Source organism: Sphingomonas rustica, assembly GCF_039652585.1.
In the GTDB taxonomy this organism is placed as follows: domain Bacteria; phylum Pseudomonadota; class Alphaproteobacteria; order Sphingomonadales; family Sphingomonadaceae; genus Sphingomonas; species Sphingomonas rustica.
Map to the genome: position 1 here is coordinate 1 of NZ_JBDIZK010000002.1, position 56273 is coordinate 56273.

General features: G+C 66.9%; 58 protein-coding genes (1 of these 58 running past the window's edge). 47 read left to right on the top strand and 11 right to left on the bottom strand.

Features of this window, described 5'->3' with window-relative positions; all coding sequences use genetic code 11:
* The first annotated feature begins 203 nt into the window (after window positions 1–203).
* Window positions 204–488 carry a barstar family protein gene (locus tag TPR58_RS02960; protein WP_428835686.1) on the top strand — a complete coding sequence of 95 codons (285 nt, stop codon included), beginning with the start codon at window positions 204–206 and terminating at the stop codon, window positions 486–488.
* A gap of 88 nt (window positions 489–576) precedes the next feature.
* Here the strand turns inward: TPR58_RS02960 and TPR58_RS02965 are convergent, their stop codons facing one another.
* Together TPR58_RS02965 and TPR58_RS02970 are read right to left on the bottom strand one after the other, a co-directional pair.
* Window positions 577–1056 carry a YrhB domain-containing protein gene (locus TPR58_RS02965; RefSeq protein WP_346245127.1) on the bottom strand — a complete coding sequence of 160 codons (480 nt, stop codon included), beginning with the start codon at window positions 1054–1056 and terminating at the stop codon, window positions 577–579.
* A 119-nt stretch (window positions 1057–1175) separates the two neighbouring features.
* Window positions 1176–1469, bottom strand: coding sequence for a hypothetical protein (locus TPR58_RS02970; protein WP_346245128.1), 294 nt, complete (start codon window positions 1467–1469; stop codon window positions 1176–1178).
* A gap of 179 nt (window positions 1470–1648) precedes the next feature.
* Between TPR58_RS02970 and TPR58_RS02975 the strand changes: the two genes are divergently transcribed.
* From TPR58_RS02975 to TPR58_RS03090, 24 genes are all read left to right on the top strand, one after another.
* Window positions 1649–2368 (top strand): helix-turn-helix domain-containing protein, encoded by a 720-nt coding sequence (locus TPR58_RS02975; protein WP_346245129.1) that lies wholly within the window; start codon window positions 1649–1651, stop codon window positions 2366–2368.
* Between the two features lie 35 nt (window positions 2369–2403).
* Window positions 2404–4248: a DUF885 domain-containing protein gene (locus tag TPR58_RS02980; protein ID WP_346245130.1), complete on the top strand. Its 1845-nt coding sequence runs from the start codon at window positions 2404–2406 to the stop codon at window positions 4246–4248.
* Between the two features lie 77 nt (window positions 4249–4325).
* On the top strand, window positions 4326–4667 hold the full coding sequence (locus TPR58_RS02985) for an Mpo1-like protein (RefSeq protein WP_346245131.1): 342 nt from the start codon (window positions 4326–4328) through the stop codon (window positions 4665–4667).
* Window positions 4668–4996: 329 nt separating this feature from the next.
* Complete coding sequence (locus TPR58_RS02990; protein WP_346245132.1) at window positions 4997–5989, top strand: cysteine synthase A; 993 nt, start codon at window positions 4997–4999, stop codon at window positions 5987–5989.
* 53 nt (window positions 5990–6042) lie between these two features.
* On the top strand, window positions 6043–6363 hold the full coding sequence (locus TPR58_RS02995) for a hypothetical protein (RefSeq protein ID WP_346245133.1): 321 nt from the start codon (window positions 6043–6045) through the stop codon (window positions 6361–6363).
* A 546-nt stretch (window positions 6364–6909) separates the two neighbouring features.
* The gene (locus TPR58_RS03000; protein ID WP_346245134.1) at window positions 6910–7395 is read left to right on the top strand and encodes a division/cell wall cluster transcriptional repressor MraZ; all 486 of its coding nucleotides are present in this window, start codon (window positions 6910–6912) and stop codon (window positions 7393–7395) included.
* Window positions 7392–8330: a 16S rRNA (cytosine(1402)-N(4))-methyltransferase RsmH gene (rsmH, locus tag TPR58_RS03005; RefSeq protein WP_346245135.1), complete on the top strand. Its 939-nt coding sequence runs from the start codon at window positions 7392–7394 to the stop codon at window positions 8328–8330. Before TPR58_RS03000 ends, rsmH begins: the two co-directional genes overlap by 4 nt.
* Before the next feature lie 77 nt (window positions 8331–8407).
* A complete protein-coding gene (locus tag TPR58_RS03010) occupies window positions 8408–8968 on the top strand; it encodes a hypothetical protein (RefSeq protein WP_346245136.1) in 561 nt (186 codons plus the stop codon).
* Window positions 8965–10662: a peptidoglycan D,D-transpeptidase FtsI family protein gene (locus TPR58_RS03015; RefSeq protein WP_346245137.1), complete on the top strand. Its 1698-nt coding sequence runs from the start codon at window positions 8965–8967 to the stop codon at window positions 10660–10662. The genes TPR58_RS03010 and TPR58_RS03015 overlap by 4 nt, the downstream gene beginning before the upstream one ends.
* Window positions 10659–12074 (top strand): UDP-N-acetylmuramoyl-L-alanyl-D-glutamate--2,6-diaminopimelate ligase, encoded by a 1416-nt coding sequence (locus TPR58_RS03020; protein WP_346245138.1) that lies wholly within the window; start codon window positions 10659–10661, stop codon window positions 12072–12074. Before TPR58_RS03015 ends, TPR58_RS03020 begins: the two co-directional genes overlap by 4 nt.
* Window positions 12071–13450, top strand: a complete 1380-nt coding sequence (locus tag TPR58_RS03025; protein WP_346245139.1) for a UDP-N-acetylmuramoyl-tripeptide--D-alanyl-D-alanine ligase — start codon at window positions 12071–12073, stop codon at window positions 13448–13450. The genes TPR58_RS03020 and TPR58_RS03025 overlap by 4 nt, the downstream gene beginning before the upstream one ends.
* On the top strand, window positions 13438–14508 hold the full coding sequence (gene mraY, locus TPR58_RS03030) for a phospho-N-acetylmuramoyl-pentapeptide-transferase (RefSeq protein WP_346245140.1): 1071 nt from the start codon (window positions 13438–13440) through the stop codon (window positions 14506–14508). The genes TPR58_RS03025 and mraY overlap by 13 nt, the downstream gene beginning before the upstream one ends.
* Window positions 14505–15791: a UDP-N-acetylmuramoyl-L-alanine--D-glutamate ligase gene (murD, locus tag TPR58_RS03035; protein WP_346245141.1), complete on the top strand. Its 1287-nt coding sequence runs from the start codon at window positions 14505–14507 to the stop codon at window positions 15789–15791. Before mraY ends, murD begins: the two co-directional genes overlap by 4 nt.
* A gap of 89 nt (window positions 15792–15880) precedes the next feature.
* The gene (gene ftsW / locus TPR58_RS03040; RefSeq protein ID WP_346245631.1) at window positions 15881–17026 is read left to right on the top strand and encodes a putative lipid II flippase FtsW; all 1146 of its coding nucleotides are present in this window, start codon (window positions 15881–15883) and stop codon (window positions 17024–17026) included.
* The gene (gene murG / locus TPR58_RS03045) at window positions 17023–18186 is read left to right on the top strand and encodes an undecaprenyldiphospho-muramoylpentapeptide beta-N-acetylglucosaminyltransferase (protein ID WP_346245142.1); all 1164 of its coding nucleotides are present in this window, start codon (window positions 17023–17025) and stop codon (window positions 18184–18186) included. Before ftsW ends, murG begins: the two co-directional genes overlap by 4 nt.
* Window positions 18183–19595 (top strand): UDP-N-acetylmuramate--L-alanine ligase, encoded by a 1413-nt coding sequence (gene murC / locus TPR58_RS03050; protein WP_346245143.1) that lies wholly within the window; start codon window positions 18183–18185, stop codon window positions 19593–19595. Before murG ends, murC begins: the two co-directional genes overlap by 4 nt.
* Window positions 19592–19786, top strand: a complete 195-nt coding sequence (locus TPR58_RS03055; protein ID WP_346245144.1) for a hypothetical protein — start codon at window positions 19592–19594, stop codon at window positions 19784–19786. The genes murC and TPR58_RS03055 overlap by 4 nt, the downstream gene beginning before the upstream one ends.
* Window positions 19783–20706 carry a UDP-N-acetylmuramate dehydrogenase gene (gene murB / locus TPR58_RS03060; RefSeq protein ID WP_346245145.1) on the top strand — a complete coding sequence of 308 codons (924 nt, stop codon included), beginning with the start codon at window positions 19783–19785 and terminating at the stop codon, window positions 20704–20706. The genes TPR58_RS03055 and murB overlap by 4 nt, the downstream gene beginning before the upstream one ends.
* Window positions 20703–21641: a D-alanine--D-alanine ligase gene (locus TPR58_RS03065; protein ID WP_346245146.1), complete on the top strand. Its 939-nt coding sequence runs from the start codon at window positions 20703–20705 to the stop codon at window positions 21639–21641. Before murB ends, TPR58_RS03065 begins: the two co-directional genes overlap by 4 nt.
* Window positions 21638–22567: a cell division protein FtsQ/DivIB gene (locus tag TPR58_RS03070; protein WP_346245147.1), complete on the top strand. Its 930-nt coding sequence runs from the start codon at window positions 21638–21640 to the stop codon at window positions 22565–22567. The genes TPR58_RS03065 and TPR58_RS03070 overlap by 4 nt, the downstream gene beginning before the upstream one ends.
* Window positions 22568–22573: 6 nt before the next feature.
* Window positions 22574–23833, top strand: coding sequence for a cell division protein FtsA (gene ftsA, locus TPR58_RS03075; protein WP_346245148.1), 1260 nt, complete (start codon window positions 22574–22576; stop codon window positions 23831–23833).
* A 118-nt stretch (window positions 23834–23951) separates the two neighbouring features.
* On the top strand, window positions 23952–25517 hold the full coding sequence (gene ftsZ, locus TPR58_RS03080) for a cell division protein FtsZ (RefSeq protein ID WP_346245149.1): 1566 nt from the start codon (window positions 23952–23954) through the stop codon (window positions 25515–25517).
* Between the two features lie 158 nt (window positions 25518–25675).
* Window positions 25676–27457, top strand: coding sequence for an SPOR domain-containing protein (locus TPR58_RS03085; protein WP_346245150.1), 1782 nt, complete (start codon window positions 25676–25678; stop codon window positions 27455–27457).
* Window positions 27457–28626: a deoxyguanosinetriphosphate triphosphohydrolase gene (locus tag TPR58_RS03090; RefSeq protein ID WP_346245151.1), complete on the top strand. Its 1170-nt coding sequence runs from the start codon at window positions 27457–27459 to the stop codon at window positions 28624–28626. Before TPR58_RS03085 ends, TPR58_RS03090 begins: the two co-directional genes overlap by 1 nt.
* Before the next feature lie 67 nt (window positions 28627–28693).
* Here TPR58_RS03090 and TPR58_RS03095 read toward each other — a convergent pair whose 3' ends face one another.
* Entirely contained in the window at window positions 28694–28975 is a 282-nt protein-coding gene (locus TPR58_RS03095; RefSeq protein ID WP_346245152.1) for a hypothetical protein, read from the bottom strand.
* Between the two features lie 211 nt (window positions 28976–29186).
* Between TPR58_RS03095 and TPR58_RS03100 the strand changes: the two genes are divergently transcribed.
* From TPR58_RS03100 to tatC, 10 genes are all read left to right on the top strand, one after another.
* Window positions 29187–30710 carry a DUF1800 domain-containing protein gene (locus tag TPR58_RS03100; protein WP_346245153.1) on the top strand — a complete coding sequence of 508 codons (1524 nt, stop codon included), beginning with the start codon at window positions 29187–29189 and terminating at the stop codon, window positions 30708–30710.
* A gap of 2 nt (window positions 30711–30712) precedes the next feature.
* Window positions 30713–31876 (top strand): DUF1501 domain-containing protein, encoded by a 1164-nt coding sequence (locus TPR58_RS03105; RefSeq protein WP_346245154.1) that lies wholly within the window; start codon window positions 30713–30715, stop codon window positions 31874–31876.
* A gap of 77 nt (window positions 31877–31953) precedes the next feature.
* Complete coding sequence (gene argS, locus TPR58_RS03110; protein ID WP_346245155.1) at window positions 31954–33678, top strand: arginine--tRNA ligase; 1725 nt, start codon at window positions 31954–31956, stop codon at window positions 33676–33678.
* A gap of 12 nt (window positions 33679–33690) precedes the next feature.
* Complete coding sequence (locus TPR58_RS03115; RefSeq protein WP_346245156.1) at window positions 33691–34410, top strand: SPOR domain-containing protein; 720 nt, start codon at window positions 33691–33693, stop codon at window positions 34408–34410.
* Window positions 34411–34468: 58 nt separating this feature from the next.
* Window positions 34469–35476: a beta-N-acetylhexosaminidase gene (gene nagZ / locus TPR58_RS03120; RefSeq protein WP_346245157.1), complete on the top strand. Its 1008-nt coding sequence runs from the start codon at window positions 34469–34471 to the stop codon at window positions 35474–35476.
* Window positions 35477–35498: 22 nt separating this feature from the next.
* Complete coding sequence (locus TPR58_RS03125; RefSeq protein ID WP_346245158.1) at window positions 35499–36236, top strand: segregation and condensation protein A; 738 nt, start codon at window positions 35499–35501, stop codon at window positions 36234–36236.
* Window positions 36233–36841, top strand: a complete 609-nt coding sequence (gene scpB / locus TPR58_RS03130) for an SMC-Scp complex subunit ScpB (RefSeq protein WP_346245159.1) — start codon at window positions 36233–36235, stop codon at window positions 36839–36841. Before TPR58_RS03125 ends, scpB begins: the two co-directional genes overlap by 4 nt.
* A 93-nt stretch (window positions 36842–36934) precedes the next feature.
* Window positions 36935–37168 carry a twin-arginine translocase TatA/TatE family subunit gene (locus tag TPR58_RS03135; RefSeq protein ID WP_346245160.1) on the top strand — a complete coding sequence of 78 codons (234 nt, stop codon included), beginning with the start codon at window positions 36935–36937 and terminating at the stop codon, window positions 37166–37168.
* Window positions 37169–37234: 66 nt separating this feature from the next.
* Window positions 37235–37756, top strand: coding sequence for a Sec-independent protein translocase protein TatB (gene tatB, locus TPR58_RS03140; RefSeq protein WP_346245161.1), 522 nt, complete (start codon window positions 37235–37237; stop codon window positions 37754–37756).
* Complete coding sequence (tatC, locus tag TPR58_RS03145) at window positions 37753–38520, top strand: twin-arginine translocase subunit TatC (RefSeq protein WP_346245162.1); 768 nt, start codon at window positions 37753–37755, stop codon at window positions 38518–38520. Before tatB ends, tatC begins: the two co-directional genes overlap by 4 nt.
* Window positions 38521–38578: 58 nt before the next feature.
* Here tatC and TPR58_RS03150 read toward each other — a convergent pair whose 3' ends face one another.
* The 3 genes from TPR58_RS03150 to TPR58_RS03160 form a co-directional block, all read right to left on the bottom strand.
* Complete coding sequence (locus TPR58_RS03150; RefSeq protein ID WP_346245163.1) at window positions 38579–38713, bottom strand: entericidin A/B family lipoprotein; 135 nt, start codon at window positions 38711–38713, stop codon at window positions 38579–38581.
* Between the two features lie 298 nt (window positions 38714–39011).
* Complete coding sequence (locus TPR58_RS03155) at window positions 39012–40607, bottom strand: sensor histidine kinase (RefSeq protein WP_346245164.1); 1596 nt, start codon at window positions 40605–40607, stop codon at window positions 39012–39014.
* A 9-nt stretch (window positions 40608–40616) separates the two neighbouring features.
* Window positions 40617–40766, bottom strand: coding sequence for a NepR family anti-sigma factor (locus TPR58_RS03160; protein ID WP_346245165.1), 150 nt, complete (start codon window positions 40764–40766; stop codon window positions 40617–40619).
* Window positions 40767–41041: 275 nt separating this feature from the next.
* Between TPR58_RS03160 and TPR58_RS03165 the strand changes: the two genes are divergently transcribed.
* The 3 genes from TPR58_RS03165 to TPR58_RS03175 all read left to right on the top strand — a co-directional run bounded on the left by TPR58_RS03165 (window position 41042) and on the right by TPR58_RS03175 (window position 42803).
* Window positions 41042–41845 carry a response regulator gene (locus TPR58_RS03165; RefSeq protein ID WP_346245166.1) on the top strand — a complete coding sequence of 268 codons (804 nt, stop codon included), beginning with the start codon at window positions 41042–41044 and terminating at the stop codon, window positions 41843–41845.
* A gap of 75 nt (window positions 41846–41920) precedes the next feature.
* Window positions 41921–42058: a hypothetical protein gene (locus TPR58_RS03170; protein ID WP_346245167.1), complete on the top strand. Its 138-nt coding sequence runs from the start codon at window positions 41921–41923 to the stop codon at window positions 42056–42058.
* A gap of 100 nt (window positions 42059–42158) precedes the next feature.
* On the top strand, window positions 42159–42803 hold the full coding sequence (locus tag TPR58_RS03175) for a sigma-70 family RNA polymerase sigma factor (protein WP_346245168.1): 645 nt from the start codon (window positions 42159–42161) through the stop codon (window positions 42801–42803).
* A gap of 96 nt (window positions 42804–42899) precedes the next feature.
* Here TPR58_RS03175 and TPR58_RS03180 read toward each other — a convergent pair whose 3' ends face one another.
* Complete coding sequence (locus TPR58_RS03180) at window positions 42900–43118, bottom strand: hypothetical protein (protein ID WP_346245169.1); 219 nt, start codon at window positions 43116–43118, stop codon at window positions 42900–42902.
* 26 nt (window positions 43119–43144) lie between these two features.
* On the opposite strand from TPR58_RS03180, the gene TPR58_RS03185 reads away from it, so the two are divergent.
* From TPR58_RS03185 to TPR58_RS03215, 7 genes are all read left to right on the top strand, one after another.
* Entirely contained in the window at window positions 43145–45835 is a 2691-nt protein-coding gene (locus TPR58_RS03185) for a bifunctional [glutamine synthetase] adenylyltransferase/[glutamine synthetase]-adenylyl-L-tyrosine phosphorylase (RefSeq protein ID WP_346245170.1), read from the top strand.
* Between the two features lie 3 nt (window positions 45836–45838).
* The gene (locus TPR58_RS03190; protein WP_346245171.1) at window positions 45839–46312 is read left to right on the top strand and encodes a peroxiredoxin; all 474 of its coding nucleotides are present in this window, start codon (window positions 45839–45841) and stop codon (window positions 46310–46312) included.
* A gap of 13 nt (window positions 46313–46325) precedes the next feature.
* A complete protein-coding gene (locus TPR58_RS03195; protein ID WP_428835687.1) occupies window positions 46326–47120 on the top strand; it encodes a ferritin-like domain-containing protein in 795 nt (264 codons plus the stop codon).
* 119 nt (window positions 47121–47239) lie between these two features.
* Window positions 47240–48424, top strand: coding sequence for a M23 family metallopeptidase (locus TPR58_RS03200; RefSeq protein ID WP_346245173.1), 1185 nt, complete (start codon window positions 47240–47242; stop codon window positions 48422–48424).
* Between the two features lie 132 nt (window positions 48425–48556).
* Window positions 48557–48898 (top strand): iron-sulfur cluster insertion protein ErpA, encoded by a 342-nt coding sequence (erpA, locus tag TPR58_RS03205; RefSeq protein WP_346245174.1) that lies wholly within the window; start codon window positions 48557–48559, stop codon window positions 48896–48898.
* Window positions 48899–48908: 10 nt separating this feature from the next.
* A complete protein-coding gene (gene xth / locus TPR58_RS03210; protein ID WP_346245175.1) occupies window positions 48909–49682 on the top strand; it encodes an exodeoxyribonuclease III in 774 nt (257 codons plus the stop codon).
* 242 nt (window positions 49683–49924) lie between these two features.
* On the top strand, window positions 49925–50185 hold the full coding sequence (locus TPR58_RS03215; RefSeq protein WP_346245176.1) for a hypothetical protein: 261 nt from the start codon (window positions 49925–49927) through the stop codon (window positions 50183–50185).
* A gap of 122 nt (window positions 50186–50307) precedes the next feature.
* Here TPR58_RS03215 and TPR58_RS03220 read toward each other — a convergent pair whose 3' ends face one another.
* Window positions 50308–51465, bottom strand: a complete 1158-nt coding sequence (locus tag TPR58_RS03220) for a GNAT family N-acetyltransferase (protein ID WP_346245177.1) — start codon at window positions 51463–51465, stop codon at window positions 50308–50310.
* A 141-nt stretch (window positions 51466–51606) separates the two neighbouring features.
* On the opposite strand from TPR58_RS03220, the gene TPR58_RS03225 reads away from it, so the two are divergent.
* Complete coding sequence (locus TPR58_RS03225; protein ID WP_346245178.1) at window positions 51607–52701, top strand: fatty acid desaturase family protein; 1095 nt, start codon at window positions 51607–51609, stop codon at window positions 52699–52701.
* Between the two features lie 105 nt (window positions 52702–52806).
* The gene (locus TPR58_RS03230; protein WP_346245179.1) at window positions 52807–53148 is read left to right on the top strand and encodes a low molecular weight protein tyrosine phosphatase family protein; all 342 of its coding nucleotides are present in this window, start codon (window positions 52807–52809) and stop codon (window positions 53146–53148) included.
* Here TPR58_RS03230 and lptG read toward each other — a convergent pair.
* From lptG to TPR58_RS03245, 3 genes are all read right to left on the bottom strand, one after another.
* Window positions 53132–54235: an LPS export ABC transporter permease LptG gene (gene lptG, locus TPR58_RS03235; protein ID WP_346245180.1), complete on the bottom strand. Its 1104-nt coding sequence runs from the start codon at window positions 54233–54235 to the stop codon at window positions 53132–53134. The genes TPR58_RS03230 and lptG overlap by 17 nt on opposite strands.
* Complete coding sequence (gene lptF / locus TPR58_RS03240) at window positions 54232–55437, bottom strand: LPS export ABC transporter permease LptF (protein WP_346245181.1); 1206 nt, start codon at window positions 55435–55437, stop codon at window positions 54232–54234. The genes lptG and lptF overlap by 4 nt, the downstream gene beginning before the upstream one ends.
* Before the next feature lie 116 nt (window positions 55438–55553).
* On the bottom strand, window positions 55554–56273 hold the final stretch of the coding sequence (locus TPR58_RS03245) for an ATP-binding protein (RefSeq protein ID WP_346245182.1). Its footprint extends 1203 nt past the window's final position; the window shows 720 of its 1923 coding nt (coding positions 1204–1923); the start codon falls outside the window, past its right edge; it ends in the stop codon at window positions 55554–55556.

Here is a 56273-nt window from a genome sequence, read left to right on the forward strand (position 1 = left end):
ACCGAGCATGCCGGCCGTTAGGCAGGCCATCCTCGACCTCTTCGCACGACCACCACCCTCCCGATGCCCGCACTGTCAGCGCTCACTCGGCACGCCGGCCGAACCTAAAGTGCCAAAGTAGTGTAAGGTCGTAGACTCATTAAGCCAGGCCGTCAGGAAGCGCCCCAATTGCGGACATTTCCGACGGCTGGCATTCTCATCCCATGAGGGAGATTGAATTGGATGCATCGAACTGGTCGTCTGCCGCCGACTTCTACGAGGCGTTGCTGCCGAACTTAGGCGCGCCCGGCTGGCATGGACACAACCTCAACGCCCTATGGGACAGCATAACCAGCGACATAAATGAAGTGATGCCCCCCTTCCGGGTCAGAGTGCGACACGCGAACAACTTGTCCAGCGATATGGCTGCGCTTCTCGCGGGAGCGTCCAGCGTCTTCGTCGATGCGAAGAACGAGCGCGGAATCGACGTTTTTTTCAACATCTGCTGAACGACCGCATTCCACCCATCTCGGCCGCTGCGGCTAAAATCGCAGTCGCAAAAAGCGGCCCGGCGGCCAGCGCCCCCGTAGCGGACATTTATGAGAAGCGGGCGAGCATCCCTTCGGGATCGCGATCTAATGAGCCTCCGGCGATGACGCGCCCATCGTCAGAGACAACTACGGGTCCATGTCCGACGAGCATTTGATCAAGCGCTCCAGTCTCTACATAGGCCCGCGACTGATAGTAAAAGGCCCATCCTGCAGAAAGGCGCGCCGGCCCTGCCGAGAGAGCGGACAACGGCACGCCGAGTTCGCGCTCCTTAGCGTTTAAGTAGGATTCGAACGCTCGAACTGGCGACGCCTCGTTCGTGGCTGACAAATTGGGGCGATATGCTTCCACGATTCCGGCATCAATGGTCGCGAAAGTGCGACTTTTGAGGACCACCATGCCCTCGTCAACGGTGGCCGTTATGATTGCTGGCGGCTCCTCTTCGCCCGCCCGGATGAGGGCAACGAACTGCTCACCGGCCTCCCGCCAATCAATCTGATAGCTTCCGTATTCTTCGCGAGTTGCCATAACACGACTATACAACGCTGGCGCGCGATGTCAGCTTTCCACCCAATCATTGCCGTTACGGCTAAAATCGCCGGCGCTAAAAGCGACCCGGCGGCTAGCGCCCCAATTGCACGCATTCGCTACGGTGTGACGATGGTGCCACCGTCTATCTTGGGGGCGACTAGAAAGCCGAACTCGATCCGCTCAGGTCCGCTTGCGACGAGATAAACAACCTCGTCCTCGCCAAGTTCGCCGATCGCTTCCGATAATCGTTGCGCCGAGACGTCTCCGTCGCAGAGCCACGCCGACGGCCCCACCGCACGGGCACCGACTTTGAGCAAATTTGCGTGAATGCGAGCCAGCACTTCATCGCCTACGACCGCAATAAGCACGCGCTGGCCTTCAATCCGAACTCGGCAATGCTCCGGCGTCATGGCCGGAGTTTATCGTGGAATCCTTCGAGACGCCACGTCGGCTTTCCACCCAGTGCCGGACGTGCAGGCCCCCTGCCGAGAGCGGACGTTTGTGGGTTCACGACCTTGGCGGGCTGGAGCGCGCCTTGCACCATCCCCTCGCATTGCCAGTGCCGGATCGCCTGCCTAAGCATTGGGGCATGTGCGAAAATGCTTCCTTTGCGACGGCGCCGATCGGGCGGCTGCGGCATGGCAGCAGGGAGCGGCTCGCGCGGCATTGCCATGATACCGCCTTTGCCGCGCTGGTGCTGAGCGGCGAGTATCAGGAGGCGGGCGACGAGGGACGGTCGCTGGTGCGGGCCGGCGATGTGCTGATCCACCACGCCTATGAATCGCATCTCGATCGGGTGTCCGCCGCGGGGGCGGAGGTGCTGGTGCTGCCGGTGCCGGCGGCGCTGGCGGATGCCGAGCGGGTCCGCGGGCGGGTTGTCGATCCCGACCCGATCGTCCGCGCGGCCGAGTGCGATCCGCGGGCAGCCGCGGCAATGCTGGCCGACGCCTTCGTTCCGGTGGGGATCTCGGCACTGGACTGGCCCGACCTGCTGGCGGAAGAGCTGCGCATCGCAGGCAGCATTGCGCTGGCGGAATGGGCGGATCGCCACCGATTGCGGCCCGATGGGGTCAGCCGCGGCTTTCGCCAGGCCTATGGCTGTGCGCCGCGCCAGTATCGCGCAGCGGTGCGCACCCGGCTGGCGCTGCGCGCGATCACCGCGACGCGCGAGCCGCTGGCGGAGATCGCGCTGACCACGGGATTTGCCGACCAGGCGCATATGACGCGGGCGATCGGCGCGATGACCGGCCAGACGCCGCGTGCGTGGCGCGCTGCCAACTGGGTTCAAGACGGCGTCGCTGGCGCCTGATAGACGCGTCGTTGGACAGAAGGAGTTTCAGGTTCATGCATATTCGACGCCGCGAGTTTCTTGCCTCGATCCCCCCGGTCGTGGCGGCCGCCACGCTGCCGGCGACGGCGCGCGCGCAGGCCGCGACCGCCGCGCCGGGATCGGAAGCGGAGAAGCTGAACCAGGCGCTCGACTGGGCCTATGACGCGCTGATCCGTGAGGATCCCGAATTCGCCACCGCGCTGGGCCTGGACAAGGGCGATAATGTCGCCGCCAAGTCGCGGCTGGCCGATCGGTCGCCCGCCGGGATCAAGCGCCAGCAGGGCCTGTACCGCGACGGGCTGACAAAGCTGAAGGCGATCGATGCCGACAAGCTGACCGGCATGGACCGGATCAATTACGATACGTTCCGCGGGCCGTGGGAAACCTATGTCCAGGCCTATGACCGGTTCAACTATGGCACGCACAGCTGGCCCGAGCCGCATCCGGTCACGCAGCTGAGCGGGACCTATCGATCGATCCCCGATTTCCTGATCAACCAGCATTCGATCGCCGGCCAGGCGGATGCCGATGCCTATCTGGCCCGCTGCGCCGATTTCGCCGCGCAGATCGACAACGAGACCGGGCGGATGCAGGCCGAGCATGCCGCCGGCGTGATCCCGCCCGATTTCGTGATCGACCGCACGCTGCAGCAATATGAGCGGATCGTGGCGCCGCGGCCCGAGGCCAACGGGCTGACCACCAATCTGGCGGAGAAGGCGAAAGAGGCGGGCATCGCCGGCGACTGGACCGCGCGCGGCACGGCGGTGGTGCGCGACCGCATCTATCCAGCGATGCAGCGCCAGATCGCCGAGCTGCGCAAGGTCCGCGCGCGGGCGACGCATGACGGGGGCGTATGGCGGCTGCCCGACGGCGCTGCCTATTACGACTATGCGCTTGCCTATGCGACCACGACGACGATGTCGGCGGACGAGATCCACAAGCTGGGCCTGGAGCGGATCGCCGAGCTGACCGCGCGGGCCGATGCGATCTTCCGGGAGCAGGGCATGACCAAGGGCACGGTCGCGCAGCGGCTGCTCGCGATCGGCAAGGACCCGCGCTACATCTATCCCAACACCGATGCCGGCAAGGCGAAGCTGATCGCCGAGCTGAACCTGCAGATGGTCGAGATGCAGAAGCGGTTGCCCGAGATGTTCGGCCGGCTGCCCAAGGCGATGGTCGAGATCCGCCGGGTGCCGCCCGAGATCGAGGCGGGCGCGACCGGCGGCTATTACCAGAGCCCGGCGCTGGATGGATCGCGCCCCGGTGCCTATTACATCAACCTGCGCGACACGGCGGAGAATCCGCGCTGGTCGCTGCCGACGCTGACCTATCACGAGGCGACGCCGGGGCATCATCACCAGATCGCGCTTGCCCAGGAGGCGACCGGCATTCCGCCGCTGCGCCGCCTGCCGGCCTATTCGGTCTATACCGAGGGCTGGGGGCTCTATGCCGAGCAGCTGGCCGACGAGATGGGCGCCTATGCCCAGGATCCGCTGGGGCGGCTGGGCTATCTCCAGTCCTATCTGTTCCGCGCGGCGCGGCTGGTGGTCGATACCGGGTTGCACCACCAGCGCTGGAGCCGGGAAAAGGCGATCGCCTATATGAACGACACGCTTGGCACGCCCGAGCCGAGCAACGTCACCGAGGTCGAGCGCTATTGCGTGTGGCCGGGACAGGCGACCAGCTACATGGTCGGGCAGACGCGCTGGGTGGCGCTGCGCGAGAAGGCGCGCAAGTCGCTGGGCGAGCGGTTCGACATCCGCGGCTTCCACGACACCGCGCTGGCCGCGGGGGCGATGCCGGTATCGGTGCTGGAGACGGTGATCGACCGCTGGGTCGAGGCGCGCAAGCAGGCCTGACGCGCAAGGGCGTTGATGCGGGCGCGGGTGCGCCATAGGATTTCGGTCGATCAAGATCGATCAGAGGATGCCTGCCCATGTCCGCATCGCCGTCCGCGCCCGTGCGCCGCTATGCCGAGTTCTGGCCGCATTATCTGCGCGAGCATGCGCGCGCCGAGACTCGCATGCTCCATTATCTCGGGACTACGCTGACCCTGGTGTTCGTGGCGGTCGCGGTCCGCTGGGGCGGATGGTGGTGGGCGCTGGTGCCGATCGCCGGCTATGGCTTTGCCTGGACGGCGCATTTCGCGGTCGAGAAGAACCGGCCGGCGACCTTCACCCATCCCCTATGGTCGCTGGTCAGCGACTACCGGATGTTCCTGCTGTGGATCAGCGGTCGGCTGGGACCGCATCTCGATCGCGCCGGGGTGCCACGCTGATCGGCGGGATCGGGCGATCGACGATGTCGAGCGGGACCTCGTCCACGGCTGCCCAGAAACAGTCGAGCGACACCGGATTCTTCTCGTGCCGCTGGGGAGCGAGGAGGAAGGGTTCGGGATCGCTGTCGCGGAACATTGCAGGCTCTCGCAGGTTTCTGGCGCAGGTTTCTGGTCTCGTGCCGAGGTGGCGTCCGTGAAATGAATCGCGGGCGTATTTCGTTGCACGGTTCGTCGCAAAATCAGGCGCGGCCGAGCGCCCAATCCCCGCTTTCGCTGCGGCTATCAGCGCTTCCTTGCCGATCGCGGGGTAACGTCCCTATCTACGCGCCATGCATGTGACATCGGACACGCTCTCGCTGATCGGAAACACGCCGCTCGTCCGCCTGAAAGGGCCCAGCGAGGCCGCCGGATGCGACATCTACGGCAAGTGCGAATTCGCCAATCCCGGCGCGTCGGTGAAGGACCGGGCGGCGCTGTTCATCGTGCGCGATGCCGAGGCGCGGGGGTTGATCCAGCCGGGCGGAACCATCGTCGAGGGAACTGCCGGCAACACCGGCATCGGACTGGCGCTGGTGGCCAACGCCAAGGGCTACAAGACGATCATCGTCATGCCGGAGACGCAGAGCCGGGAGAAGATGGACACGCTGCGCGCGCTGGGCGCCGAGCTGGTGCTCGTGCCCGCCGCGCCCTATTCCAACCCTGGACATTTCGTGCACACCTCGCGCCGGATCGCCGAGGAGACGCCGAACGCGATCTGGGCGAACCAGTTCGACAATATCGCCAATCGCAAGGCGCATATCATCGGTACCGCCGAAGAGATCTGGGCGCAGATGGACGGCCGGATCGACGGCTTCACCTGCGCCGCGGGCACCGGCGGAACGATCGCCGGGGTCGGCCTGGGCCTGAAGGCGCGCGATGAGAATGTCTGCATCGCGTTGAGCGATCCGCACGGGGCGGCGCTCTACAATTATTACGCGCATGGCGAGCTCAAGGCGGAGGGAAGCTCGGTCGCCGAAGGCATCGGCCAGGGGCGGATCACCGCCAATCTGGAAGGGGCGCCGATCGACACCCAGTTCCGCATCTCCGACGAGGAAGGGATGGAATGGGTCCGCCGGCTGCTGGCCGAAGAGGGGCTGTGCCTGGGCCTGTCGTCAGGCATCAACGTCGCGGGGGCGGTGCAATTGGGCCGCCAGCTGGGGCCGGGCAAGCGCATCGCGACGATCCTGTGCGACACTGGTTTTCGCTATCTGTCGACGCTGTATAATCGCCAGTGGCTGGAGGCGAAGGGCCTCCCCGTTCCGGAGTGGCTGACGACGACCTGAGCGATTTCCTCGACAAGAGGATGTTCACGCGTTACATTTATGCCACAGCTATGATGAAATCGGGATCGCATCAGGACTCCGCCCAGGCGATGCAGCGCGTCCGCGTCGGGCTCACCGGACTTGCCATGGTGCTCGTGCTGATCGGCCTGATGAGCGCGATCTTCACCTCGGCCAGCCGCGACGGTCCCGCGACCGCGGTCGGTGCGTCGAACGTGTCGGTGATCGCCAACATGACCGAAGGCAATGCCAGCGTCGCGGCGGCATCCGGCAAGGACGAGCCGCTCGCCGAACTGGGCGCGGCGCCCAGCACCGGGTCGAGCGAGCAGGCCAATGCCTCCGCCGCCAGGAAAGTGATCGACCAGCCCCAGCAGTAACGCGGGCCGCGCGAATGCCCGCGTGCGTCGGACCCGTTCGCACGGGGATGGCGCGGGAAAATCCGGGGATTGGGACCCACCCGGCCGATTCGACTTATCCGGCGATCTGCGGTGACTCGCAGCATTTATGCGATTCATGGAAGGCTTCGGCCTGTCGCAGGCGGGTTCGATCGTCTAAGCCAATGCTCGGTAATATCAGGGAAATTCGTCGCGGATTGCGGCGGTTCCGATGCGATATCGGCGGCTGGACGCTGCCCCGACCCACAACCTAGGTTAATTTCGTGCCCGCGACCAAATTAGGAATACATAGATCGAACAAAGCCTGACTCTATCGTGAAACCCAGATAAAATAGGGGCTAAGTGGGGCAAAATCCCGCTCTATCCCGTGTTTTCCCGTTGCCTCCCCGGCCGCTTCTTGGTAACCAGAATGCGGTTAAGGGTCGGGGCACGACCAGCTTCATCGTCGAAAGGATTTGGGCCGGGCCGCGGCGGATGCCGCGCGTCCGGGGATGGTGAAGTGCGTGCCCGAACTTTGGGATCTGGGTTTTGGCGGGACGCGAGCACTTTGAAGGCTTTGCGCTACAGGCGGTGGACCTGAAGGGTCGCGTCGCGATCCCCGCAGACCTGCGCGGCGTCGTCGAGCGCAACTCCGACATCCGCCAGATCGTCATCGGCCGCCATCCGATCGATCCCTGCCTCTCCGCCCATGACCTGTCCTGGTCGCGCGAGAAGTACGAGCGGCTGGACCGTGCCGAACAGAATGCGACCGATGCGGGCCGCCCCGCCGACCTGCGCGCCAAGCGCCGCGCCTTCGGCCTCGTCGAAAAAGTGCCCTTCGACGACAGCGGCCGCTTCGTGATCCCGCCCTTCTTCAAGGCCAAGGCGCAGATCGGCAGCTGGGCGTTCTTCAACGCTGCCGGCGAGAGCTTCGACATCTGGGCGCCCGAGGTGCTGCTGAAGTCCGAAGAGATCGACGAGGATCTTCGCGAGATCTGCGAGTTCCTGTGTCAGCAGAAGGGGGTGAAGCTGTGAGCTCCGCCGCCCAGCCGCATGTTTCCGTCCTGCTCGACGAAGTGATCGACGCGCTCGCCATCGTGCCCGGCGAGCGTCATGTCGACGCGACCTTCGGAGCCGGCGGATATACCCAAGCCTTCCTCGAGCGGGGTGCCGAGGTGGCCGCTTTCGACCGCGATCCTACCGCGATCGAAAGCGGCCTACGGCGTTTCGCCGGCAACGACCGGCTGGTGCTGATCGAGGCGCCCTTTTCGGCGCTGGACGGCGAGCTGGAGCGTCGCGACCTGGCGCCCGTCGACGGCGTCACGCTGGATATCGGCGTGTCCAGCATGCAGATCGACCAGGCCGAACGCGGCTTCTCGTTCCAGCAGGACGGGCCGCTCGACATGCGCATGTCGGGCGAGGGGATGAGCGCGGCCGATTTCCTGAACGAGGCGGACGAGGGCGAGATCGCCGACGTCCTGTACAATTATGGCGACGAGCCGCGGTCGCGCCGGGTGGCCCGGGCGATCGTCGCGGCGCGTCCGCTGTCGACCACCGGCGAGCTTGCCGCGATCATCCGCAAGGCGCTGGGTTACAAGCCGCACGACAAGAAGGATCCGGCGACCCGGACCTTCCAGGCGGTGCGCATCCATGTGAACCGCGAGCTCGACGAGCTGGCGGAAGGGCTTGCCGCGGCAGAGCGCGTGCTGAAGCCCGGCGGCCGACTGGCCGTCGTCACCTTTCATTCCCTCGAAGACCGCCTGGTGAAGCGCTTCTTGCGCGAGCGGTCGGGCAGCGAGCCTGCAGGCTCGCGCCATCGTCCGGCGGTTACCGCCAGGTCGGCACCCAGTTTCGATTCCCCCGCCAAGGCAGTGCGCCCGAGCGAGGCGGAGATCGCCCGTAATCCCCGAGCCCGTTCGGCGACGTTGCGCGTGGCGCACCGCACCGATGCGGCACCGTGGGGCGTGTAAGGAGTAATGTTATGGTTCAGGGCTTTGGAGCGATAGCGTGGCTGGCAGCCAGCGTTTCGGTTGCCGTGGGCGGATACATGACGACAACTTACGGGGCGGCCGAACGCGCGCGCCTGCGATCCGTCGAGACCCAGATCATCGATGCGAAGAAGGACATTCGCGGGCTGGAAACCGAATTCAGCGCGCGGGCGAGCATGGCTCAGCTGCAGCAGTGGAGCGCGAGCGGGGAGGCGGTGGCCTATGGCGCGCCCGACGCCGCGCGCTACCTGGCGAGCGAGACGCAGCTGGCCAGCCTGGACGTGCATGAGCAGGCACCGGATGCGAAGCTTCAGGTCGCATCGGTGACCAGCCCGGCGCCGGTCGTGCAGCCGGCGGTGGTCCAGACGGCGCAGGTCGAGGTTCCTGCGCAGACGACGAAGACCGCGGCGGTATCGACCGGTACTGCAGCGGCGGCCAAGCCGCGGCTCCAGGCAGCGCCTGCGGTTGCGGCCGCGGTCGCCAAGGTCGATCGTGCGCGCTCGGTCGCGAGTGGGTCGAGCGCATCGGCTCCGCGCGTCACCCGGGTCGCGATGCTGAGCAGCGCGACGATGGCCGATCTCGACCGCGGCGCAGTCTCCGAGAAGCGGGCGCTGCGTTGACCGTCATCCTTGCGCCGTCCGCGCGGTCGCGCGGGTCGGGCGAGGCCCGGCAATCGGTCGTCGCGATCGCCCAGGTGCGGCTGGTGGTGCTGGCGCTGATCTTCAGCGCCGCGGTGCTGTTCGTCATCGGCCGGCTGGCATGGCTGGCCTTCGCCGCCTCGCCGGCGATCGCCGCCAACACCGCCGACCGGCTGCTCCCCGCGCGCGGGGACATCGTCGATCGCAATGGCGAGCCGCTGGCCCGCACGATCGACGGCTGGTCGATCGCAATCCACCCCAACCAGGTGATCGGCAACAAGGCCGACCTGGCGAAGCAGCTGGCGACGCTGATCCCGGAGCGCAGCGAGGGGCAATATTATGCGCTGCTGAATTCGGGCGGCAGCTTCGCCTGGCTGCGCCGTCGCGCGCGCCCCGAGCTGGTCAAGACGGTGAACGCACTGGGCGAGCCCGGCATCGAGATGATGCGCGAGCCCGACCGGCTCTATCCGCAGGGCGGGCTGGCCGCACATGTGCTGGGCTATGTGAAGTCCGACGGCCATGGCGGCATCGGTATGGAAAAGACGCTGGATGCGCGGCTGAACAGCCATGAGGGCCGGGCAGTCCCGACCGCGCTCGCGCTCGACCTGCGGGTGCAGGCGGCGCTCGAGAACGAACTGGGCTCGGCGATGGTCAGCCTTCAGGCCAAGGGTGCGGCCGGCGTGATCATGGACGTCGATACCGGCGAGATCGTCGCGATGGTGTCGCTGCCCAGCTTCAATCCCAATGCGATCGGCACCGCGGCGCCGGCGAACAATGTGACCCAGAGCCGCTACGAGCTGGGATCGGCGTTCAAGCCGATCGCGATGGCCGCGGCGATCGAGAGCGGCACAGTCACCTCGATGGCGCGCCGGTTCGACGCGATCGAGCCGGTGCGGATCGGTCGCTTCAGCATCAAGGACGATCACCCGCAGCGCCGCTTCCTCAACATCCCCGAGACGCTGATCTATTCGTCGAACATCGCCACGGCCCGGATCGCCGACCTGATGGGGCGCGAGCCGCTGGAGAAGATCTTCCGCGACCTTCAGTTCGACAAGCCGCTGGACATCGGGATCGAGCGCTGGGGCACGCTGTGGCCGCGCGACTGGGGGCGCTCGACCACGATGACCACCGCGTTCGGCCACGGCATCGCGGTGACGCCGATGCACCTGGCCTGCGCCTATGCGACGCTGGTCAATGGCGGCGTCTGGCATGACCCGACGCTGATGAAGGTCGATCCCGCAAAGCGCGGCGCCGGTCGCCGCGTCATCTCCGAGGCGACCAGCAAGCAGATGCGCGAGCTGCTGCGCCTGATCGTGACCAACGGCACCGGCCGCAATGCCGACGCGCCGGGGTTCCGCGTCGGCGGAAAGACCGGCACCGCCGAGAAGCCGGGCGCATCGGGTTATTCGCGCAGCGAGAACGTGTCGACCTTCGCGGCGGCTTTCCCGATGGACAAGCCGCGCTATGTGGTGCTGACCATGCTCGACTCACCCATCGGAAATGCCCAGACCTTCGGGCAGCGAACCGCCGGCTACACCGCCGCCCCCGTCGTCAAGCGCGTCGTCGCCCGCACCGGCGCGCTGCTGGGGGTCGCGCCCGACGCCAATCGCGACGTCGACCTGTCTCAGCTGGTGCCGCTGATCTGGAAGAACCCCAAGGAGCAGAGCGGCCAATGAGGCTGGAGCAGTTGATCGAAGGCGGCGGCGACGCGGTCGTCACGGGATTTGCCATCGATCATCGCAAGGTCGCGCCCGGCACCATTTTCGGCGCCTTCGAAGGTGCCCGGGTCAACGGCGAGGACTTCATCCCCGCGGCGATCAAGGCCGGGGCGGCAGCGATCGTCGCCCGGCCGGGGCTCGACGTGGACGGCGCGGCCTATGTCGCCGACGACAATCCGCGCGAGCGCTTCGCGCGGCTGGCCGCATCCTTCTTCGCGCCGTTCCCGGCGACCGCGGTCGCGGTGACGGGGACCAACGGCAAGACCTCGACCGTCGAGATGACGCGCCAGCTGTGGCGCATGACCGGCCATCATGCCGCGTCGATCGGGACGCTGGGCGTCACGACGGCGGAGGACACGGTTACGACCGGGCTGACCACGCCCGACATCGTCACCTTCCTGTCGAATGTCGCCGGACTGGCGCGAGAGGGCGTCAGCCATGTCGCGTTCGAGGCGAGCTCGCACGGCCTGTCGCAATATCGCACCGAGGGGCTGCCGGTCCGGGCGGCTGCCTTCACCAACCTGAGCCGCGACCATCTCGACTATCATGGCGACATGGCCGCCTATCTGTGCGCCAAGCTGCGGCTGTTCGCTGATGTGCTCGATGCCGACGGGACGGCGGTCGTGTGGGTCGACGACCCGCATTCGGAGCGGGTGATCGACATTGCCCGGGTGCGCGGCAACCGCCTGATCACCGTGGGCGAGCATGGCGACACGCTGCGCATGGTCGGACGCGACCCGACCCTGCTGGGGCAGGGGCTGACGATCGAGGCGGAGGGGCGCAGCTTCAGCGTGAACCTGCCGCTGATCGGTGCCTATCAGGCGGCCAATGCGCTGACCGCGGCGGGGCTGGTCATCGCGACCGGTGGCGACGTGGCGGCGACGCTGTCGAACCTGGCGCGGCTGCAACCCGTTCGCGGCCGGCTGGAGCGCGCGGTCATCACCCGGGCGGGTGCCCCGGTCTATGTCGACTATGCGCACACGCCCGACGCGCTGGAAGCGGCGATCGCGGCGCTGAAGCCGCATACCAGCGGACGGCTGATCCTGGTGTTCGGCGCCGGCGGCGATCGCGATCCGGGCAAGCGCGAGCTGATGGGCCGCGAGGCGGCGACCGGTGCGGACGTGGTCATCGTCACCGACGACAATCCGCGCACCGAGGATCCGGCGACGATCCGTCGCGAAATCCTGAAGGGTGCGCCCGGCGCGATCGAGATCGGCGGGCGCCGCGAGGCGATTGCCGCGGCGATCGAGATGGCGGAGGCTGAGGACATCGTGCTGCTGGCCGGCAAGGGCCATGAGCAGGGCCAGATCGTCGGCGACCGGGTGCTGCCGTTCGACGACGTCACGGTGGCGCGGGAGTGCGCCGCATGACCCTGTGGACCTCCGCGGAGGTCGCCGCCGCCACGGGCGGCACGGCAAATGCCGAGTTCGAGGTGTCGGGAGTCACGTTCGATTCGCGCGAGGTCGGCCCGGGCGACCTGTTCCTGGCGATGGTTGGCGAGACCACCGACGGCCACCGCTATCTCGACCAGGCGTTCGAGGCGGGCGCAGCGGGCGCCCTGGTCTCGGTACCGACGCCGCACCCGCATGTGCTGGTGCCCGATACGATGAAGGCGCTCGAGGCGCTGGGCATTGCCGCGCGGGCGCGGATGCAGGGCAAGGTCGTCGGCGTGACCGGGTCGGTCGGCAAGACCGGCACGAAGGAAGCGCTGTTCGCGGCGCTCGACCGGCTCGAGCCCGGCTTCGCGCACCGGTCGGTCAAGTCGTACAATAATCACACCGGCGTGCCGCTCAGCCTGGCGCGGATGCCGCGCGACACGCGGTTCGGCGTGTTCGAGATGGGGATGAACCATGCGGGTGAACTGGCGGTGCTCACCCGCTTCGTCCGGCCGCATGTCGCGATGGTCACCACCATCGCGCCCGCGCATATGGGGTTTTTCGACAGCGAGGCGGCGATCGCCGACGCCAAGGGCGAGATCTTCCAGGGACTGGAGCCCGGCGGCACTGGGGTCATTCCCCATGACAGCCCGTATCGCGACCGGCTGATCGCGGCGGCCGCCGGCCATGCCGGCCGGATCGTCACCTTCGGCATGGGCGAGGGCGCCGATGTCCGTGCGATCGAGGCGATGCGCACCCGCACCGGCGGCACCTTCGTCACCGCCAGGCTCGGCCGGCGCGAACTGAGCTTCACCGTGGCGCTGCCCGGTGCGCACTGGGTTTCGAACGCGCTGGGCGTGCTGGCGGTGATCGATGCGCTGGGCGGCGACCTGGAGCGCACCGGGCTTGCGCTGGCCGAGCTGGGCGGACTGCCCGGGCGCGGCCAGCGGTTCCTGACCCCGGTCGTCGGCGGCGAGGCGCTGGTGATCGACGAGAGCTACAACGCCAATCCCGCATCGATGCGGGCGACGCTGGACGTGCTGCGGCAGGAAAGCGGGCGCAAGCTGGCGGTGCTGGGCGAGATGCGCGAACTGGGCGATCATTCCGACGCGTTCCACGCGGAGCTTGCCGGGCCGATAGCGGCAGCCGGTGTCGAATTTGCGGTCCTTGTCGGCCCGCTGATGAAACCGCTCGCGAATGCCCTTGAGGGCCATATCGATTTCGTCCATGTGCCCGACGCGGCGTCTGCCCGCGATCGCCTGTTCGAAAGGCTCGCGGCGGATGACGCTGTTCTCGTAAAGGGGTCTAACGGCGTGCGGCTGTCGAGCGTGGTCGCAGCGCTGTCGGAAAGGCAAACATGCTCTATCTGATCGCGGAGTGGCTCGGATTTCCGGGCATCCTCAACCTGTTCCGCTATCTGTCCTTCCGGACTGGCGGGTCGGTTGCGACTGCGCTCCTGCTGGGGCTGATCCTGGGGCCGAAGTTCATCGGCTGGCTGCGCGTGCGCCAGGGCAAGGGGCAGCCGATCCGCGACGACGGCCCCCAGAGCCATCTGGCGAAGCGCGGCACGCCGACCATGGGCGGGCTGATGATCCTGACCAGCCTGATGCTGGCGATCCTGCTGTGGATGGATTTGCGCAACCCCTATGTGTGGGCGTGCATGTTCGTGACCTTCGGGTTCGGCATGATCGGGTTCCTCGACGATTACGACAAGGTGCGGAAGCAGAAGACCGCCGGCGTCTCGGGCAAGGTCCGCCTGCTGGGCGAGTTCCTGATCGCCGGCGTCGCCAGCTGGATCATCGTGTCGTTGAACGGCACGCAGCTCTATGTGCCGTTCTTCAGCTGGATCCACCCGGATCTGGGCTATTTCTATATCCTGTTCGCCGCCTTCACGATCGTCTCGTTCGGCAATGCGGTGAACCTGACGGACGGGCTGGACGGACTGGCGACGATGCCGGTTGTGATCGCCAGCATGGCGTTCATGCTGATCGCCTATCTGGCCGGCAACAAGGTGTTCGCGACCTATCTGGGCATTCCGCACGTCCCCGGCGCGGGCGACCTGGCGCTGTTCTGCGGCGCGATGGTCGGGGCGGGGCTGGCGTTCCTGTGGTTCAACGCGCCGCCGGCGGCAGTCTTCATGGGCGACACCGGCAGCCTGGCGCTGGGCGGCGCGATCGGCACGATCGCGGTCGTCACGCATCATGAGCTGGTGCTGGGCATCATCGGCGGCCTGTTCGTGATGGAGGCGCTGAGCGTCATCATCCAGGTCTTCTTCTTCAAGCGAACGGGCAAGCGCATTTTCCGCATGGCGCCGATCCATCATCATTTCGAGCAACTCGGCTGGTCGGAGCCGACCGTGGTGATCCGTTTCTGGATCATCTCGTTCGTGCTCGCACTGGCGGGGCTCGCGACGCTGAAGCTGCGGTGATCACGAGCCCGGTCTTTCGCGGAAAGCGGTATGCGGTGCTCGGGCTGGCGCGATCCGGCGTCGCGACCATCGACGCCCTGCGCGCCAGCGGCGCCGAGGTGGTCGCCTGGGACTCGAACGAGGCGACGCGGGCCGCGCTGAGCGGTGTCACGCTCGCCGATCCGCTGGAGATCGACCTCGCGGGTTTCGACGCGGTCGTGGTGTCGCCCGGCATTCCGCTGAACCGCCACCCGATCGCCGATCGAGCCCGCGCCGCCGGCGTGCCGGTGATCGGCGATATCGAGCTGTTCGCGCAGGCGCGCGGCGCGCTGCCCGCGCACCGGGTCGTCGGCATCACCGGCACCAATGGCAAGTCGACCACGACCGCACTGATCGACCATATCTGTCGCACCGCCGGGCTGCCGTCGCTGGCGGGCGGCAATATCGGCATTCCGATCCTGGCGCAGGACGCGCTGGGGGCGGGCGGGGTCTATGTGCTGGAGCTGTCGAGCTACCAGATCGACCTGACCGCCACGCTGGATTGCGACGTCGCGCTGCTGCTGAACATCACCCCCGACCATCTCGACCGCTATGACGGGTTTGCCGGCTATGCCGCGTCCAAGGCGCGGCTGTTCGCGATGCAGTCGCCCGGCCACCGCGCGGTGATCGGTATCACCGATCCGGCGTCCGCTGCGATCGCGGCCGAGATTCGCGCGGGCCGGGCCGACGACGTGATCGCGCTTCCCGCCCGCGGCGATGTCGATCAGTCGGACTGGCCGGCGCTGCAGGGCCCGCACAATGCCCAGAATGCGCTGGCCGCGATTGCCGCGTGCGAAGCGCTGGGTATCGATCGCCCGGCGATCGATCGCGGGCTGGCCAGCTTTCCCGGACTGCCGCACCGCATGGAGCGGGTGGCGACGCGGGACGGCGTGCTGTTCGTCAACGACAGCAAGGCGACCAACCCGGAGTCCGCCGCGCCGGCGCTGGCGGCCTATCCGCGGATCCACTGGATCTTGGGCGGCAAGGCCAAGACCGACGATCTCGACGCCTGCCGCCCGGGCTTCGGCCATGTCGTGCGCGCCTATACCATCGGTGATGCCGGTACGATGTTCGCCGAATTGCTGTCGGGAGAGATGCCGGTCGAAGTCGCCGGCACGCTGGACGCCGCCGTGCGCAGCGCCGCGGCGCATGCCCGCCCCGGCGACACGGTGCTGTTGTCGCCGGCCTGCGCCTCGTTCGATCAGTTCCGCGATTACGAGGCGCGCGGCCAGGCGTTTCGCGACGCCGTGGAGGCACTGGCGTGAGCGAGGACAGGGCAGAGGTGCCCGAGGCGCCCGGCGTCCGCCGCCGGGTCGGCAACCAGCTCGGCCGGGCCAGCCAGACGCGCGCCGGCATGTGGTTCTGGGAAGTCGACCGGGTGTTGATGCTGCTGGTCTTCCTGTTGATCGCGATCGGACTGGTCGCGGTCGCCGCCGCGTCGCCGGCGACGGCGCGCCGTTATTCCGACGGGGCGCATGTCGTCGCGCCGATGTTCTATTTCTGGCGCCAGCTGATCTGGGTCGCGCTGTCGGTTCCGGTGATGATCCTGGTGTCGATGGTGCCCCTGACCCTGGCGAGGCGGGGGGCGCTGATCGGGGCGGGAATCTGCATCGTGCTGCTGGCGTTGCTGCCGTTCGTCGGCAGCGAGGTGAACGGCGCCCGGCGCTGGATCAGCCTGGGCTTTTCCGATCTCCAGCCGTCCGAATTCCTGAAGCCGCTGTTCATCGTGTCGACCGCCTGGATCCTGTCGTTGCGTGCGCGCGACAGCGAATTGCCGATGACGCTGATGCTGGGCATCACCGGCGCGCTGACCGCGGTGGTCGCGGTGCTGCTGATGATCCAGCCGGATTTCGGCCAGACGATGGTGTTCGGCATCGTGTGGATCATCCTGCTGACCGTCGCCGGCATCTCCCCCGCGATCATCGCCGCGCTGGGCGGGCTGGCGCTGGCCGGGGTGGTCTCGGCCTATTTCTTCTACTCGACCGCGCGCATCCGCATCGACAGCTTCCTGTGGCCGACCAAGGAAAAGGCGCTGGCCGAGCATTACCAGACCAATATGGCGGAGCAGACGCTCACCTCCGGCGGGCTGTTCGGGACCGGTCCGGGCAGCGGCCAGGTCAAGTTCAAGCTGCCCGAGGCGCATACCGACTATATCTTCTCGGTGATCGGCGAGGAGTTCGGCCTGCTGGCATGCGGCGCGATCGCGATCCTCTATGTCGCCATCATCCTGCGCGTGCTGCTGAAGCTGATCGACGAGGAGGATGCGTTCAAGCTGCTCGCCGCCACCGGGCTGGTCGCGCAGTTCGGGGTGCAGGCGTTCATCAACATGGCGGTCAATACCGGTCTGGCCCCGTCCAAGGGCATGACCCTGCCGTTCATCAGCTATGGCGGTTCGTCGATGGTCGCGCTTTCCATCGGCATGGGGCTTCTGCTCGCTTTCACGCGGCGGAACCCGTATCTGAAGCGCTCTCCCTATACTGTCCGGTGGAGCGGCACATGACGAAGACGCGTACCTATGTTCTGGCGGCGGGCGGCACCGGGGGGCACATGGTGCCTGCGGCGGCGCTGGCGGCCGAGCTGACGGCGCGCGGGCACCGGGTCGCGCTGATCAGCGACGATCGCGGCGTGCGCTTTCCCGGGCTGTTCGAGGATGTCGAAACGCATGTCCTGCCGGCCGGGCGGCTGGGCGGCGGGCCGCTGGGCTGGTTCAAGGCGGCCAGCAAGATGATGGCCGGGCGGGCGATGGCGAAGAAACTGTATCGCGACTTGTCGCCCAGCTGCGTGATCGGTTTTGGCGGCTATCCCGCGCTTCCCGCGCTGCTTGCCGCCTTTTCGCGTCGGGTGCCGACGATCGTTCATGAACAGAATGCGGTGCTCGGGCGGGTCAATCGCCTTGTCGCCGGGCGGGTGAACGCGATCGCAACCAGCTATGGCGAGGTCGAGCGGCTGAAGTCCGGCTGGCAGGCCAAGACGCATCTGACCGGCAATCCGGTGCGCGAGGACGTGCTGGCGCTGCGCGACCGGCCCTATCCGATGCTGGAAGAGGACGGCATCTTCCGTGTCCTCGTGACCGGCGGCAGCCAGGGCGCGTCGGTGCTGAGCAAGGTCGTGCCCGATGGGCTGGCGCTGCTGCCGCCGCATTTCCGGCGCCGGATGCAGGTGACCCACCAGGCGCGGATCGAGGACATCGATGCGGTGCGGGCCAAATATCTGGCGCACGAGATTCCGGCGCAGATCGCCACCTATCTGCCCGACCTGCCCGAGCATCTGGCCTGGGCCCATATCGTCATCGCCCGCGCCGGCGCCTCGACCATCGCCGAGCTGACGGCCGCCGGCCGCCCGGCGATCCTGGTGCCGCTGCCCAGCGCAACCGACGATCACCAGACAGTCAATGCGCGCGAGATCACCAATGCCGGCGGCGCGCGCACGATCGCGCAGCCCAGCTTCACCGCGGCCGAGCTGGCCAAGCAGATCCAGAAGCTGGGCCTCGAGACGGTCGGGCTTCAGAATGCGGCCGAGCGCGCAAAAAGCTGCGGCCGCCCGCACGCCGCCCGCGACCTGGCCGACCTGGTCGAATCGATTGGCACGCCAGCGGCGGGCAACCGTCCCGCTTCCCCCCAGACAGAGGCCGAGACGGCCAGCAAGGAATTCGCCGCATGAAGGGCGTCGCGACCGATATCGGCACCATCCATTTCGTCGGGATCGGCGGGATCGGCATGTCGGGCATCGCCGAGGTGATGCACAATCTGGGCTATCAGGTGCAGGGGTCGGACGTGGCGGAAGGCTATGTGATCGAGGGACTGCGCAAGCGCGGCATCCCGATCGCGATCGGCCATGCCGCCGAGAATCTGGGCGAGGCGGCGGTGGTCGTGACCTCGACAGCGATCAAGCGCGGCAATCCCGAGGTCGAGGCGGCCTATGAGCGCCGTATCCCGGTGGTGCGCCGCGCCGAGATGCTGGCCGAGCTGATGCGGCTGAAGTCGACCGTCGCGGTCGCCGGCACCCATGGCAAGACGACGACGACCTCGATGGTCGCGGCGCTGCTCGATGCGGGCGGCGTCGATCCGACCGTTATCAATGGCGGCATCATCAACCAGTACGGCTCGAACGCGCGGCTGGGCGACAGTGACTGGATGGTCGTCGAGGCCGACGAGAGCGACGGCAGCTTCCTGCGGCTGGACGGGACGATCGCGGTCGTCACCAACATCGATCCCGAGCATCTCGACCATTATGGCTCGTTCGACAAGGTGAAGGACTGTTTCGTCGAGTTCGTCGAGAATGTCCCCTTCTATGGCGCGGCACTGCTGTGCCTCGACCATCCCGAGGTCCAGGCGATCATCCCGCGCGTGCGCGACCGCCGCATCGTCACCTATGGTTTCGCCGCCAGCGCCGATGTGCGCGGGGTCAACGTCACCCCCCATGCCGGCGGCAACCGGTTCGAGGCGATCATCCGCCACCGCGACGGCACGACCCGCTCGATCGAGGGGATCGACCTGCCGATGCCGGGCCGCCACAATGTCCAGAACGCGCTGGCCGCGATCGGCGTCGCGCTGGAACTCGGCATTCCGGACGCCACGATCCAGAAGGGCTTTGCCCGGTTCGACGGGGTGAAGCGCCGCTTCACCAAGGTCGGCGAAACCGGCGGCGCGACCGTCATCGACGATTACGGCCATCATCCGGTCGAGATCCGCGCGGTGCTGGCGGCGGCACGCGAAAGCGCGCAGGGCAGGGTGATCGCGGTGATGCAGCCGCACCGCTTCTCGCGGCTCGGCAGCCTGATGGACGACTTTGCCCAAGCGTTCAACGACGCCGACATGGTCTATGTCACCCCGGTCTATGCCGCGGGCGAGCAGCCGGTCGACGGCGTCGATGCCGAGGCGCTGGTCGAGGGCGTCAAGCGCCGCGGCCACCGGGCAGCCTCGACCGTCGCCGACCTGCCGGCGCTGGCCGAGGCGCTGGCGGACGTGATCCAGCCCGGCGACATGGTCGTCTGCCTGGGCGCAGGCGACATCACGAAATGGGCGGCCAGCCTGGCCGGCGCGATCGAGACGGCAAAGGTGGCAGCATGAGCGACTTTTTCACGACCGCAATCGAGATGCAGCGCGAGATGCTGCGCGCGCAGCACGCCCAGATGGACGTGGCGCAGAAGTTTCTCGACGCCGGGCGCCAGATGACGGCGTTCCAGGAGGCGGGACAGAAGGCGGCCGAGGCGAATCTGGCGGCGTGGAAGCACTGGGCCGGGCTGTGGGGGATGAAGTGACGGCGACCGTCGATCTTCCCCAGGTTCGCGGCAGGCTGACGCGCAACGCGCCGCTGGCGCCGCTCGTCTGGTTCAAGAGCGGCGGCGCTGCCGAATGGCTGTTCGAGCCGGCCGATGTCGAGGACCTGCGCGCGTTCCTGCGTGACCTGGACCCGGCGGTCGAGGTGTGGCCGCTGGGCCTGGGATCCAACCTGATCGTGCGCGACGGCGGCAAGCCGGGCGTCACCATCCGGCTGGGCAAGGCGTTCGCCCAGATCGGCGTGCGCGACAATGGCATTCGCGCGGGTGCCGGTGCGCCCGGGATCTCGGTCGCCAGCAAGGCACGCGACCACGCGCTGGCCGGACTCGAATTCCTGCGGGGCATTCCCGGGACGGTCGGCGGCGCGGTGCGGATGAATGCGGGCGCCTATGGCCGCGAGGTGGCGGATGTGCTGTCGATGTTCGAGGTGGTGAACCGGCAGGGGGAATTGCGCACCTTGCCGGCGAGCGCGCTGAACTTCAGCTATCGCCATTCGGAGCTGGCAGCGGATTCGGTGATCGTCGCGGCGCATTTCACGGGCGACTTCGGCGACAAGGACGCGATCTCGGCGGAAATGGACCGTATCGGCGCCGCGCGCGAGGAATCCCAGCCGCTTCGATCGAAGACGGGCGGGTCGACCTTCAAGAATCCCCATGGCCACAAGGCCTGGGCGCTGGTCGATGCAGCGGGGTGCCGCGGGCTGCGGCGGGGCGATGCCCAGGTCAGCGAGAAGCATTGCAACTTCCTGCTGAACCTGGGTGAGGCGACCAGTGCCGATATCGAGGCGCTGGGCGAGGAGGTTCGCGCTCGGGTCAAGGCGCAGTCGGGTGTCGAGCTCGAATGGGAAATCCAGCGTGTCGGCAAGCGTGCCGGCGAAGGCAGTGAGAGGGTCGGTTCTTGAGCAAGCTCCATGTCGCAGTGTTGATGGGCGGCTGGTCGAACGAGCGCGAGGTCTCGCTGATGTCGGGCAACGGCGTCGCCGATGCCCTGGAATCGCTCGGCCACGAGGTGAGCCGCGTCGACATGGATCGCGGTGTCGCGCTGAAGCTGGCCGAGTTGAAGCCCGATGTCGTGTTCAACGCGCTGCACGGCACACCGGGCGAGGACGGCACCGTCCAGGGCATGCTCGACCTGATGGGGCTGACCTATACCCATTCGGGGCTCGTCACCTCGGTCATCGCGATCGACAAGCAGCTGACCAAGCAGGCGCTGGTGCCGCACGGCATCCCGATGCCGGGCGGTCGCATGGTGCGGACCGACGAGCTGTACCAGCGCGATCCGCTGCCGCGCCCCTATGTGCTGAAGCCGGTGAACGAGGGGTCGTCGGTCGGCGTGGCGATCGTGACGTCGGAGAGCAATTACTCGAACCCGATCAGTGCCCAGGCTCGGGGGCCGTGGCAGGAATTTGACGAGCTGCTGGCCGAGCCCTTCATCCGCGGGCGCGAGCTGACCTGCGCGGTGCTGGGCGATCGCGCGCTGGGGGTGACCGAGCTGAAGCCGCAGAGCGGCTTCTATGACTATGACGCCAAATATACCGACGGGCTGACCGAGCACGTCTTTCCGGCGCAGATTCCCGACGAGATCACTGATGCGTGCATGCGCCTGTCGGTCGAGGCGCACCGGCTGCTGGGGTGCAAGGGCGCGTCGCGATCGGACTTTCGCTGGGACGATAGCCAGGGCGCCGACGGGCTGTTCCTGCTCGAGGTGAACACCCAGCCGGGCATGACCCCGCTCAGCCTGGTGCCCGAACAGGCACGGCATTGCGGGATCAGCTATCCCGAACTGGTGCAGTGGATCGTCGACGAGGCGCTGGGCGCGGCGGGCGCCGGGGCGTGACGAAACGGACGGTCCGCCGTTCCTCTTCCCGCCCACCGGCGAAGAAACGCGCGCAGATACGCAAGAAGAAGGGCCCGGGTCTGATCGATCAGACCATGGTCGCGCTGCCGGTCAGCCACGACACGCTGCAGAAGATCGCCACCTGGGGGATCGTCGGCGTCGCCGGTGCGGTGGCGCTTGCCGTCGCCAGCTTCTTCGGCGTGCCCGGGATGGTCGGGGTCGCGGCGTCCGAGGTGGTCGGTGAAGCGGGATTGCGCGTCGAGCAGGTCGACATCAACGGCATGCGCCGGATGGACCGCGACACGATCCTGACCCAGGCGCTCGACCAGCGATCGCGGGCGATGCCGCTGGTCGATCTCGAACTCGTGCGCGAGCGGCTGCTGCAATATCCGTGGATCGAGGATGCGCGTGTCTCGCGCCGGCTGCCCAATACGCTGGTGGTCAACGTCGTGGAGCGCGAGCCCGCGGCGGTGTGGCAGCACAAGGGTGTGCTGATGCTGATCGACGAGAAGGGCGTGTCGCTCGAGTCGGTGTCGCGCGACGCGATGCCCGACCTGCCGCTGCTGGTGGGCGACGGCGCAAACGGCCAGGAGCTGGCGCGGCGCAAGCTGATGGACGCGGCGCCGGCGCTCAAGCCGCTGGTCAAGGCGTCGACCTGGGTCGGCAATCGCCGCTGGGACCTGACCTTCGACACCGGGGAGCGGTTGCTGCTACCGGAAGGCGAGAAGGAATCGGTCGACGCGCTGAAGCGCTTCGCCGCGCTGGACGGGACGCAGCGGCTGCTGGGCCGCGGCTTCGTCCGGTTCGACATGCGGGTCGGCGAAACCATGTATGTCCAGCGACGCGAGGCGCCGCCCAAGGCGGTCGCGACGCCGTCGCTGGAAACGCCGGCCGCGACGCCGGTGCAGAATGACGAGGGGGAGTGACAGGGCATGGCGAAGACGACACCTGAGGGGCTCATCACCGCGCTCGACGTCGGCACGTCGAAAGTGTCGGCGCTGATCGCCCAGCGCACCGACGACGGCCAGATGGTCGTGCTGGGCACGGGCCAGCGCGAGAGCCGCGGCGTGACCCGCGGCTATGTCGCCGACATGCATGCGACCGAGCTCGCGATCCGCGAGGCAGTCGAGCAGGCGGAGCGCATCGCCGGCACCAATATCGAGGATGTCTGGGTCAGCTTCTCGGCAGGCGGCCTGATCTCGGACATCGTCAAGCTGGAGGCCGATCTGGGCGGCCACCGGGTCGAGCAGTCCGACATCGACGAACTGCTGAAGGCAGGGCGCGAGGCGATCAACCCGCATGGCAAGATGGTGCTGCACGCGCAGCCGACGCGCTATTCGGTCGATGGCCTGGCCGGGGTGAAGCGCCCGATCGGGCTGCATGCCGACCGCCTGGGCGTCGACATCCATGTCGTCGCCACCGAAGGCTCGCCGGTGCGCAACCTCGACCTGTGCGTCCGCTCGGCGCATCTCGAGGTGCGGTCGATCATCGCCGCGCCGGTCGCGACCGGCCTTGCCTGCCTGACCGACGAGGAACGCGAACTGGGCGTCGCGCTGGTCGAGATCGGCGCGGGCGTGACCAATGTCTCGGTGTTCCAGGGCGGCGTGCTGTCGGGGCTGGCGTCGATCGGCATGGGCTCGGCCGACATCACCGACGACATCGCCACCGCCTTCGGCACCGCGCGCGCCTGGGCCGAGCGGACGAAATGCTTCTACGGCTCGGCCAATATCAGCCCGCGCGACAATCACGACATGATCGATGTGGTACACGCGAACCCGACCGAGGGGGCGGAGACGACGCGCATCACCAAGGCACAGCTCATCGCCGTGATCCGCCAGCGGCTGGAGCGGCTGGTGCCGCAGATCCAGGCCGAGCTGACCAAGCTGGGCATGGGGGACCCGGTCGGCCGCCAGATCGTGCTGACCGGCGGCGGTGCCGAACTGACCGGGATCGCCGATTACATGCAGCAGGTGCTGGGCAGCATGGTGCGCGTGGGCCGGCCCAGGGGGCTGGTGGCGCTGCCCGAGGCGCATAGCGGCCCGGCCTTCGCGACGCTGGCCGGGCTGGCCTGTTTTGCCGCGGCGGACCCGCTGGACCTGCGCACGCTGGAGCCCAAGCACCAGCTGGTCACCCGGGCCAGTCCGCGCGCCGTGTTTTCGCGCCTGTTGGCCGCGTTCCGGGCCAACTATTAAAGAAATGCGAACAGGGTAGCGCGATTCCGCTAGAGTCGTCGCGACGAGTGGTGCATCAAAGTTACAGAATTAATCGCGCAGGCCCGAACGGTCGGGAGCGCGAAGGGAGATCAAGGCGATGAGTATCGAATTCCTGCCGCCCGATGAAGATGAACTGACGCCGAAGATCACCGTTATCGGTGTCGGCGGGGCCGGCGGCAACGCGATCGCGAACATGATCCGCGCCGATGTGCAGGGTGTCGAGTTCCTCGTGGCGAACACCGATGCGCAGGCGCTGAAGACCTCGGCCGCCGGACACCGTATCCAGCTGGGCGCGAAGATCACCCAGGGTCTGGGCGCGGGCTCGCGTCCCGAGATTGGCCGCGCGGCCGCCGAAGAGACGATCGATGTCGTGCAGAAGGCGCTGCAGGGGTCGCATATGTGCTTCCTCGCAGCCGGCATGGGCGGCGGCACCGGTACCGGTGCGGCTCCGGTCATCGCCAAGGTTGCGCGCGACATGGGCATTCTGACCGTCGGCGTGGTGACCAAGCCCTTCGCGTTCGAAGGCAAGCGCCGCGCCGCCTCGGCCGAGGCGGGCATCGAGGAGCTGCAGAAATATGTCGACACGCTGATCGTCATTCCCAACCAGAATCTCTTCCTGATCGCCAATGCGAACACGACCTTCAAGGAAGCGTTCGAGATGGCCGACGAGGTGCTGCAGCAGGGCGTGCGCGGCATCACCGACCTGATGGTCATGCCGGGCCTCATCAACCTCGACTTCGCTGACGTGCGTTCGGTGATGCAGGAGATGGGCAAGGCGATGATGGGCACGGGCGAGGCCGATGGCGACGACCGCGCACTGGTCGCCGCGCAGAAGGCGATCGCCAACCCGCTGCTCGACGGTGTCAGCATGAACGGCGCCAAGGGCGTGATCGTGTCGATCACCGGCGGCGAGGACATGCGCCTGCTCGAGGTCGACGAGGCGGCGAACCATATCCGCGAACTGGTGGATCCCGACGCGAACATCATCTGGGGTTCGGCCTTCAACCCCGATCTGGAGGGGCGCATCCGCGTCTCGGTCGTCGCGACCGGGATCGAGGCCGATGCCCAGGCGGCAGCGCGTCCGGCGGCTCCGGCCGTAGAGCAGCCGCGCGTCTTCAGCTTCGCCAGTCCGCGCCGCCCCGCACTGGACGCGGCCGCCAGCGCCCCGGCTGCAGCACCCGAGCCCGAGCCGGTCGCAGCCCCTGTCGCCGAGCCCGTCGCGCAGACGAGCGAGCCCAAGCCCGCGCCGCTGACCTTCGGCGATGAGCCTGGCTTCCCGGCAGCAACGCCGGCCGCTCCGGCCGGCTTCGAACCTGCCGCCCCGGCAGCGGCGCAGCCGGTGGCAGCCGATGAAGGCGACGAATTGCTGCTCGGTTCGGAAAGCGCGGTGGATGCGTTCGACAACCGTGGCGATTTCGCAGCGCAGCCCGCGCCCGCGGCCCAGCCCTCGTCGGACTTCGGCAGCCGTCGCCGCTGGCTGACCTCGGAAGAGGACGAGGTGCCGGCCGCAGCGCCCGCGCCCCGCACGGAGCGTCGCTCGGGCGGCACGCTGTTCGAGCGCATGGCGTCTGCCGCGCGCGGCGGCAACAAGTCGACGCCGGACGATGACGACAAGGATCCGCTGGATATTCCGCGGTTCCTGCGTAGCCAGAACAACCAGTAATCACGGATTGGTCGCCCCCGCGGCTCGCTTCGGCGAACCGCGGGGGCGTCGTTATTCGTGGTTCAGCGATAAGGGCTTAGGGTGGGGGACCCATGAACCGGATTCGCTTTACATCCTTGTCTGCGCTTGCCCTTGCCCTGGCGGCTGGGTGCGCATCCATGCCGGCCTTCGCGCAGAATGAGATCGTCGCCAGGCCCAATCCCGACGCCGACCTGCTGGCATCGGAGATGCGGGTTCTGGCCCAGAATCCGCGCGACCTGCGCGCGCTGCTCTCGGCCGCGGCGATCAGCACGCGGTTGAACGACACGTCCGCCGCGCTTGCCTTCTATGCGCGCGCCGAGCAGGTCGAGCCCGACAATCCGCGCATTTCCGCGGGGCGCGCAGCTGTGCTGGTTCGAATGGAGCGGCCGGGCGAGGCGCTGCGCCTGTTCGACACCGCCGAGCGGCTGGGCCTGCCGATGGCTGAATATGCCTCCGATCGCGGGCTGGCCTATGACCTGATGGGCGCGCCGCACCTTGCCCAGCGTGAATATCAGCAAGCGCTTCGCCGCGAAAAGGATGACGAGACCGTGCGGCGCTATGCGCTGTCGCTCGGCATCACCGGCAAGAGCGACGAGGCGATGCGCGAGCTCGAGCCGCTCCTGCGGCGCAGCGATCGCGCGGCCTGGCGCGCGCGTGCGTTCATCCTGGCGATGAATGGCGATGTGCCCGCGGCGGACCGCATCGCCCAGAGCATGATGCCCGCCAACATGGGGGCCGCGCTGGGACCGTCCTTCCGGCGTCTGCAGGGCATGTCGCCGGGCGACCGCGCCTTTGCCGTGCATTACGGCCAGATGGGTCGGACGACCGCACGGATCGCCGATGCGCAGATGGCGCCCCGGCTGGCCCCCTATGTTCCCGACCAGCGGCCGGTACAGATGGCCTCGGCGGCGACACCGGCGCAGCCCGCGCGCACCGCTCGACGCGGGGCCGAACAGCCCAGTTCGGTCGAGGCTGCGCGGCCGGCCAGGGGACGAGAGCGCGCGTCGCGTCGCGGCCGCGCCCAGCGCGAGGTGGCGGCTGCGCAGCCGGCGCCGACCCCGGCTCCCGCGCCTGTCCAGATGGCCGCCGCCGAGCCGCCGCTCCCGGCACCGCCGCGCTATGTCCAGCCGACGGAAATCGTCCAGCCGATTCCGACGCCCGCGCCCACACCCGCTCCGGTTGCAGTAGCGTCGCGCCAGCCGCATCGCGCGCCGGCCTGGCCGGCGGGGCGTGAGACGGTGCAGCCGACCACCCCGGTGGCGCGGGACCCGGTCCGGCTGGCCTCTTCGACCATCGTCCCGGCCCCGGCCTCCAGCCGTCCATCGGCCGCAGCCGCGCCGCGCGTCGGCGCGGAGGACAATCTGCTTGCGAGCATCGTCGACGGCATCGCTGTCCCGGAAAATGAGCGCGAGGTGGTGGCGTTGCCGGCACCGGCAACGCGAGGCACCGTGACCGCACGGACTGTCACGGCGTCACCGGCGCCTGCGCGATCGAAGCCGGTCGCTCCGGTCGCGGCACCGAAGCCCAAGCCCGCCGAAACCAGGGGCAAGCCCGCGGCACGAGCGGGCGACAAGGCTGACGAGACCGCGGACACGGCCAAGGGCAGGAAAAAGGAGCCGGCCAAGCCGAAGCCCAAGGTCGAGCCTGAACCCAAGCGGATCTGGGTGCAGGTCGCGGGCGGCGCCAATGAGGACATGCTGCCCGGTGCGTGGCGGCAGCTTGCCAAGAAGGCACCGGCGGCGTTTCGCGGTCGCTCCGCATGGTCGGCACCGCTGCGCGCAACCAATCGCCTGCTGGCCGGACCGTTCAAGACTGCCGCGGAGGCGCAGACCTTCGTCAATCAGTTGAAGAAGGAAGGCATGTCCGCCTTCGTCTTCACCAGCGAGGCGGGCCAGAAGATCACGAAGATCGCGCTCTAGTGACCGAACGGGCCCCTTGGGCATGCACCCCTGATCGTAGCCGCGGTCGCCTTCATCCCGAAGGCGACGCCAGGGATGTGCGCGGTCCGCGCGACGCTTTCCAGCGCGACCGGGATCGCATCATCCATTCGATCAGCTTCCGGCGGCTGCGCCACAAGACCCAGGTTTTCATGGCGCCTGACGGCGACCATTTCCGCGTCCGGCTGACCCACAGCCTGGAGGTCGCGCAGATTGGCCGCACGATCGCACGGACGCTGGGCCTGAACGAGGATCTGACCGAGGCATTGTGCCTTGCGCATGATATCGGCCACCCGCCATTCGGTCACGCGGGCGAGGATGCGCTTCAGCATGCGCTGACCGCGCATGGCGGGTTCGACCACAATGGCAATACGCTGCGGCTGCTGACCGAGCTGGAACGGCCTTACCCCGCATGGGACGGGTTGAACCTGACCTGGGACACGCTGGAGGGGCTGGCCAAGCACAACGGGCCGATCGCGGAGCCGCAATGGGCGCTGGCCCGTGCGGATGCCGCGTTCGACCTGGAACTGAACAGCTGGCCGTCGCTGGAGGCGCAGGTCGCCGCGCTGGCGGACGACATCGCCTATGACAATCACGACATCGATGATGGTCTTCGCTCGGGATTGCTGAGCTTCGACCAGTTGCTGGCGGTGCCGATGATCGAGGCCGGATGGCGCCGGGTCGAGGCGCGTTTTCCGGGCGTGTCGGCCAAACGGCTGGTGGGCGAGCTGATCCGCTCGCAGATCGGCGAGATGGTCAACGACCTGATCGCCGCGACGCGCGAGCGGGTGGCTGCGTCCGGGGTCGAGACGGTCGATGACGTGCGCGCGGCGGGCCGGGCACTCGGCCAGTTTTCCGACGAGATGCGCGACGCCGAACGCGGGCTGAAGCGCTTCATGTACGCCAACCTCTATCATCACCCCAGCCAGATTGCGGCGGGGGAGGCTGCCCATGCCGTCGTCGCCGGACTGTTCGAGGGCTATGCCGCCGATCCGGGGCTGATGCCGGCGGAGTGGCGCGACGCGCTGCCCGAGGCGGAGCCCGAGCGGAGCCGGCACATCGCCGACTTCATCGCCGGCATGACCGACCGCTATGCCATTCGCCGGTTCGGCGAAATCGGCGGCAAGGTGGATTTGCCGGACGCCTTTTGAACCCGGGCGATCGGCCGGTGGCTCGCCGATGACGGGATGGCGACCGTCATCGACGAGCCGGAGATGATCAGCGCGCGGCGAGCTGGCCGTTGCGATCCTTGCGCGCGGGGACGTCGAACGCGACGCGCGTGCTGTTGATCACACCCTTCACGCGCGTGCCGCGGACTTCGAGATAGATGCGACCGCCCGGGGCGCTGGTGCCCTCGATCACGGTCAGGTCACCGACCTTCTTGGTCGAATAGGTGTAGCTGATGCCGTCGTTCACGAAGGTGACGGGTTCGCTGGCGGCAAGCGCCGGGCTGGCGAAGGCGAGCGTGGTGGCGGCAGCGGCGAACAGGAACTTGGACATGATCTTCTCCCTCGTTTCGATGAGAGCCAGACCTGCATCCTCTTCTGAGCAAAGAATGCTGCACCGCAACATATGCGGCAAACGCAAAGCGCGATTCTAGCGAATGCAGATTTTGCAATCGTCAGGACGTTACAGGCGTGCGGCGGATCGTGCGGCTGACACACTTTCGCGACAGTCGGCGCCTATACCATTCGGAAATCGAGGAATGGCCATGTCGGATGCCAATATTGCCTTGAACCGCTTCGGGCTCGGTGCGCGCGCCGGGGATACGCCTCCGGACAAGCCGAAGCGCTGGCTGGTCGATCAGTTCGAAAGCTATGACGCCAGGCCCGCCGCGATCGCGGCGTTGCCGTCGACCAGGGACATTGCGTCCAACATCCTCGCCTACCAGGTCGAGTTGCGCGCGATCCGTCAGGCCGGCAAGCCGCAGGACGCCGCCCCGCCACCCGTGCCGGCCATATCCAGCCGGCCGGCGGGTTACTCGCCCCCGCGCGGCGACATGGCGATGGTCGACATGGCGCGCGACCTGGAAAAGGAGGTGGCCAGTGTCACCGAGGACCCGGCCCGTGAAGCGCGAAGACGCGCCCAGCGCCAGGCGCGGGATATGCTGGCTGGCGCCATCACGGCGCGATGTGCGGTGGCGCTCGAGACCCCGGCGCCGTTCGTCGAGCGGATGGTCCATTTCTGGGCCAATCATTTCGCGGTGTCCGCCGATCAGCTGAGCGACATCTATCTGTCAGGACAGCTCGAGTTCGACGCGATCCGGCCGAACGTGCTTGGCACGTTTCGCGACATGCTGTTCGCGGTCGAACGTCATCCAACCATGCTGCTCTATCTCGATCAGGCGCAGTCGATCGGGCCCAATTCCCCCGCCGCGCAGCGGGCCGCCGGACGCGGTAACGGGCGACGCGCGGGTCTCAACGAGAATCTCGCACGCGAAATCCTCGAACTCCACACGCTGGGGGTCCGCAGCGTCTACACGCAGGGCGATGTGACCGAATTCGCCCGCGCGATGACGGGATGGACCGTCGTCGGACTGGGCCGGGCGCGCGATGCCGACGGAACAGGTTCACCCGGCGATTTCCGGTTCATGGCGCGATATCACGAGCCGGGGCCGCGCACCCTGCTTCGCGTTCAATGGCCGCAGACCGGCGAAGACCAGGCGGCGGCGATCCTTGATTTTCTCGCATCGCATCCTGCGACGGCGCGACATGTGGCGACCAAGATCGCGCGACATTTTGCCGGAGACGACCCGCCTGCCAGCCTGGTCGGCAAGCTGGAGCGCAGCTTCCTGGCGAGCGGTGGCGATCTGCCGCATCTCTACCGGACGCTGATCGAGGCACCCGAGGCGTGGACGCCGAAGCCGGTCAAATTCCGCACGCCCTGGGAATGGACGATTGCGGCCTGGCGGGCGCTGGGCGTCTCCGACCTACAGCCCGGCCCGACGCAGAGTTTGCTGGCGCAGCTCGGGCAGCCCGTCTGGAAGCCCGGCTCCCCTGCCGGCTGGGAAGACGTTGCGGAAAGCTGGGAAGCGCCCGACGCGATCATGCGCCGTGTCGAGGCGGCCGAACGGTTCGCACTTCGTACGCGCGATACGCTCGATGCGCGGGTTCGCGTCGCCGAACTGTTTCCCGGCGCGGTCACGCCCGGCACGGTACAGGCGATCGCGCGCGCAGAGAGCCCGGCGCAGGGCGTCGCGCTGATGCTCGTGTCGCCCGAATTCATGCGGAGATGATCATGACCGCCCTGTTGACTCGCCGCAGTTTCGTCACCGCCGCCGGGACCCTGGTTCTGGCATCGGGCCTTGGCGGGACGATGGCCTTTGCCCAGGCGCCGACCGAGCGGCGCTTCGTCTTCATCATCCAGCGCGGCGCGGCGGATGGCCTCGGCACGCTTGCGCCGGTCGGGGATCCGGCCTTCGTGTCGCAGCGCGGGGTGCTGGCGCAGGATTTCGACGATGCGCCGAAGCTGGACGGGATGTTCGCCCTGCATCCGGCGATGACCCAGATCGCCGGGCTGTACGCGGCGAAGGAGGCGTTGTTCTTTCACGCGGTCGCATCGCCCTATCGCGACCGATCGCATTTCGATGGCCAGAATATCCTCGAGACGGGCGGGACCAGCGCCTATCAGTTCAAGGATGGCTGGCTGAACCGGATGCTGTCGATCATACCGGGTGATGATGCGAAGGCGATCGCGCTGGCGGCGACGGTGCCGATGGCCCTGCGCGGCCCGGTCGAAGTGGCCAGCTATGCGCCCAGCTCGCTGCCCGACGCGTCCGACGATCTGATGGCGCGGGTATCGGCGATGTACCAGGGAGACCCGAAGCTGCACGAGGCGTGGGAGCAGGCCATCGCAACCCGGATGCTGACGGGTGACATGACCGGCGACAAGGGGCGCAACGCCATTGCGATCGGCACACTGGCTGCGAAGATGCTGGCCGCCGACACCGGATCGCGGGTCGCCATGATCGAGACCGGCGGCTGGGACACTCACGCGGGTCAGCGCGGGCGGCTGGCGGGCCAGCTGAGAGGCCTGGACGGGATGATCGGTGCGTTGAAGGTCGGGCTGGGTCCGCAATGGGCGAACACCATGGTGGTCGTCGCGACCGAGTTCGGTCGGACTGTAAAGGTCAATGGCACCCAGGGGACCGATCACGGCACCGGATCGGTGGCGATGCTGTTGGGCGGGGCGGTGAATGGCGGGCGGATCGTCGCGGACTGGCCGGGCCTGTCCGACGCCGCGCTCTACGAGGGGCGCGACCTGAAGCCGACGACGGACTTGGATAGGGTCATCGCCAGCGCGATCGCCGGCCACTACCGGATCGATGGCGCGAAGGCCGCGACGACCCTGTTTCCCGAGATGCAGCGGGTGGCGCTGATCGAGGGGCTGGCCCGGGCATAGGCCGATCGGCATGGCGGGGTGACGCGGTGGCGAGGTTGGGCTAAGGGCGCGACTTCCTTCCGACCACTGGATCCGCAATGACGCTTTATACCCGTTTCGCTGCCCATCTCGACGCTGCCCTCGATGCGCTGGTCGCATCGGGCGACCTGCCGGCGGGACTGGAGCGACGCAGCGTCACCGTGGAGCCGCCGCGGGATACCAGCCATGGCGACCTGGCGACCAACGCCGCAATGGTGCTCGCCAAGCCCGCGGGCACCAATCCGCGTGCGCTGGCCGAGAAGATCGTCGCCGAATTGAACAAGATCGACGAGGTGACCGCCGTCTCGGTTGCCGGGCCGGGCTTCATCAACCTGACGCTGGCCGAGGATGCCTGGCGCGGCGAGATCGAGGCGATCCTGGCGATGGGCGATCGCTATGGCCGTTCGGACGCCGGCAAGGGCGTGACCGTCAATGTCGAATATGTCTCGGCCAATCCGACCGGTCCGATGCATATGGGCCATTGCCGCGGCGCGGTGGTCGGCGACGCACTGGCCAGCCTGCTCGAGTTCATCGGCCACAAGGTGGTTCGCGAATATTATGTCAACGACGCCGGCGGCCAGGTCGACGTGCTCGCGCGCTCGGCGCACCTGCGCTACCGCGAGGCGTTGGGCGAGGCGATCGGCGACATCCCCGAGGGCCTGTATCCGGGCGATTATCTGAAGCCCGTCGGCGAGGCGCTTGCGGCACGCTATGGCGACAAATATGTCGGCCAGAGCGAGAGCGCGTGGCTCGTGCTGTTCCGCGAGGAAGCGGTCGCGGCGATGATGGAGCTGATCAAGGCGGATCTCGCGCTGCTCGGCATCCACCATAACCTGTTCTCGTCCGAGGCCGAGCTGCAGGCGGCGCGCAAGCCCGAGGCAGCCGAAGCGTGGCTGCGCGAGCGGGACCTGGTCTATGACGGCGTGCTGGAAGCGCCGAAGGGCGAGACGCCCGAGGATTGGGAGCCGGTTCAGCTGCCGCTGTTCCGCGCGACTCGGTTCGGCGACGACCAGGATCGCCCGATCAAGAAGTCGAACGGCAGCTGGACCTATTTCGGTGCCGATCTCGCCTATCATTTCCAGAAGGCCCAGTCCGCCGATCAGTTGATCGACATCTGGGGCGCCGATCATGCCGGCACGGTGAAGCGGATCGTCGCGGCGGTTCAGGCCCTGACGGACGGCAAGACCCGGTTCGACGTTAAGCTGGTCCAGATGGTCCGTCTGTTGCGCGACGGCGAGCCAGTGAAGATGTCGAAGCGGGCGGGCAATTTCGTCACGCTGGCCGATGTCGTTCGCGAGGTGGGCAGGGACGCGGTTCGCTTTACCATGCTGACGCGCAAGGCCGACGCGCAGATGGATTTCGACTTCGCCAAGGTGCAGGAGACGTCGAAGGAAAATCCGGTCTTCTACGTCCAATATGCAAATGCCCGGGTCCATTCGATGCATCGCAAGGCGGCGGAGGCGGGGATCGTATGCGCCGATGCCGACCTGTCGCTGCTCGATACGCGCGAGCTCCAGGTCGCCAAGCTGGCGGCGCAGTTCCCGCGCGTGGTCGAGGGGGCGGCAGGCGCGCGCGAACCGCATCGCATCGCCTTCTACCTCTATGACCTCGCGGCCGAGTTCCACTCGCTCTACAATCTCGGCAACGATCATCCCGAGCGGCGCTTCGTCCTGGCGGACCAGCCGCAGCTGACCTGCGCACGGCTTTATCTGGCGCGCGCGATCGGGCAGATCGTTCAGAACGGGCTGGGCGTCATGGGCGTCGACGCCGTCGAGGAAATGTAAGGGAGACGCGCGATGCGCTCGGAACTCGGCCCCCGCGATGACGGCTATCTTCCCTGGCTGGACACGGTCGAGGAAGAGTATCGCGAAAAGCCCGGCATCGGGCGGGTCGTGCTGCTGGCGCTGCTCGGCATCGCCGTGATCGGTTCGGTGATCGCGGTCGTCTGGTGGCTCCAGAACCAGGGCGGGCAGCAGGGCGACGGCCAGCTGATCGAGGCACCCCCCGGCGACTATAAGGTCAAACCCGACGACGTCGGGGGGATGAAGGTCGACGGGGAGGGCGGCACCGCCTTTGCCACGGGCGAAGGTGCGATCGTCAACGCCAGTATCGATCCCGCCCGCGCGCCCGAGGCGCCGATCGACGTGCAAAAGGCACAGGCGCCGAAAAGCCGCGCAGCCCCGGAGGCGCGCAAGGCGAGCGTGGCGGTGCCCGCGGGCGCGGCGGCACTCACGGCACGGGCGCCCGGCGTTCGCGCCGCGCCGGCGGCGCCGGCCAGCGGGAGTTCGGTGGTGCAGCTCGGCGCCTTTCCGGACGCCCAGCGCGCCGAGACGGCGTGGCGGGCCCTGGCGGACAAGTTCCCGGCACTCGCCAGGCTGGGCAAGTCGGTGGAGCGCGCGGAAAAGGACGGCAAGCCGATCTACCGGTTGCGCGTCAACAGCGGCAGCACGACCCAGGCTCGCGAGATCTGCGCCAAGCTGCAGGCAGCGCAGACCAGCTGTTATGTGGTGAATTGAGCCGGAAGCGGCGACGGAAATCCTCCCCCTGTCGCCGAGGATTTGATAGAGCCGGGGCATGAAGCCCGTCATTTTCGGCGTTTCCGGCCTAGACCTCACGGCCGACGAACGCGATTTCTTCCGTGATGCCGACCCGCTCGGCTATATCCTGTTCAAGCGGAACTGCGGCGATCGCGCGCAGATGAAGGCGCTGACCGACAGCCTTCGCGACCTGTCCGGTCGCGCCGACGTGCCGATCCTGATCGACCAGGAGGGCGGCCGGGTCAGCCGGATGGTGCCGCCCGAATGGCCCGATTTTCCCGCCGGTGAGGTGTTCGGCCGGCTCTACGACGTGGCGCCGATCTCCGCGATCGAGGCGGCACGCGCCAATTATCACGCGCTGGGCCTGATGCTGGCGGAGGTCGGCGTCAATGTCGACTGCGCGCCGCTGCTCGACGTCGTCCAGCCGGAAGTGACCAAGGCGATCGGCGACCGCGCCTTTGGCGGCGAGCCGATGCGCGTCGCCGCGCTCGGCCAAGCAACGGTCGAGGGTCTGCGCCGCGGCGGCGTGGTCGGAGTCGTCAAGCATATGCCGGGTCATGGCCGCGCGCTGGTCGACAGCCATTTGGAACTGCCCCGGGTCAGGGCGGATGCGAACGCGCTGGAAAGCGATATCGAGCCGTTCGCACGGCTCAGCGATGCGCCGATGGGCATGACTTGCCATGTCGTGTTCAACGCCTGGGACGCGGAGCGCCCCGCCACCCTGTCTCCCAAGGTCATCGCCGAGATCATCCGGGGGCGTATCGGGTTCGACGGGCTGCTGATGACCGACGATATCGACATGAAGGCGCTGTCGGGAACGCCGGGCGAGAAGGCCGGGCAGGCGCTGGCCGCCGGGTGCGACGTGGTGCTCGATTGCTGGGCGCGGATGGACGAGATGATCGAGATCGCCGGGCTGTTGCCCGATGCGAGCGCCGCGTGCCTGGCGCGGCTGGAGGGGGCCATGGCCACCATCGCAGGCCCGCGCGAGCCGGCGGCGTTCGCGGAACTGATCGCCAAGCGAGATGCCCTGCTGGCGCTTGCCTGACGGACCTGCTTAACAGGAGCGCATGACAGGGGAAGCGTCGGACACGCTCAAGATCGATATCGACGGCTGGGAAGGGCCGCTCGACCTGTTGCTGACGCTGGCGCGCAACCAGAAGGTCGATCTGCGGCAGATCTCGATCCTGGATCTGGTCGAGCAATATCTGAGCTTCGTCAACGAAGCCCGTGAGCTGAAGCTGGAGCTTGCCGCCGACTATCTCGTGATGGCGGCCTGGCTGGCCTATCTCAAATCGGCGCTGTTGCTGCCGCGCAATCCCGAGGAGACGCCAAGCCCCGAAGAGCTGGCGCTGCGCCTGCAGCTGCGGCTGGAGCGGCTGAACGCGATGCGCGAGGCGGGCGCGAGGCTGGTGGCGCGCGACCGGACCGGCCGGGACGTATTCCTGCGCGGCGCACCGGAGGGGCTGAGGGTGCTGCGCAAGGCGCGCTGGGAGGTCGAGATCTTCGACCTGATCGCCGCCTATGGCCGGATCAGCGCGCGTACCCGCCCGGTGATGCATATCGTCGCGCAGCGCGACGTGATGACGCTGGACGAGGCGATCGAGCGGGTGGGGCGGCTGGTGGGCAGCCGGATCGACTGGAGCACGATCGAGACCTTCCTGCCCGAGGGGGCCAGCGGCACCTATCGCAAGTCGGCGCTGGCATCGTCGTTCGTCGCGGCGCTGGAACTCGCGCGCCAGGGGAAGCTGGAGCTTCGCCAGAAATCGCCCTTTGCGCCGCTCTATCTGAAGGGCTGCGACGCGTGACGCCGCCCGACGACCTTATCCGCGCGGTCGAGGCGGTGCTGTTCGCGTCCGAACATCCGATGACGCTGGACGAGATCCGTGCCCATGTCGGTGCCGATGCCGATGTCCGCCGCGGCGTCAGCGAGGTCGAGCGGCTTTATGCCGGGCGCGGGATCGAGCTGGTCCGTCGCGGGGATCGCTGGCATTTCCAGACCGCGGCCGACCTGGCGCATCTGCTGCGCCGAAACCGCGAGGAAAATCGCAAGCTGAGCCGGGCCGGGATCGAGACTCTGGCGATCATCGCCTATCACGAGCCGGTGACGCGGGCCGAGATCGAATCGATCCGCGGCGTCCAGATCTCGAAGGGAACGATCGACGTGCTGATGGAGTCGGGATGGGTGCGTCCCGCAGGCCGCCGCGAGGTGCCGGGGCGACCGCTGACCTATGCCACCACCTCCGGCTTCCTCACCCATTTCGGCCTGACCAGTCGCCGCGACCTGCCGGGAATCGATGACCTGCGCGCAGCCGGGCTGCTGGATCCGGTCGACCTGGCATTCGAGTCGCTGGACCTCGCGGAGGGCGACCAAAGCGGGGTCGAAAGCGAAATTGTAACAGAGGACGAATAGGCCCCGCCCGTTCCGGGGGCGGTGCGCATTGATACCGCCATTGCTGGATCGGGGGCAGCGGCCTAAATAGGCACTGAATCGAGGAGAATTCCCATGGGCAGTATGAGCCTCATGCACTGGTTGATCGTTGGCGTGCTCGTGATCCTGCTGTTCGGCGGATCGCGGTTCTCCAACATGATGGGCGACGTTGCCAAGGGCATCAAGCAGTTCAAGAAGGGCATGGCGGAGGACGACGACAAGCCGGTCGCGCCGACGCAGATCGAAGGCAAGGCGGCTCCGGCGCCCGGTGTCGAGCAGGAATCCGTGCGGACTGCCGAGAAGCAGTAAGCGTTTCCGCCGCGCGGTGCTTGACCGTCGCGGCGCTTTTTTCAGTTGATCGGATAGCAGCCCTCGATGTTGGACGTCGCGCCTACCGAATTGCTGTTGGTGGCCGTCGTGGCGCTCGTAGTGATTGGCCCCAAGGATCTGCCCAAGGCGATGCGCGTGGCCGGAAAATGGATCGGCCGCGCGCGCGGCGTCGCGCGTCAGTTCCGCAGCGGCATCGACACGATGATCCGCGAATCGGAGCTGGAAGAGCTGCAGAAGCAATGGGCAGCGGAGAATGAACGGATCATGCGCGAGCATCCGCCCGAACAGGCTCTGCCTCAGCCCTATCTCTCTCCCGAGCAGCAGGCGCTGAACGAGCAGCCGGGCGAGCCGGTGCTGGTCGAGCAGCCGGAGATCAAGGACGCGCTGGCGACGCCGGTGGAGGCCGAGTCCTCCGCTGCGGCTCCCGTATCGGAGCCGGCGCCCGCGCCGATCGCACTCGACAAGGGCGTGTCGCTGGAAGACAGCATCCCGCCCAGTATCCTGGAGCCGGCGCAACCCGCCGCCGAACCGGAACCGGACGCCCCCAAGGCGAAGGCGCAGTCGTGAAGGAACTGGACGATACCCAGGCGCCGCTGCTCGACCATCTGATCGAACTGCGCCGCCGGCTTCTCTGGTCGGTCGCGGCGATCGTGATCGCCTTTGCCGGCTGTCTCTATTTCGCGCGCGTGATCCTCAGCGTGCTCGTGGCGCCGTTGAAGGCTGCCGGGCAGCTGACGATCATCAATACCGAAGTGTTCGGCGGCTTCCTGGTGGAAATCAAGGTGGCGTTCTTCGCCGCGCTGATGATCGCCTTTCCGGTGATCGCGAACCAGCTGTGGCAGTTCGTCGCGCCGGGCCTCTATCGCAAGGAAAAGCGGGCGCTGTTCCCGTTCCTGCTGGCGACCCCGGTCTTGTTCATCGGCGGTGCATCGATGGCCTATTTCATCGCCATTCCGGTGGCGCTGAAGTTCCTGCTCGCCTTCCAGGGCGACCTGGGCGGGGTGACGCAGCAGGCGCTGCCCGATGTGAACAGCTATTTGAAGTTCGTGATGCAGTTCATCTTCGGCTTCGGGCTGTCCTTCCTGCTGCCGGTGCTGCTGATGCTGCTCGAGCGGGCCGGGATCGTGACGTTCGAGCAGTTGAAGGGGGCGTGGCGCTATGCGGTCGTCGGCGCCTTCGCGCTGTCCGCAGTGCTCACGCCGCCCGATGTGGGATCGCAGCTGCTGCTCGCGGTGCCGCTGTGCGCGCTCTATTTCCTGGCGCTTCTCGCGATCTGGTTTACGCGGCGGCGCGAGGCGAAGCAGGCCGAGAAGGAATCCGCCGCATCCTGATATGAAAAACCCCTCCGCGACGGGAGGGGTCTTTCGTACCGCAACCGGGACGGCAGCCTTACTTGGCGTCATCCGCAGTATTGGCAACCGTATCGCCTGCCGACGAAACGTCCCGGCCGACGCCTTCGATCGTGTTGCAGGCAGAAATCGCGAACGCACAGCCAAGCGCGGCGAGGGTGAGAATCTTGCGCATTTCCAGTCTCCATTGAGCCGTTCCGAAACGGTCTCCGGAAAAAAGCATCGCGCGTGAAATCGTTCCGCAGCCGATCGCTTTGCCGGACGCTGATGAAGATGGGGAGCCCGAAAAAAAGTGTAGGCCCGGAAGCGCCACCGGGGGGGGGAGGGTTGACGCTTCCGGGCCCATGTCTTGGATAGCGAGAGCGGGGGGGGCAAAAGGTCGCTATCCGAAGATAAAAACGGGCAAGGCCGATCTGGGTTCCGCGCGTCGCCAAAGAATCTTCAAAAATATCGACCTGTTCGGTGTGGCAGGCTCAGGGCTTCCCGGTGACCGCGATGCTCGTATCATATGCGCCGGATAGCGGGTCGTGGTGCAGCTGCGTCCGCAGCTGGCGGGCGAGGCCGGTCATGACGCGCGAGTAGCGGTTATCGAGCAGGACGGCGAGCTGCGGGCTGTCGATCAGCGCGGGCGAGACGACGCGCAGCGTGGCGCGATTGCTTTCGGGGAGGCCCTTCATCGAAATCCGGATCTGGGCAGCGGGGTTGCAGCTCATCGCCAGCTCGATGATCTCGGTCAGCAGGAAGGACACGGCCACCGCCGTATCCTGGGTCACCAGGAACGGCTCGACCTCCAGGGTAATCCCCAGCGTCGCGGTCCGGTCCGGCGCGGTCGCGCGGATATTGGAGGCGAGCTCACCGATCACCGATCTGAGTTCGAGCCCGCGGGTTTCTTCCATCTCGGCATAATGGTGGCGATGCACCACCGCGAGCGCGTCCACCCGTCGCTGGATCGAGGCATAGGCCTCGGTCGCCTCGACGCTCTTGGCGCCGCGCGCGTGGAAGTTGATCAGGCTGGCGATCACCTGCAGGTTGTTCTTGACGCGGTGATGGACTTCGCGGGTCAGGCGGGTCTGGCGGACCAGGCCCTCCGCCAGTTCCGCCTCGTGCGCCTGTACCGTCCGGCTGATGTCGCGGAACGTGTCGCCGAGTTCGCGGATCTCCGCTGCCGGCAAATGGCCATAGATGGTGGGATCGATGACCTCGCCCGGCTGATAGTCGCGAACGATCCGGCGCAGCCGGCGCAGCGGACGGATCAGCAGCCGGTCGACCACGAACCAGCCAATGGCAGCCGCCGCCAGCCACATCATGATCAGGAGCGCGGTAGCGATGAGTAGCGGGCCGGTGATCGGCGCGCCCGGCATGGTCATCTGGAGGGACAGGCCCTCGATACCGAGCTCGGTACGCGCGGTCTCGTGCCGCACCACCCGGCTGTCCTTCGCCAGGGCGCGCAGCGTCAGCCGCTCCCCGTCTTCAAGGACCAGTGCCGAGCCGTAATCGGGTACGAAGCCGCTCGGCCGGGCCAGCTGCGCGAGTGCAACGGCCGGATAGAACACCGTCGCGCTGCTCCCCGATGCGCCCCCGACACGCAGCGCGAGACCGTCGCCGGTAACCGTGGCGCGCACTTCGCCTGCGCGAGGCTGGGCAAAGGAACTGAGGTTCAGCCGGCGCCCGCACAGCACGGTTCCGGTCGCGTCGGCGATCGAGAAGCGGGTGCCGGTCTCGGAATAGGCGGCAAGCGCGCCCGCGACGCGCGTGCAGCTGGGCGCGTCGTTGGGATTGCGCTCGAGCGCGCCGAGACCCTCGCGCAATTCGGCGACATGGTTGGCAAGGGTGGTCGCGAGCGCGCCCGAACTTTCCTGGGCGGCTGCGCTGAGCCGCGCCTGGGCTTCGGCATCGGCGAACCGCGTCGTTCGAAGATTCGTGAGCATCGCGATGACCGCGAGCGGCAGGAGCGACGCGACCAGGATCAGGAAGACCTTGGCCCCGGTCGGCATCGTCGAGAGAAGATGAGGGTGCGGAGGCGCGTCCGCCGGCGCGGTGCCAAGCGGCTTCTGATCTGCGCCTGTCATCGAACGATGCTAATCGAGCTTCTTGAGCAGTTCCAGCATCTCGGCCGGGATCGCCTCGCCGATCGCTTCGTCATAGGCCTCACGCAGCGCATCGCCGACTACCCTGCCGGTCCGATTGCCGTCCGTTCCGCCCTTTTTTCCGTCTGGCGTCTTCGTCATTGGATCATTCGCGGAACGCACCATTCCCCCGGGACAAAAAAGTTCGACCACCGCACTCAGGCGGGCGGAAAATATAAATAACGCCGCAGGAAGCAAGAGGCCTGCGAATTGGACGCCGCGCAATGCGGTATGAGCCATGAAACCAAAGAGCGGTTCGTTTGTTCCACAGGCGATGCGATTTCCGGGGGGCAGGATCTTTCGGCGCGCAGGAACCATTGCAAAAGCGGAACGCCGGCGCGAAATACCGGAACGTTCCGAGGGAGAAACGATCGATTATGTCGCTTGGTCAGCAACTCGCGCCGCACCTTCCATTCCTTCGCCGCTATGCGCGCGCACTCACGGGCAGCCAGGTCGAGGGCGATCGTTACGTGCGGGCAGCTCTCGAGGCGATCGTCGCCGCCCCAGATCAATTCCCCCGCGATATCGAGCCGCGGCTCGGCCTGTATCGGACCTTCCAGGCGATCTGGCAGACCGCTCATGTTGAGGATACCGATTCGGGAAGCGAGAGCTCGACCGAGCCGGAGGCGATCGCGCGCAAGCGCCTGGCCCGTCTTGCCCCGCTGTCGCGTCAGGCATTGCTCCTGACCGCAATGGAAGGGTTCAGCATCGAGGATGCCGGCTATCTCATCGGCACCGATGCCGGCGACGTCAACGGACTGGTGGCCGACGCGATCGCCGAAATCGAGTCGCAGACGCGGACCCGCGTGCTGGTGATCGAGGACGAGCCCCTCATCGCGATGGATCTGGAAACCATCGTACGCGACATGGGTCATGAGGTGACGGGCGTCGCCGTGACCCGTGACGAAGCGGTCGCACTGGCGATGGAGGAACGCCCCGGCCTGGTGCTGGCGGACATCCAGCTGGCGGACGACAGCTCCGGGATCGACGCGGTCAAGGATATCCTCGCCGAATTCTCGGTGCCGGTAATCTTCATCACCGCATTCCCGGAACGTCTGCTGACGGGCGAGCGTCCCGAGCCGACGTTCCTGATCACCAAGCCTTTCCAGCGCGAGACGGTGAAGACCACCATCGCCCAGGCATTGTTCTTCGACCAGGCGACGGTTCCCGCCGCCGGCTGAGCGTGAAACCCGCGAAAAATCGTTTTCGGTTCCATATGGTACGGACCCAAAACGGTTTTCGCGGGTTTACCCTGCATGGCTGAGAACGAAAAACCGATCCATGTCGAGACCGACGAAGCTCGGGCCGGTGCGACCCCGCACGTGACGCGTTACGTGCTGGGTTTCGGTCTGGCGCTCGTCATTATTGCCTACATCATCATCCTTTACGTCTGAGCCAGGGCAGGGGGATTGATCGATGCAATTGGCAAGCGCGGCACCGCGCCCTATCTTTACCGATGACCGCACGCCGGTACGCGCAACTGAACGGGAACGAATGAGCGATACTGACAGCCCGGACGATTCGGGCGAGAACACGCTTCCGGTCGAGCATGTCTCGCTCTCGGATCCCGAGTTCAAGAAGCAGCTGGCGGTCGTCATCCCCCATCTGCGCGCTTTCGGGCGCTCCCTATCGGGCAATCGCGATACCGCCGACGATCTCGTGCAGGAAACGCTGCTCAAGGCATGGGCGGCGCGCAAGCGGTTCCAGGCCGGCACCAACATGCGTGCATGGACCTTCATCATCCTTCGCAACCTGTATCTGTCGCAGATGCGTCGAGCGCGGTTCAAGGGCGAGTGGGACGATCTGGTCGCCGACAAGATCCTGGCGGCCCCCGCCAGCCAGGACCGTCATGTCGAGCTGTCGGACATGCAGCGCGCCTTGCTGCATCTGCCGCAGCCGCAGCGCGAGGCGCTGATCCTGGTCGGCGCGGGCGGTTTCGCCTATGAAGAGGCCGCCGAGATCTGCGGCGTCGCGGTCGGCACGATCAAGAGCCGCGTCGCACGCGGCCGGGTTGCGCTCGAACAGTTGCTCAGCGAAGGCCAGCTGCCCTCGCGCGCCGCGCATCCGTCCAATCCGCAGGGCAAGAGCGTGCTCGACACGATCATGGGCGAGGTTGACGATCTCAGTCGAGAGCGCTGATACGCATTGCCAGATAGGATTGAAAAAATGCCCCGGCGATTGCCGGGGCATTTTTGTTTTGGAGGGGTCGAACGCTTGGAAAGGCGACAAGTGTCTCTACTGCACCGAGGTGGCCCCGTTCAGCCGCATCAGCAGCCTTGTCATTTCGTCGGGCAGGGCGGCGTCGCGGTCATAGGCGCCGCGCAGAGCCTTGCCGATGGCATCGCCCTCGCGCGGTGCCTCGACCCGAAAGACGGGAAGCGATTCTTCGCGCTTGGATGGGTGCCGTGTCATGAAGCTAAAAACGGGCGATGTTCGCTTTTGTTTCTCGGGCAATGTTAAATCGGAGTAATACGGTGGTCATGACCGATCGGGCAGAGGCGACGACGCTGGATGATGCGATCCGGCGGGCGCGTGACCATACGCCCTTTCTGGCGCATCTTCTGGACCGCGAACCCGAGCTGGTCGCCGGGCTCGAGGCTGCGCTGCTCGATCCCGTGACTGCGGCGCGCGTCGATGCATCCATGCCGACCGCCAAGGCATTGCGCCTGGAGCGCCGGCGTCTGGCACTGCTGGTCGCTCTGGGTGATCTTTCGGGTCGTTACGATCTGACCCGGGTGACGCGGCTGCTCACCGATTTCGCCGATCACGCGGTCGATCGGGCTATCCGGACGGCGATCCTGGAGCGCACGCCGGACGCGGAGCCGCGCGGTTTCGCCGCGATCGCGCTGGGCAAGCAGGGCAGCCGGGAACTCAATTACTCGTCCGACATCGATCCGATCCTGATTTTCGATCCCGCCACACTGCCGATACGGCCGCGAGAAGAACCGGGAGAGGCGGCGGTGCGGATCGGCCGACGGGTCGTCGAATTGCTCCAGACGCGGGACGCGGATGGTTATGTGCTGCGGGTGGATCTGCGCCTGCGCCCGTCGCCCGAGGTAACGCCCATCGTTCTGCCGGTCGAAGCAGCGATCTCCTATTACGAGTCGCAGGCGCTTCCCTGGGAACGGGCGGCATTCATCCGTGCCCGTGCTGCCAGCGGCGACCTGTCGCTGGGGCATGAATTCCTGCGCGCGATCCGGCCGTTCGTTTGGCGCCGCGCGCTCGATTTCGGAACGATCCGCGAGATTCGCGACATCTCCCGCCGCATCCGCGACCATCACGCCCAGGGTCAGCAATTCGGCCCTGGCTATGATCTGAAGCGCGGCAGGGGCGGGATTAGGGAGGTCGAATTCTTCGCGCAGATCCACCAGCTGATCCATGGCGGCCGCGACCCCGAATTGCGCGCGCCCGCGACCCGCGACGCGCTTGGCGCCTTGTCGGCAGCCGGCTGGATCGCCGGTGACGAGGCGGAGGTGCTCGGCGCGGCCTATGGCCTGTTGCGGACGATCGAGCACCGGCTGCAGATGGTGGACGACCGCCAGACTCACAGCCTTCCCGCAGACCCGGAGGCGCTGGCCAATGTCGCGGCGCTGCATGGGCTGGCCGATGCCGGCGCGCTGATCGCGCTGTTGCAACCGCAGGTCGAGCGAGTCGGGCGGATCTATGACGGTCTGGCGGACGACGGCGGCGAACGCCTCTCCGGCGACACCGACACGCTCGAAGCGAAATTGAGCGCAGCGGGATTTCACGATCCGGCCAATGCGCTGCGGTTGATCGAGGGCTGGCGCGGCGGCAACTATCCGGCACTGCGGACGACCGCTGCCCGAGAGGCGCTGGAGGCGTTGCTGCCCGGGCTGGTGGCAGCGTTCGGAGAGGCACCCGATCCTGCCCATGCCGTCGCCCGGTTCGATGCGATGCTGGCGCGGTTGCCGAGCGCGATCAACTTCTTCCGCCTTCTCGAGGCGCAGCCGGCGCTGGCGCGACTGCTCGGCTCGATCCTGTGCCATGCTCCCGCGCTTGCCGACCAGCTGGGACGCCGGGCCGAACTGCTCGACGGGTTGATCGATGCGACCGCGCTGAAGCCGGTGGCAGAGGTGCCCGAGCTGGCCGCGGACATGGAGGCGCGCGAGCGCGGCGGCGACTATCAGTGGCAGCTCGATCATGTGCGGCGGCTGGTCAATGAAAAGCGCTTTGCACTGGGCACCCAGATCATCGCGGGGACCAGCGATCCGCTGGTCGTGTCCGCCGGTTACGCGCGGGTGGCGGAAGCGGCGATCAGGGTGCTGGCGGGCGCGGCGATCGATGAATTCCAGACGGCGCATGGCGTGGTACCCGACAGCGAACTCGTCATCCTGGCACTCGGTCGGCTTGGCGGCGAGGCGCTGACCCACGCCTCGGATCTCGACCTCATCTATCTGTTTACCGGCGACTATATGGCCGAGAGCGACGGGGCGAAGCCGCTTGGCGCGGTGACTTATTACAACCGGTTGAGTCAGCGGGTGACCGCGGCCTTGTCGGTGCCCACTGCTTCGGGACCGCTGTACGATGTCGATACGCGGTTGCGCCCGTCGGGTGCGCAGGGGCCGCTGTCGGTCTCGCTGGAGGCGTTCCGGCGCTATCAGCAGGAGGATGCCTGGACCTGGGAGCATATGGCACTGACCCGCGCCCGGCCGGTATTCGGGTCGGCGCAGGCGCGTTCGGCGGTCGACGCCGTCATCGCCGAGGTTCTGGGCGGGCACCGGCCGCAACGCGACGTGATCGCCGATGCGGCGGGCATGCGGGCGGAGATGGCGGTGCACAAGCCGGCCAAGGGGCCGCTCGATGCCAAGCTGCTGGATGGCGGGCTGGTCGATCTGGAGTTCGCGGTGCACGCGCTTCAGCTCACCCATCATCGCGGGCTGGACACACGGCTGCGACGGGCGATCGACGCGCTGGTCGGGGAGGGGTTGTTACCCGCATCGATGGGCGAGGCGCATGATTTCCTCTCGCGCCTGCTGGTGACGCTGCGCTTGGTCGCGCCGGACAGCCAGCCGCCGGCTCCGGCAACGCGGCCGCTGGTCGCGCGGGCGGTGGGCGTGACGGACTGGGATGCGGTTGTTGCGGAACTCGATCGCGTGCGGCAGGACGTCGGAGCGTGCTGGAGCGCGATCCGCACGCATGAAAAGGGATAGGCAATGGCGATCGAGGAAGGCGACCGGATTCCGGCGGTAACGCTGCAGGACAGCGAGGGCGGCGCGATCTCGCTCGCCGACTATGTCGGCCGTCCGCTCGTGCTGTACTTCTATCCCAAGGACGACACCACCGGGTGCACGCGTGAGGCGCAGGAGTTCTCGGCACTGATGCCGGAGTTCGCAGCACTCGGTGCGCGGGTGCTCGGCGTGTCGAAGGATCCGCCGGCGCGGCACCAGAAGTTCATCACCAAATATGAACTGAGCGTTCCGCTGGCCACCGATGCCGACGATCAGGCGCTGGCCGCGTTCGGTGTATGGGTCGAGAAGCAGCTGTACGGCAAGCGTTACATGGGCATCGACCGGTCGACCTTCCTGTTCGACGCCGCCGGCATCCTGGTCCGCGCATGGCGCAAGGTGCGCGTCCCAGGTCATGTCGATGCCGTGCTGGAGGCTGCTCGCGCCCTGCCGCCCGCGTGAGCCGGAGCGTCCATTGACCAGCCTGGCCGAAGCCTGCCGAACGGTCCTGCTGACCGCGGAGCCGCGCGAGAAGGTCAAGGCCGCGCGCGCCGCGGCGCGCGACTGGCGGCTGGGTCGCCTCGAACACCGCTTCGACGTCGCGATGCCCGATCGACCGGCGCGTCCGGGCGCGCCCGAGCTCCTGCCGCCGAACCGGATGCCGCGGCGCGGCAAGGGCGGGTCGGAGCGCGGCAGGATCGCGCTGATCCACGCGCTCGCCCATATCGAGTTCGCCGCGATCGACCTGGCATTCGATCTGGTCGGTCGGTTCGGCGGCAGCTTCCCGCCTGCATTCGCCAATGACTGGATGCGCGTCGGGGGTGACGAGGCGATCCATTTCGCGCTGCTCGACCGGCGGTTGAGGCGGTTCGGGACGCGCTATGGCGACCTTCCGGCGCATGACGGCCTGTGGGACGCGGCGGCGGCAACGCGCGACGACGTGCTGGGACGGCTGGCCGTGGTCCCGATGGTGCTGGAGGCACGCGGACTGGACGTGACACCGGTTACGATCGAGCGGTTTTCGGCGGTCGGCGATGTCGCGACCGCGCGCATCCTGACGCGAATCCTCAACGACGAGATTCACCATGTCCGGGCCGGGACCCGCTGGTTCGAATCCACGTGCAAGTCCGCGAATCTGCACCCGAAATCTACGTGGAAAGCCTTAGTCGGGCGCTACTTCGCGGGTGCCATTAAGCCGCCGTTCAACGACTCAGCGCGCGACTCTGCCGGTTTGACGCGGGATTACTATCTCAGCCTTGCGGACGGATGACCGAATAAAGCACATGATCGTCGTCGCGAGGCGGTGGGGCTGCAGCGAGACGATGAACTAAGGGTCGAGCGTCGGATTTCCTGTCCGGCGAAACACCTTCGGGTTGCCGGGGAATCATTTTGAACGCTTCTATCATCAAGAACGCGACGCTGGGTTCCCGGTTCCGCAGCTTCTTCACCACCAGGGACTTCATCTTTCACGACGGCCGCGACCTCCGCCGCTTTTCGATCGCCGGACGGACCCAGGCGATGCTGGCCGGTGTTGCCGGTGTCGCGCTGATCTTCTCGACCTATGGCGTCGCTCAGGCGATGGTCGGCGTTGCGTCGATCAGCGGCATCGGCGCGGAGGCGGGATCGCCTGAGGCGCAGGTCGAGCAGATGCGCCTGAAGGTCGAGGCGATGCAGGCCGATGTCGAGGCCGCGAAGCAGGCCGCCAAGGCCTATGCCGCCCGGGTCGAACAGCGCCAGGAAATGATCAAGGCGGTCGCCACCGGCGCGGCCGACCGCAGCAAGCTGACCCAGGCAGTCGCGCCGTTCAGCTTCAAGACCAGCGCGCTGACCGAGGAAGTGCTGGCGCCGCTGCGCGAACTCGAAGCACGCCAGGTGGCGCAGGCGATCCAGGCCCGCGCGGTGGGCGAGGCCCGGTACGCCAAGACCGCTGCGCAAATGGTTCGCCTCGGCCTCGATCCCAATCGCTACACGCCCAAACTCGTGCCCGGCGGCATGGGCGGTCCGCTGGAAGCGGACGGCGACGAAGCGAGCGTGTCCGCCGAAGCCGACGCTCAGTTCCGCGCGCTGTTCCAGACCTGGCGCCGCCTCGACTCGCTCGAGCAGACCGTGATCTCGATCCCGTCGATGCAGCCGGTCGAGAATGTCCAGTTCACCAGCACCTTCGGCGTCCGGTCCGATCCGTTTGTCGGCACCGCGAAGATGCACGCCGGCGTCGATATCCCGGGTGCGGTTGGTACCCCGATCTACGCGACCGCCGACGGCGTGATCGGTCGTTCGGGTCGCTATGGCGGCTATGGCAATCTGATCGAGGTCAATCACGGTCGCGGTATCCAGACCCGTTACGGTCACCTCTCCAAGATCCTGGTCGAGCCGAACACCCGCGTTCGCCGCGGCCAGATGATCGGCCTGATGGGCTCGACCGGGCGCTCGACCGGCAGCCACCTTCATTATGAGGTCCGGGTCGATGGCAAGGCAGTCAACCCGATCCCGTTCCTGCAGAATGGCGAATATCTGATGGCGGTTCAGGATCGCCAGACCGCTGGCGCGATGGGCGGTCCGGCCGGCGCCAAGTAACAGCTTCCGCTTGCGGAGAGGGAATGAGAGGCCGCCCATCGAGGCGGCCTCCGTCGTTTTGGGGCGCCGCGGTCCCATCTGCATCCAGCACGCTCCATTGCCTCGACGCGCCCGCCCCACTATCTCGGCGGCATGACGACGATCGAACAGTCCGAGGTCGGGCTTACTCCGGCAGCAGCAGCCCGCGTGGCCGCCATTTCCGCGCGAACCGGAAAGCCCGCGATCCTGCGGCTTTCGGTCGAGGGCGGCGGCTGTTCCGGATTTCAATACAAATTCGGCCTCGCGGACGGCATCGAGGGCGATGACAGCGTGGTGGAAACCGATGGCGTGAAGCTCGTCGTCGATTCGATCAGCCTGGATCTGGTGCGGGGCGCCAGCGTCGATTTCATCGACAATCTGGGCGGCGCCCATTTCGCGGTCCAGAACCCCAACGCAGCCTCGGGCTGCGGATGCGGCACCAGCTTCTCGATCTGAAGGGACCGTCTTGCCTCGCATCGTCACCTACAATGTCAACGGCATCAAGGCTCGGCTGGAGCGACTGGTCGAGTATCTGGACGAGCAGAAGCCCGACATCATCTGCCTTCAGGAACTGAAGAGCTCGGACGAGACGCTGCCGATCAGGGAGATCGAGGCGGCGGGCTATCGAGGCATATGGCACGGGCAGAAGGGCTTCAACGGCGTGGCCGTGCTGTCGCGTGGAGAGCCGCCGGTCGAACGCCAGCGCGGCCTGGAGGGCGATCCGGAAGACGCCCACAGCCGCTATATCGAGGTCGAGATCGGCGATCTGGTCGTCGCATCCATCTATCTGCCCAATGGCAATCCCCAGCCGGGACCCAAGTTCGACTATAAGCTGAAATGGATGGACCGACTGGCAGACCGGGCGAGGATGCTGCTCGCCGAGGAGCGGCCCGTGGTGCTGGCAGGGGACTATAATGTGATCCCCAATGACGACGACACCTTCTCGGTCCGTGCGATGATCGAGGACGCGCTGATGCAACCCGAATCGCGCCAGCGCTACCGCACCCTGCTGACACAGGGATGGACCGACAGCCTGCGGACCCGTTTCCCTGCCGGGGGCGTCTGGACCTTCTGGGACTATCAGGCGGGCGCCTGGCAGCGCGATGCGGGCTTTCGCATCGATCATCTCCTGTTGAGCCCGATGGCTGCCGATCGGATGACGGGGGCGGGCGTCGACAAGGAATATCGCGGCCGTGAAAAGGCCAGCGATCACGCGCCGACCTGGGTGACGCTGCGCTGAATTCTCGGCGCCTGATCCCGTGTGAAATCGAACGGTGTCCGCTTTCGTTTGACCTTAACCGCCGATGAAAGGTGCTGCTCACCATCTTCTGGTGTGATTTACTGTATTATAGCGATAGTACTGTTTCGCTACCGATCCTAACTCTCTGAAATCGTTGATGAACCTATTCTGGCACGGCTGATGCAATGAAGCTCGTACAGGCCAGGACGGCCTGACAGGGTTCTAAACGTAGGGAGTATCTAATGAGCAAGGGTCATCTGATCGGGCAGGTTTCTTTCGTTGGCGCTGCCGCCGCACTGATGCTGGGTTCGGTCGTACCGGCCGCTGCGCAGGAGACTGGCCGCAGCTACAACAAGCAGGCAATCGAAAAGAAGGACATGCGCTACTGCGTGATGTCCGAGCTGACCGGGTCGCGGATCCGTTCGAAGCTGTGCAAGACTCGTGAAGCCTGGATCAAGGAAGACGGGTTCGACCCCGTCACCGACGCACAGCCGCAACGCTGAGATTTCGCCTGACGCCGCGACCCATGCGACATGGCGTTGCGGCGGCTTGTGAAGGGCGGTGCCGGACCTTCGTGCCCCGAGGGCCGGCACCGTTTCATTCCGAAGGCCGGGATCACCCGGCGTCAGAGCGCCTTGCGGTAGATCACATATTCCTTGTTGATCTTGCTGTCGATCGCATCGGCGATCGCCACCATGCCCTGGTTGTCTTCCAGGACCCAGCCGATCTCGCCACGGGTGGCGCCATATTTCGAGACGGCGGCGCGCCGGATATATTCGATCATCATGAAAGCCAGCTGGCTTGCCATGCGCGAGCTTTGCAGCCGCTTCACCACGCCCATCAGGGGCACGCGCGCGGTCCTCGCCTTGGGCTTGCGAAGCCAGAGCAACAACTTTGCCCAGCCGAACGGGAACAGCGAACCGTTCAGCGGCTTCAGCGCTTCGTTGAGGTCGGGCAGCGTGACCATGAAAGCCACCGGCTCGCCATCGAGCTCCGCGATGCGGATCAGGTCCTCGAACACTAGCGGCTTCAGCTTCTTGCCGACATCGTCGACTTCGGGCTGGGTGAGGGGCACGAACCCCCAATTATCCGACCAGGCATCGTTCAGGATCGCCAGGATCACTTCCGCTTCCTGCTCGAAGCGGGACTTGTCGACCTCGCGGATGCGGATCCGCGGGTTCTTCGCGCCAGAGGCGATGATGCGCTGGATCAGCGGTGGGAACGCGCCGGTGACGTCCAGTTCATAGGTCAGCAGCGACTTCGCCTTGGCATAGCCGCGCGCCTCGATCCATGCCTGATACTCGGCGGGGTGGTGCCCCATCAGCACGGACGGGGGATGATCGTGCCCGCGAACCAACAGGCCCGGCTCCTCCCAGATCGAGAGGCTGACCGGGCCGAGCGCCTGGGTCATGCCCTTGTCGCGCAACCAGTCTTCCGCGGTGGCGATCAGCGCCTTCGCGATGCTCTCGTCCTCGGCATCGAACATGCCCCAGAAACCGGTGCCAGGGCCGAACCCCTGGTCCGCCGGCATTTCCAGTGCGAGATGGTCGATATGGGCGGAGATCCGGCCGACGACGCGTCCGTCGCGACGTGCGATGAACAACTGTGCCTCGGCGTGGCTGAACCAGCCATTCTTCTTGGGATCGATCGTCCCGGCCACGTCGCTGCGCAGCGGCGGGACCCAGTTCGGATCCTTTGCGTGGAGGCGATAGGGAAGTTCGATAAAGGCCTTGCGATCGGCCTTGCCGGTTACCGGAATGATGGAGAGCGACGTGTCGGCCAAGCGGGTGACCCCTGCAGGAGAAGCGCGTGAAGTCGATCCTGGATTGGTCGCTGTCAAGCGGTTTGATCCGGCACAATGCGGACCCGGCCACCCCTGTTATCGCCACGCTCTAGCCACTATCTCGGGCCAATGAGCACTGTCATGAACCACTCGATCGCTCTCGACCGGCGAAGCACCGGGGCTGCACCTGCCAAGGCAGCGACGTCGCGGATTGCCGACGATCGTACCCTGCTGCGCACCGCCGCCGAAATCAGCCGCGACCTGAATGCGCCGCGTCCTGCAATCTACTGGACCGACCTGCTGTTGTCGGTGGCGATCGGTTATGGCGCCCTGTTTGCGGCGATGACGCTGCCGTCGGTCGGTTGGGCGATCGTGGCGGGCATGGTTTCCGTGCTGGCGCTCTATCGCGCCGGAAGCTTCATCCATGAGCTCACCCATGTGAAGTCGTCGGCACTGCCGGGCTTTCGCGTGGCGTGGAACGCGCTCGTCGGCGTCCCGCTGATGGTGCCGAGTTTCATGTATGAAGGCGTGCACAATCTCCACCACGCCCGAACCCGCTACGGGACGGTCGACGACCCCGAATATCTGCCGCTGGCGCTGATGAAGCCCTGGTCGCTGCCGCTGTTCGTGATCGTCTCGATCCTGGCGCCGGTCGCGCTGCTGTTCCGCTATGCCGTGCTGGCGCCGCTGTCCGTTTTCATCCCCGCGCTTCGCAGGAAGGTGGTCGAGCAATATTCGGGCATGGTCATCAACCCGGCATTCCGCCGCCGTCATCCCGAAGGTGCGTTCCGCCGCGAATGGCATCTGATGGAAGCCGCGACGAGCGCATGGGCGATCACCTTGCTGACGCTGGTCGCGACCGGGATCATTCCGCTCAAGGCGTTCCTGGTGTTCCTGGCGGTTGCCGCCGGCACCACGCTGATCAACCAGGTGCGCACGCTGGTGGCGCACCTGTGGGAGAATGACGGCGAGGCGATGACGGTGACGGCCCAGTATCTGGATTCGGTCAACGTGCCGCCGCCGGCATTCCTGCCGATGCTGTGGGCGCCGGTCGGCCTGCGCTACCACGCGCTTCATCACCTGCTGCCGGGCGTGCCCTATCATGGCCTGGGTGAGGCGCATCGCCGCCTGATGAAGGCGCTGGATACGGACTCGCCCTATCACAAGGGCAATTATGCCGGTCTGCCCGGGCTGGTCGGCAAGATCGTTCGCAGCACGATGATCGATCGCCGCTGATCGTTCGCTGCATTTCCAACGCGTCGAACGGGGTTGCACCGATACCGGGGCGGCCCCGTTCGTCATGGGGGCGCTCCCATTAAGCGATATCTGTTCGTCTGCAGCATGAATCGCCTGCGCAGCCCGACGGCGGAGCAGATCTTCTCGATGCGCGGGGATGTCGATGTGATGTCCGCCGGGATCAATCAGGGTGCGGACTATCCGGTCACGCCCGAGGATCTGGAATGGGCGGACATGATCGTGGTGATGGAGCGCCAGCACCGGCGCAAGCTTCAGCGGGCGTTCGGGCGTCACCTGCGGGGCAGGACCGTCGTCTGCCTTGATATTCCGGATGACTATGATTTCATGGATCCGGCGCTGATCGCGCTGCTCCACGAGCGGATGGCGCGGTACCTGCCGTCGCTTCCGCCGGTGGCGGAGGGTGAGCGCCCTATTCCTCGGTCCTGAGCAACACCGCCTCGCCAATGGCAAGGAACAGGAAGAAGGGCGCCCAGGCGGCAAGAAAGGGCGGATAGGCGCCGAGATTGCCCATCGCCAGCGCGAAATTGTCCGAGACGAAATAGAGGAAGCCAAGCGCCATCCCCATCACCGCGCGGACGAACAACTTGCCCGAGCGTGCGATCCCGAACGCTGCGACCGCGCCGAGCAAGGGCATCAGCACCGCAGACAGCGGACCCGACAGTTTGTGCCACAGCGACCCTTCGAGCGACATGGTCGGCCGGCCGGCCTCCTTCAGGTCGTCGATCGCGGCAGACAGTGCCGAGAAGGACAGGCCGTCTGCATTGACGCTGGACAGGGTGAACTGGTCGGTGCGGACTCCCCGACCGACGATCGTCTTGCCGATATCGGTGAACTTGCCGGTGGCGATGTCGAACCGGCGCGCATTGTCGAGCCGCCAGCCATCCCCCTCGCGCACGCCCTGCGTGCCGGTCGTGATGCCGATCAGGCGCTGCTTGTCGTCGCGCTCATGGACCGTGACGCCGGTCAGCCTGGCCGCATCGCCGCGCCCGCGGATGTCGTCGACCTCGATCAGGCTGTCGCCGGAGCGGACCCAGACATTCTGCCGGTCGCCGCGGTCGACGGGCAGGGGGCCGTAATCAACCCGCTTCCAGGCGTCGAGCGTGGCCGTTGCCGGCGCGACGATCCGGTCGTTGAAGGTGAAGGACAGGACGGCCACGCCCAGCCCGGCGAGGATCAGCGGCGCCAGCACCTGGTGCGCGGACAGGCCTGCCGCCTTCATCGAGATGACTTCGCTGTTCTGGTTGAGCTGCGACAGCGTCAGGATCGTCCCCAACAGGACCGAGAAGGGCAGGAAGGTCGAGATGATCTGCGGCGCGCGCAGCCCGACATACCACCAGACCTCGGAATCGGTGTTGCCCGGCACCGCGAGGATCTTGCCCGACTCGCTCAGCAGATCGAGCGACTGGAGGATCAGCACCAGCCCCGCCATGATCGCGAACGTCCGGATCACGAACATCTTCGCCATGTAGAGCGACAGCGTGCGCGACGGGAAAAAGTTGAACAGGTTGGTCATGCCGATGCCTCGCCCGGCTTGCGCCGACGGGTCGGGAGGATCTTCGCGATCAGCTTGGTCAGCTTGGCGAACATCTTCTCAAGCGCGCCGATCGGTTGCCCGCCCGGGACATAGGCAAGCTGGTAGTAGAGCCAGAACACGAGCCCCGCAAAGATCGCGAACGGACCCCACAGGGCGATGATGGGATCGATCCGGCCGAGGCTGCCAAAGGCCTGGGCATACTCGCTGACCTTGAAATAGGTCACGATCATCACGATCGACAGGAACACGCCGAGCGCCGAGGTCGAGCGTTTGGGGGGGATGCCGAGTGCCGCCGCCAGGAAGGGCAGCAGGAACATCGACAGCACCTCAGTGACGCGGAAGTGGAAGGCGGACCGGCTGGAGTCGCGCAGCGGCTCGGCCGCCGATCGGTCGCTGCCGATCCGGGCAAGTTCGGGCAGCGTGAGTTCCAGGTTGCGCTCGCCACGCTGTCGGAACGCCTCGTATTTGGGGAGCGCGATCGGAAGATTGTGGGTGGTGAACGTCAGGACGCGGGGGACCGGCGAATCCTTCGTTTTCTGGACCAGCGTCCCGTTGGTCAGCTGGAACACGATCTCGTCGGGATTATCGGTGCGCAGGAACCGGCCGCGTTCGGCCGAGACCGAGTACCAGCCACTGTCCTTGGCCTTCATGTGCACGAAGATGCCCGACAGGTCGCGACCCTCGTTCTTGCTGTCCTCGATGCGCAGCGTCATGCGGCTGCCGAAATTGGTGAACTCGCCGACCTTGATCGATGCGCCCAGCGCGCCGGTGCGCAGTTCGAACCGCAGCCCCTCGTAATTGTAGCGGGCAACGGGCTGGATATAGCCGATGATCGTCAGGTTCAGCGCCGCCAGCGCGAATGCGTACATGAACGGCACGCGCAGCATCCGGTTGTAGCTGATGCCCACCGCGCGCAGCACGTCGAGTTCCGACGAGGTCGAAAGCCGGCGAAACGCCAGCAGGATGCCGAGCAGCAACCCGATCGGAATGCCCAGGCCAAGATATTCGGGCAGCAGGTTGGCGAGCATGCGCCACACCACGCTCACCGGCCCGCCTTCGGTCGCGACGAAATCGAACAGCCTCAGCATGCGGTCGAGGACCAGCAGCATCGCCGCGATGATCAGCGTCGAGATCAGCGGCACCGCGATCAGCCGCGCCATGTAGCGATCGATCAAACTCATGCGCTTTGGCGGAGGCCTTCAATCATGGTTGCCTTCGGCAGGACTGCCGACGGGTGTAAGCGCAAAGGCTATACCCACGGTTCCACTAGGCGTCAGCACGAAAGTTGCGCTGCCGTTCAGCCGCGCCGAACCGCGGCGACCACTGCCTTGGCCAGCGCCGCCATGGTGAAGGGTTTGCGCAGCACCGAATGGCCGCCGAACGCATCGGCATCAGCCTCTCCGGCGAAGCCCGTGACATACAGCACGGCGATGCCGTCGACGCGCGAACTCAGGGCGGCGATCATTTCGGGTCCCGTCCGGCCGGGCATCAGCACGTCGGTGAGGATCAGGTCGACATGGTCCATCCGGTCGAGACAGGCCTCCGCTGCGAGCGGGTCTTCGCAAGCGACCGGGCGGTGGCCAAGCGCGCTCAGCGCACTCATCGTCGCTGACAGCACCCTGGGATCATCCTCGACCACCATGATGTCGAGCGTCACCTCGGCATCCTCGGTGCCGGTTGCCTCGTCCTGCGGCGCCTCCGGGGTGATTTCGCCTTCATGGCGCGGCAGGTAGAGCGTGACGGTCGTGCCTTCGCCGGGCGTGGTGTCGATCGCGATCTCGCCGCCGGACTGGCGGACGAAGCCGAAGATCTGGCTGAGCCCGAGGCCAGTGCCCTTGCCGACCGGCTTGGTCGTGAAGAACGGCTCGAACACCCGCTCCAGCACCTCGGGCGTCATGCCCCCGCCGGTGTCGGTGACGGCGATGCTGGCATAGTCGCCCGCGGCGCATTCGCCTACGGCGTGGTCCTCCAGCCGGCACCCGTCGGTATGGAAGCGCAACGCGCCGCGGCCGTTCAT

What these genes read in the sequence shown, in the direction of transcription:
- argS (WP_346245155.1), top strand. Translation starts at nt 31,954, where the DNA reads ATGACGCTTTATACCCGTTTCGCTGCCCATCTCGACGCTGCCCTCGAT.
- TPR58_RS03095 (WP_346245152.1), bottom strand. Translation starts at nt 28,975, where the DNA reads ATGTCCAAGTTCCTGTTCGCCGCTGCCGCCACCACGCTCGCCTTCGCC.
- murG (WP_346245142.1), top strand. Translation starts at nt 17,023, where the DNA reads ATGACGAAGACGCGTACCTATGTTCTGGCGGCGGGCGGCACCGGGGGG.
- TPR58_RS03105 (WP_346245154.1), top strand. Translation starts at nt 30,713, where the DNA reads ATGACCGCCCTGTTGACTCGCCGCAGTTTCGTCACCGCCGCCGGGACC.
- lptG (WP_346245180.1), bottom strand. Translation starts at nt 54,235, where the DNA reads ATGACCAACCTGTTCAACTTTTTCCCGTCGCGCACGCTGTCGCTCTAC.
- TPR58_RS02990 (WP_346245132.1), top strand. Translation starts at nt 4,997, where the DNA reads ATGCATGTGACATCGGACACGCTCTCGCTGATCGGAAACACGCCGCTC.
- ftsW (WP_346245631.1), top strand. Translation starts at nt 15,881, where the DNA reads ATGTGGTTCTGGGAAGTCGACCGGGTGTTGATGCTGCTGGTCTTCCTG.
- TPR58_RS02960 (WP_428835686.1), top strand. Translation starts at nt 204, where the DNA reads ATGAGGGAGATTGAATTGGATGCATCGAACTGGTCGTCTGCCGCCGAC.
- tatB (WP_346245161.1), top strand. Translation starts at nt 37,235, where the DNA reads ATGTTGGACGTCGCGCCTACCGAATTGCTGTTGGTGGCCGTCGTGGCG.
- TPR58_RS03160 (WP_346245165.1), bottom strand. Translation starts at nt 40,766, where the DNA reads ATGACGAAGACGCCAGACGGAAAAAAGGGCGGAACGGACGGCAATCGG.
- ftsZ (WP_346245149.1), top strand. Translation starts at nt 23,952, where the DNA reads ATGAGTATCGAATTCCTGCCGCCCGATGAAGATGAACTGACGCCGAAG.
- TPR58_RS03115 (WP_346245156.1), top strand. Translation starts at nt 33,691, where the DNA reads ATGCGCTCGGAACTCGGCCCCCGCGATGACGGCTATCTTCCCTGGCTG.
- TPR58_RS03155 (WP_346245164.1), bottom strand. Translation starts at nt 40,607, where the DNA reads ATGACAGGCGCAGATCAGAAGCCGCTTGGCACCGCGCCGGCGGACGCG.
- TPR58_RS03100 (WP_346245153.1), top strand. Translation starts at nt 29,187, where the DNA reads ATGTCGGATGCCAATATTGCCTTGAACCGCTTCGGGCTCGGTGCGCGC.
- TPR58_RS02980 (WP_346245130.1), top strand. Translation starts at nt 2,404, where the DNA reads ATGCATATTCGACGCCGCGAGTTTCTTGCCTCGATCCCCCCGGTCGTG.
- nagZ (WP_346245157.1), top strand. Translation starts at nt 34,469, where the DNA reads ATGAAGCCCGTCATTTTCGGCGTTTCCGGCCTAGACCTCACGGCCGAC.
- TPR58_RS03190 (WP_346245171.1), top strand. Translation starts at nt 45,839, where the DNA reads ATGGCGATCGAGGAAGGCGACCGGATTCCGGCGGTAACGCTGCAGGAC.
- TPR58_RS03175 (WP_346245168.1), top strand. Translation starts at nt 42,159, where the DNA reads ATGAGCGATACTGACAGCCCGGACGATTCGGGCGAGAACACGCTTCCG.
- TPR58_RS03215 (WP_346245176.1), top strand. Translation starts at nt 49,925, where the DNA reads ATGAGCAAGGGTCATCTGATCGGGCAGGTTTCTTTCGTTGGCGCTGCC.
- TPR58_RS02965 (WP_346245127.1), bottom strand. Translation starts at nt 1,056, where the DNA reads ATGGCAACTCGCGAAGAATACGGAAGCTATCAGATTGATTGGCGGGAG.
- TPR58_RS03170 (WP_346245167.1), top strand. Translation starts at nt 41,921, where the DNA reads ATGGCTGAGAACGAAAAACCGATCCATGTCGAGACCGACGAAGCTCGG.
- erpA (WP_346245174.1), top strand. Translation starts at nt 48,557, where the DNA reads ATGACGACGATCGAACAGTCCGAGGTCGGGCTTACTCCGGCAGCAGCA.
- TPR58_RS03185 (WP_346245170.1), top strand. Translation starts at nt 43,145, where the DNA reads ATGACCGATCGGGCAGAGGCGACGACGCTGGATGATGCGATCCGGCGG.
- mraY (WP_346245140.1), top strand. Translation starts at nt 13,438, where the DNA reads ATGCTCTATCTGATCGCGGAGTGGCTCGGATTTCCGGGCATCCTCAAC.
- TPR58_RS03055 (WP_346245144.1), top strand. Translation starts at nt 19,592, where the DNA reads ATGAGCGACTTTTTCACGACCGCAATCGAGATGCAGCGCGAGATGCTG.
- TPR58_RS03085 (WP_346245150.1), top strand. Translation starts at nt 25,676, where the DNA reads ATGCCGGCCTTCGCGCAGAATGAGATCGTCGCCAGGCCCAATCCCGAC.
- TPR58_RS03230 (WP_346245179.1), top strand. Translation starts at nt 52,807, where the DNA reads ATGAATCGCCTGCGCAGCCCGACGGCGGAGCAGATCTTCTCGATGCGC.
- TPR58_RS03225 (WP_346245178.1), top strand. Translation starts at nt 51,607, where the DNA reads ATGAACCACTCGATCGCTCTCGACCGGCGAAGCACCGGGGCTGCACCT.
- TPR58_RS03010 (WP_346245136.1), top strand. Translation starts at nt 8,408, where the DNA reads ATGACGACAACTTACGGGGCGGCCGAACGCGCGCGCCTGCGATCCGTC.
- TPR58_RS02985 (WP_346245131.1), top strand. Translation starts at nt 4,326, where the DNA reads ATGTCCGCATCGCCGTCCGCGCCCGTGCGCCGCTATGCCGAGTTCTGG.
- TPR58_RS02970 (WP_346245128.1), bottom strand. Translation starts at nt 1,469, where the DNA reads ATGACGCCGGAGCATTGCCGAGTTCGGATTGAAGGCCAGCGCGTGCTT.
- TPR58_RS02975 (WP_346245129.1), top strand. Translation starts at nt 1,649, where the DNA reads ATGTGCGAAAATGCTTCCTTTGCGACGGCGCCGATCGGGCGGCTGCGG.
- TPR58_RS02995 (WP_346245133.1), top strand. Translation starts at nt 6,043, where the DNA reads ATGAAATCGGGATCGCATCAGGACTCCGCCCAGGCGATGCAGCGCGTC.
- lptF (WP_346245181.1), bottom strand. Translation starts at nt 55,437, where the DNA reads ATGAGTTTGATCGATCGCTACATGGCGCGGCTGATCGCGGTGCCGCTG.
- TPR58_RS03025 (WP_346245139.1), top strand. Translation starts at nt 12,071, where the DNA reads ATGACCCTGTGGACCTCCGCGGAGGTCGCCGCCGCCACGGGCGGCACG.
- TPR58_RS03020 (WP_346245138.1), top strand. Translation starts at nt 10,659, where the DNA reads ATGAGGCTGGAGCAGTTGATCGAAGGCGGCGGCGACGCGGTCGTCACG.
- TPR58_RS03125 (WP_346245158.1), top strand. Translation starts at nt 35,499, where the DNA reads ATGACAGGGGAAGCGTCGGACACGCTCAAGATCGATATCGACGGCTGG.
- TPR58_RS03150 (WP_346245163.1), bottom strand. Translation starts at nt 38,713, where the DNA reads ATGCGCAAGATTCTCACCCTCGCCGCGCTTGGCTGTGCGTTCGCGATT.
- TPR58_RS03135 (WP_346245160.1), top strand. Translation starts at nt 36,935, where the DNA reads ATGGGCAGTATGAGCCTCATGCACTGGTTGATCGTTGGCGTGCTCGTG.
- murC (WP_346245143.1), top strand. Translation starts at nt 18,183, where the DNA reads ATGAAGGGCGTCGCGACCGATATCGGCACCATCCATTTCGTCGGGATC.
- TPR58_RS03165 (WP_346245166.1), top strand. Translation starts at nt 41,042, where the DNA reads ATGTCGCTTGGTCAGCAACTCGCGCCGCACCTTCCATTCCTTCGCCGC.
- ftsA (WP_346245148.1), top strand. Translation starts at nt 22,574, where the DNA reads ATGGCGAAGACGACACCTGAGGGGCTCATCACCGCGCTCGACGTCGGC.